The 53,617-nt window shown below is 68.6% G+C and carries 66 protein-coding genes and 1 pseudogene (1 of these 67 cut by a window edge); 42 read left to right on the top strand and 25 right to left on the bottom strand.

The annotated features are described in order from the left end of the window. The 6 genes from ITJ59_RS07395 to ITJ59_RS07370 form a co-directional block, all read left to right on the top strand. Positions 1-200 carry the 3' end of an alpha-galactosidase gene (locus ITJ59_RS07395; protein WP_194650857.1) on the top strand. The gene continues 1,915 nt to the left of window position 1, outside the view, so 200 of the gene's 2,115 nt are visible here — the last part of the coding sequence; its start codon lies off the left edge, out of view; it ends in the stop codon at positions 198-200. Between the two features lie 60 nt (positions 201-260). After that, a complete protein-coding gene (locus tag ITJ59_RS07390; protein WP_194650476.1) occupies positions 261-1,544 on the top strand; it encodes a chloride channel protein in 1,284 nt (427 codons plus the stop codon). 96 nt (positions 1,545-1,640) lie between these two features. After that, complete coding sequence (locus ITJ59_RS07385; protein WP_123292323.1) at positions 1,641-1,853, top strand: antitoxin; 213 nt, start codon at positions 1,641-1,643, stop codon at positions 1,851-1,853. Between the two features lie 143 nt (positions 1,854-1,996). After that, positions 1,997-3,289 carry an aminotransferase class V-fold PLP-dependent enzyme gene (locus ITJ59_RS07380; RefSeq protein ID WP_194650856.1) on the top strand — a complete coding sequence of 431 codons (1,293 nt, stop codon included), beginning with the start codon at positions 1,997-1,999 and terminating at the stop codon, positions 3,287-3,289. Beyond that, entirely contained in the window at positions 3,286-3,735 is a 450-nt protein-coding gene (gene sufU, locus ITJ59_RS07375) for a Fe-S cluster assembly sulfur transfer protein SufU (protein WP_194650475.1), read from the top strand. The genes ITJ59_RS07380 and sufU overlap by 4 nt, the downstream gene beginning before the upstream one ends. Positions 3,736-3,870: 135 nt before the next feature. Beyond that, a complete protein-coding gene (locus ITJ59_RS07370) occupies positions 3,871-4,341 on the top strand; it encodes a GNAT family N-acetyltransferase (protein WP_194650474.1) in 471 nt (156 codons plus the stop codon). Here the strand turns inward: ITJ59_RS07370 and ITJ59_RS07365 are convergent. From ITJ59_RS07365 to ITJ59_RS07355, 3 genes are read right to left on the bottom strand one after another with little or no spacing between them, the layout of a single operon-like run. Next, entirely contained in the window at positions 4,334-5,146 is an 813-nt protein-coding gene (locus ITJ59_RS07365) for a hypothetical protein (RefSeq protein ID WP_194650473.1), read from the bottom strand. The genes ITJ59_RS07370 and ITJ59_RS07365 overlap by 8 nt on opposite strands. A 49-nt stretch (positions 5,147-5,195) precedes the next feature. Continuing rightward, positions 5,196-5,627, bottom strand: a complete 432-nt coding sequence (locus tag ITJ59_RS07360; protein ID WP_194650472.1) for a GNAT family N-acetyltransferase — start codon at positions 5,625-5,627, stop codon at positions 5,196-5,198. After that, positions 5,627-6,079 (bottom strand): MarR family winged helix-turn-helix transcriptional regulator, encoded by a 453-nt coding sequence (locus ITJ59_RS07355; protein ID WP_194650471.1) that lies wholly within the window; start codon positions 6,077-6,079, stop codon positions 5,627-5,629. Before ITJ59_RS07355 ends, ITJ59_RS07360 begins: the two co-directional genes overlap by 1 nt. A 61-nt stretch (positions 6,080-6,140) precedes the next feature. On the opposite strand from ITJ59_RS07355, the gene ITJ59_RS07350 reads away from it, so the two are divergent. From ITJ59_RS07350 to ITJ59_RS07340, 3 genes are all read left to right on the top strand, one after another. Beyond that, entirely contained in the window at positions 6,141-6,509 is a 369-nt protein-coding gene (locus ITJ59_RS07350) for a VOC family protein (RefSeq protein ID WP_194650470.1), read from the top strand. 158 nt (positions 6,510-6,667) lie between these two features. Further along, positions 6,668-8,071, top strand: coding sequence for an LLM class flavin-dependent oxidoreductase (locus ITJ59_RS07345; RefSeq protein WP_323749442.1), 1,404 nt, complete (start codon positions 6,668-6,670; stop codon positions 8,069-8,071). Positions 8,072-8,075: 4 nt separating this feature from the next. Continuing rightward, complete coding sequence (locus ITJ59_RS07340) at positions 8,076-8,579, top strand: GNAT family N-acetyltransferase (protein WP_194650469.1); 504 nt, start codon at positions 8,076-8,078, stop codon at positions 8,577-8,579. An 18-nt stretch (positions 8,580-8,597) separates the two neighbouring features. On the opposite strand, the gene ITJ59_RS07335 is transcribed toward ITJ59_RS07340, so the two are convergent. Together ITJ59_RS07335 and ITJ59_RS07330 are read right to left on the bottom strand one after the other, a co-directional pair. Further along, complete coding sequence (locus ITJ59_RS07335; RefSeq protein WP_194650468.1) at positions 8,598-9,185, bottom strand: VOC family protein; 588 nt, start codon at positions 9,183-9,185, stop codon at positions 8,598-8,600. Between the two features lie 117 nt (positions 9,186-9,302). Next, a complete protein-coding gene (locus ITJ59_RS07330) occupies positions 9,303-10,058 on the bottom strand; it encodes an SGNH/GDSL hydrolase family protein (RefSeq protein ID WP_228511240.1) in 756 nt (251 codons plus the stop codon). Positions 10,059-10,234: 176 nt separating this feature from the next. On the opposite strand from ITJ59_RS07330, the gene ITJ59_RS07325 reads away from it, so the two are divergent. The 6 genes from ITJ59_RS07325 to ITJ59_RS07300 all read left to right on the top strand — a co-directional run bounded on the left by ITJ59_RS07325 (position 10,235) and on the right by ITJ59_RS07300 (position 17,407). Beyond that, positions 10,235-11,794: an NCS1 family nucleobase:cation symporter-1 gene (locus tag ITJ59_RS07325; protein WP_194650467.1), complete on the top strand. Its 1,560-nt coding sequence runs from the start codon at positions 10,235-10,237 to the stop codon at positions 11,792-11,794. A gap of 65 nt (positions 11,795-11,859) precedes the next feature. After that, a complete protein-coding gene (locus ITJ59_RS07320) occupies positions 11,860-12,624 on the top strand; it encodes an aspartate/glutamate racemase family protein (RefSeq protein WP_194650466.1) in 765 nt (254 codons plus the stop codon). Positions 12,625-12,695: 71 nt separating this feature from the next. Next, positions 12,696-14,045: an allantoinase AllB gene (allB, locus tag ITJ59_RS07315; RefSeq protein WP_194650853.1), complete on the top strand. Its 1,350-nt coding sequence runs from the start codon at positions 12,696-12,698 to the stop codon at positions 14,043-14,045. A 43-nt stretch (positions 14,046-14,088) separates the two neighbouring features. After that, entirely contained in the window at positions 14,089-15,321 is a 1,233-nt protein-coding gene (locus ITJ59_RS07310) for a pyridoxal-phosphate-dependent aminotransferase family protein (protein WP_194650465.1), read from the top strand. Next, the gene (locus tag ITJ59_RS07305; RefSeq protein WP_194650464.1) at positions 15,318-16,577 is read left to right on the top strand and encodes an allantoate amidohydrolase; all 1,260 of its coding nucleotides are present in this window, start codon (positions 15,318-15,320) and stop codon (positions 16,575-16,577) included. The genes ITJ59_RS07310 and ITJ59_RS07305 overlap by 4 nt, the downstream gene beginning before the upstream one ends. Next, positions 16,574-17,407 (top strand): MurR/RpiR family transcriptional regulator, encoded by an 834-nt coding sequence (locus ITJ59_RS07300; RefSeq protein ID WP_194650463.1) that lies wholly within the window; start codon positions 16,574-16,576, stop codon positions 17,405-17,407. The genes ITJ59_RS07305 and ITJ59_RS07300 overlap by 4 nt, the downstream gene beginning before the upstream one ends. Here the strand turns inward: ITJ59_RS07300 and ITJ59_RS07295 are convergent. Then, positions 17,374-17,892 carry an SRPBCC family protein gene (locus ITJ59_RS07295; protein WP_194650462.1) on the bottom strand — a complete coding sequence of 173 codons (519 nt, stop codon included), beginning with the start codon at positions 17,890-17,892 and terminating at the stop codon, positions 17,374-17,376. The genes ITJ59_RS07300 and ITJ59_RS07295 overlap by 34 nt on opposite strands. Then, entirely contained in the window at positions 17,889-18,464 is a 576-nt protein-coding gene (locus ITJ59_RS07290; protein WP_194650461.1) for a GNAT family N-acetyltransferase, read from the bottom strand. Before ITJ59_RS07290 ends, ITJ59_RS07295 begins: the two co-directional genes overlap by 4 nt. A 44-nt stretch (positions 18,465-18,508) precedes the next feature. Between ITJ59_RS07290 and ITJ59_RS07285 the strand changes: the two genes are divergently transcribed. The 4 genes from ITJ59_RS07285 to epsC all read left to right on the top strand — a co-directional run bounded on the left by ITJ59_RS07285 (position 18,509) and on the right by epsC (position 22,318). After that, positions 18,509-19,546 carry a dipeptidase gene (locus ITJ59_RS07285; RefSeq protein ID WP_194650460.1) on the top strand — a complete coding sequence of 346 codons (1,038 nt, stop codon included), beginning with the start codon at positions 18,509-18,511 and terminating at the stop codon, positions 19,544-19,546. 168 nt (positions 19,547-19,714) lie between these two features. Beyond that, entirely contained in the window at positions 19,715-20,653 is a 939-nt protein-coding gene (locus ITJ59_RS07280) for a PDDEXK nuclease domain-containing protein (RefSeq protein ID WP_194650852.1), read from the top strand. Between the two features lie 145 nt (positions 20,654-20,798). Beyond that, the gene (cysK, locus tag ITJ59_RS07275; RefSeq protein WP_194650459.1) at positions 20,799-21,737 is read left to right on the top strand and encodes a cysteine synthase A; all 939 of its coding nucleotides are present in this window, start codon (positions 20,799-20,801) and stop codon (positions 21,735-21,737) included. Next, positions 21,734-22,318: a serine O-acetyltransferase EpsC gene (gene epsC, locus ITJ59_RS07270; RefSeq protein WP_323749440.1), complete on the top strand. Its 585-nt coding sequence runs from the start codon at positions 21,734-21,736 to the stop codon at positions 22,316-22,318. Before cysK ends, epsC begins: the two co-directional genes overlap by 4 nt. A gap of 181 nt (positions 22,319-22,499) precedes the next feature. Here the strand turns inward: epsC and ITJ59_RS07265 are convergent, their stop codons facing one another. Further along, positions 22,500-22,799: an excalibur calcium-binding domain-containing protein gene (locus ITJ59_RS07265; RefSeq protein ID WP_323749439.1), complete on the bottom strand. Its 300-nt coding sequence runs from the start codon at positions 22,797-22,799 to the stop codon at positions 22,500-22,502. 154 nt (positions 22,800-22,953) lie between these two features. Between ITJ59_RS07265 and ITJ59_RS07260 the strand changes: the two genes are divergently transcribed. After that, complete coding sequence (locus tag ITJ59_RS07260) at positions 22,954-23,328, top strand: MmcQ/YjbR family DNA-binding protein (RefSeq protein WP_194650457.1); 375 nt, start codon at positions 22,954-22,956, stop codon at positions 23,326-23,328. A gap of 50 nt (positions 23,329-23,378) precedes the next feature. Here ITJ59_RS07260 and ITJ59_RS07255 read toward each other — a convergent pair whose 3' ends face one another. Continuing rightward, positions 23,379-24,008 carry an MOSC domain-containing protein gene (locus ITJ59_RS07255; protein ID WP_194650456.1) on the bottom strand — a complete coding sequence of 210 codons (630 nt, stop codon included), beginning with the start codon at positions 24,006-24,008 and terminating at the stop codon, positions 23,379-23,381. Positions 24,009-24,114: 106 nt separating this feature from the next. On the opposite strand from ITJ59_RS07255, the gene ITJ59_RS07250 reads away from it, so the two are divergent. From ITJ59_RS07250 to ITJ59_RS07240, 3 genes are read left to right on the top strand one after another with little or no spacing between them, the layout of a single operon-like run. Then, positions 24,115-24,669 (top strand): RNA polymerase sigma factor, encoded by a 555-nt coding sequence (locus ITJ59_RS07250; protein ID WP_194650455.1) that lies wholly within the window; start codon positions 24,115-24,117, stop codon positions 24,667-24,669. Beyond that, positions 24,666-25,277 carry a hypothetical protein gene (locus ITJ59_RS07245; RefSeq protein ID WP_194650454.1) on the top strand — a complete coding sequence of 204 codons (612 nt, stop codon included), beginning with the start codon at positions 24,666-24,668 and terminating at the stop codon, positions 25,275-25,277. The genes ITJ59_RS07250 and ITJ59_RS07245 overlap by 4 nt, the downstream gene beginning before the upstream one ends. Beyond that, a complete protein-coding gene (locus ITJ59_RS07240) occupies positions 25,274-25,579 on the top strand; it encodes a hypothetical protein (protein WP_194650453.1) in 306 nt (101 codons plus the stop codon). Before ITJ59_RS07245 ends, ITJ59_RS07240 begins: the two co-directional genes overlap by 4 nt. 54 nt (positions 25,580-25,633) lie before the next feature. On the opposite strand, the pseudogene ITJ59_RS07235 reads toward ITJ59_RS07240, so the two are convergent. After that, positions 25,634-25,963 (bottom strand): annotated as a pseudogene (locus tag ITJ59_RS07235) (low temperature requirement protein A); the annotation flags it as partial. A 163-nt stretch (positions 25,964-26,126) separates the two neighbouring features. Between ITJ59_RS07235 and ITJ59_RS07230 the strand changes: the two are divergent. Beyond that, positions 26,127-26,783, top strand: coding sequence for an RHS repeat-associated core domain-containing protein (locus ITJ59_RS07230; protein WP_194650451.1), 657 nt, complete (start codon positions 26,127-26,129; stop codon positions 26,781-26,783). Positions 26,784-27,160: 377 nt separating this feature from the next. Here the strand turns inward: ITJ59_RS07230 and ITJ59_RS07225 are convergent, their stop codons facing one another. From ITJ59_RS07225 to ITJ59_RS07215, 3 genes are all read right to left on the bottom strand, one after another. Then, positions 27,161-28,165 carry an SPFH domain-containing protein gene (locus ITJ59_RS07225; protein ID WP_194650450.1) on the bottom strand — a complete coding sequence of 335 codons (1,005 nt, stop codon included), beginning with the start codon at positions 28,163-28,165 and terminating at the stop codon, positions 27,161-27,163. Positions 28,166-28,556: 391 nt separating this feature from the next. Then, a complete protein-coding gene (locus tag ITJ59_RS07220; RefSeq protein ID WP_194650449.1) occupies positions 28,557-28,712 on the bottom strand; it encodes a hypothetical protein in 156 nt (51 codons plus the stop codon). Positions 28,713-28,826: 114 nt separating this feature from the next. Next, complete coding sequence (locus ITJ59_RS07215) at positions 28,827-29,138, bottom strand: DUF4190 domain-containing protein (protein ID WP_194650448.1); 312 nt, start codon at positions 29,136-29,138, stop codon at positions 28,827-28,829. 156 nt (positions 29,139-29,294) lie between these two features. Here ITJ59_RS07215 and ITJ59_RS07210 point away from each other — a divergent pair, with 156 nt between their 5' ends. After that, positions 29,295-29,630 (top strand): histone-like nucleoid-structuring protein Lsr2, encoded by a 336-nt coding sequence (locus tag ITJ59_RS07210; protein WP_194650447.1) that lies wholly within the window; start codon positions 29,295-29,297, stop codon positions 29,628-29,630. Between the two features lie 482 nt (positions 29,631-30,112). Further along, on the top strand, positions 30,113-31,174 hold the full coding sequence (locus ITJ59_RS07205; protein WP_194650446.1) for a sodium:calcium antiporter: 1,062 nt from the start codon (positions 30,113-30,115) through the stop codon (positions 31,172-31,174). Between the two features lie 500 nt (positions 31,175-31,674). Here ITJ59_RS07205 and ITJ59_RS07200 read toward each other — a convergent pair whose 3' ends face one another. Together ITJ59_RS07200 and ITJ59_RS07195 are read right to left on the bottom strand one after the other, a co-directional pair. Further along, positions 31,675-32,133 (bottom strand): DUF4383 domain-containing protein, encoded by a 459-nt coding sequence (locus ITJ59_RS07200; RefSeq protein ID WP_194650445.1) that lies wholly within the window; start codon positions 32,131-32,133, stop codon positions 31,675-31,677. A 46-nt stretch (positions 32,134-32,179) separates the two neighbouring features. After that, positions 32,180-32,710, bottom strand: coding sequence for a sigma-70 family RNA polymerase sigma factor (locus tag ITJ59_RS07195; protein ID WP_194650444.1), 531 nt, complete (start codon positions 32,708-32,710; stop codon positions 32,180-32,182). A gap of 374 nt (positions 32,711-33,084) precedes the next feature. Between ITJ59_RS07195 and ITJ59_RS07190 the strand changes: the two genes are divergently transcribed. The 3 genes from ITJ59_RS07190 (at position 33,085) to ITJ59_RS19585 (ending at position 35,279) form a co-directional block, all read left to right on the top strand. After that, positions 33,085-33,762 carry a hypothetical protein gene (locus ITJ59_RS07190; protein ID WP_194650443.1) on the top strand — a complete coding sequence of 226 codons (678 nt, stop codon included), beginning with the start codon at positions 33,085-33,087 and terminating at the stop codon, positions 33,760-33,762. 226 nt (positions 33,763-33,988) lie between these two features. After that, complete coding sequence (locus ITJ59_RS07185; RefSeq protein WP_194650442.1) at positions 33,989-34,270, top strand: hypothetical protein; 282 nt, start codon at positions 33,989-33,991, stop codon at positions 34,268-34,270. 79 nt (positions 34,271-34,349) lie between these two features. Beyond that, positions 34,350-35,279: an AraC family transcriptional regulator gene (locus ITJ59_RS19585; protein WP_194650441.1), complete on the top strand. Its 930-nt coding sequence runs from the start codon at positions 34,350-34,352 to the stop codon at positions 35,277-35,279. A gap of 94 nt (positions 35,280-35,373) precedes the next feature. Here the strand turns inward: ITJ59_RS19585 and ITJ59_RS07175 are convergent, their stop codons facing one another. From ITJ59_RS07175 to ITJ59_RS07165, 3 genes are all read right to left on the bottom strand, one after another. Then, positions 35,374-35,646, bottom strand: a complete 273-nt coding sequence (locus tag ITJ59_RS07175; RefSeq protein WP_194650440.1) for a hypothetical protein — start codon at positions 35,644-35,646, stop codon at positions 35,374-35,376. After that, on the bottom strand, positions 35,643-35,921 hold the full coding sequence (locus ITJ59_RS07170; protein ID WP_194650439.1) for a hypothetical protein: 279 nt from the start codon (positions 35,919-35,921) through the stop codon (positions 35,643-35,645). The genes ITJ59_RS07175 and ITJ59_RS07170 overlap by 4 nt, the downstream gene beginning before the upstream one ends. Positions 35,922-36,308: 387 nt before the next feature. Next, positions 36,309-36,818, bottom strand: coding sequence for a MarR family winged helix-turn-helix transcriptional regulator (locus ITJ59_RS07165; RefSeq protein WP_323749438.1), 510 nt, complete (start codon positions 36,816-36,818; stop codon positions 36,309-36,311). Between the two features lie 508 nt (positions 36,819-37,326). Between ITJ59_RS07165 and ITJ59_RS07160 the strand changes: the two genes are divergently transcribed. Further along, a complete protein-coding gene (locus ITJ59_RS07160) occupies positions 37,327-37,779 on the top strand; it encodes a MarR family transcriptional regulator (protein ID WP_323749437.1) in 453 nt (150 codons plus the stop codon). Between the two features lie 118 nt (positions 37,780-37,897). Here ITJ59_RS07160 and ITJ59_RS07155 read toward each other — a convergent pair whose 3' ends face one another. After that, a complete protein-coding gene (locus tag ITJ59_RS07155) occupies positions 37,898-38,989 on the bottom strand; it encodes a BLUF domain-containing protein (protein ID WP_194650436.1) in 1,092 nt (363 codons plus the stop codon). A gap of 398 nt (positions 38,990-39,387) precedes the next feature. On the opposite strand from ITJ59_RS07155, the gene ITJ59_RS07150 reads away from it, so the two are divergent. The 3 genes from ITJ59_RS07150 to ITJ59_RS07140 all read left to right on the top strand — a co-directional run bounded on the left by ITJ59_RS07150 (position 39,388) and on the right by ITJ59_RS07140 (position 41,554). Continuing rightward, positions 39,388-40,137, top strand: coding sequence for a PP2C family protein-serine/threonine phosphatase (locus ITJ59_RS07150; protein ID WP_194650435.1), 750 nt, complete (start codon positions 39,388-39,390; stop codon positions 40,135-40,137). Positions 40,138-40,185: 48 nt separating this feature from the next. Next, positions 40,186-41,061: a helicase associated domain-containing protein gene (locus ITJ59_RS07145; RefSeq protein WP_323749436.1), complete on the top strand. Its 876-nt coding sequence runs from the start codon at positions 40,186-40,188 to the stop codon at positions 41,059-41,061. A 115-nt stretch (positions 41,062-41,176) separates the two neighbouring features. After that, positions 41,177-41,554, top strand: a complete 378-nt coding sequence (locus ITJ59_RS07140; RefSeq protein ID WP_194650433.1) for a helix-turn-helix domain-containing protein — start codon at positions 41,177-41,179, stop codon at positions 41,552-41,554. Positions 41,555-41,668: 114 nt separating this feature from the next. Here the strand turns inward: ITJ59_RS07140 and ITJ59_RS07135 are convergent, their stop codons facing one another. Then, positions 41,669-42,145 carry a MarR family winged helix-turn-helix transcriptional regulator gene (locus ITJ59_RS07135; RefSeq protein ID WP_194650432.1) on the bottom strand — a complete coding sequence of 159 codons (477 nt, stop codon included), beginning with the start codon at positions 42,143-42,145 and terminating at the stop codon, positions 41,669-41,671. Between the two features lie 230 nt (positions 42,146-42,375). On the opposite strand from ITJ59_RS07135, the gene ITJ59_RS07130 reads away from it, so the two are divergent. The 5 genes from ITJ59_RS07130 to ITJ59_RS07110 all read left to right on the top strand — a co-directional run bounded on the left by ITJ59_RS07130 (position 42,376) and on the right by ITJ59_RS07110 (position 46,158). After that, positions 42,376-43,029 carry a hypothetical protein gene (locus ITJ59_RS07130; RefSeq protein ID WP_194650431.1) on the top strand — a complete coding sequence of 218 codons (654 nt, stop codon included), beginning with the start codon at positions 42,376-42,378 and terminating at the stop codon, positions 43,027-43,029. 183 nt (positions 43,030-43,212) lie between these two features. After that, entirely contained in the window at positions 43,213-44,094 is an 882-nt protein-coding gene (locus ITJ59_RS07125; RefSeq protein WP_194650430.1) for a S26 family signal peptidase, read from the top strand. After that, positions 44,091-44,945: a LamG domain-containing protein gene (locus tag ITJ59_RS07120; RefSeq protein ID WP_194650429.1), complete on the top strand. Its 855-nt coding sequence runs from the start codon at positions 44,091-44,093 to the stop codon at positions 44,943-44,945. Before ITJ59_RS07125 ends, ITJ59_RS07120 begins: the two co-directional genes overlap by 4 nt. A 505-nt stretch (positions 44,946-45,450) precedes the next feature. Further along, positions 45,451-45,660 carry a hypothetical protein gene (locus ITJ59_RS07115; RefSeq protein WP_194650428.1) on the top strand — a complete coding sequence of 70 codons (210 nt, stop codon included), beginning with the start codon at positions 45,451-45,453 and terminating at the stop codon, positions 45,658-45,660. A gap of 108 nt (positions 45,661-45,768) precedes the next feature. Beyond that, positions 45,769-46,158: a helix-turn-helix domain-containing protein gene (locus ITJ59_RS07110; RefSeq protein WP_194650427.1), complete on the top strand. Its 390-nt coding sequence runs from the start codon at positions 45,769-45,771 to the stop codon at positions 46,156-46,158. 616 nt (positions 46,159-46,774) lie between these two features. Here ITJ59_RS07110 and ITJ59_RS07105 read toward each other — a convergent pair. Beyond that, positions 46,775-46,924 carry a hypothetical protein gene (locus ITJ59_RS07105; RefSeq protein ID WP_194650426.1) on the bottom strand — a complete coding sequence of 50 codons (150 nt, stop codon included), beginning with the start codon at positions 46,922-46,924 and terminating at the stop codon, positions 46,775-46,777. A 189-nt stretch (positions 46,925-47,113) separates the two neighbouring features. Here ITJ59_RS07105 and ITJ59_RS07100 point away from each other — a divergent pair, with 189 nt between their 5' ends. Then, positions 47,114-47,392: a GntR family transcriptional regulator gene (locus ITJ59_RS07100; protein WP_228511239.1), complete on the top strand. Its 279-nt coding sequence runs from the start codon at positions 47,114-47,116 to the stop codon at positions 47,390-47,392. Between the two features lie 254 nt (positions 47,393-47,646). On the opposite strand, the gene ITJ59_RS07095 is transcribed toward ITJ59_RS07100, so the two are convergent. Both ITJ59_RS07095 and ITJ59_RS07090 read right to left on the bottom strand, forming a co-directional pair. Then, positions 47,647-48,219 carry a GntR family transcriptional regulator gene (locus tag ITJ59_RS07095; protein ID WP_194650424.1) on the bottom strand — a complete coding sequence of 191 codons (573 nt, stop codon included), beginning with the start codon at positions 48,217-48,219 and terminating at the stop codon, positions 47,647-47,649. A gap of 235 nt (positions 48,220-48,454) precedes the next feature. Beyond that, positions 48,455-48,643 (bottom strand): YrhK family protein, encoded by a 189-nt coding sequence (locus tag ITJ59_RS07090; protein WP_194650423.1) that lies wholly within the window; start codon positions 48,641-48,643, stop codon positions 48,455-48,457. 219 nt (positions 48,644-48,862) lie between these two features. Here ITJ59_RS07090 and ITJ59_RS07085 point away from each other — a divergent pair, with 219 nt between their 5' ends. Both ITJ59_RS07085 and ITJ59_RS07080 read left to right on the top strand, forming a co-directional pair. After that, positions 48,863-50,059 carry a cation:proton antiporter gene (locus ITJ59_RS07085; protein WP_194650422.1) on the top strand — a complete coding sequence of 399 codons (1,197 nt, stop codon included), beginning with the start codon at positions 48,863-48,865 and terminating at the stop codon, positions 50,057-50,059. Positions 50,060-50,115: 56 nt separating this feature from the next. After that, positions 50,116-50,688 carry a DUF421 domain-containing protein gene (locus ITJ59_RS07080; protein ID WP_323749435.1) on the top strand — a complete coding sequence of 191 codons (573 nt, stop codon included), beginning with the start codon at positions 50,116-50,118 and terminating at the stop codon, positions 50,686-50,688. A 58-nt stretch (positions 50,689-50,746) separates the two neighbouring features. Here ITJ59_RS07080 and ITJ59_RS07075 read toward each other — a convergent pair whose 3' ends face one another. Beyond that, positions 50,747-51,703, bottom strand: coding sequence for an ROK family protein (locus ITJ59_RS07075; protein WP_194650420.1), 957 nt, complete (start codon positions 51,701-51,703; stop codon positions 50,747-50,749). A 109-nt stretch (positions 51,704-51,812) separates the two neighbouring features. Next, positions 51,813-52,949, bottom strand: a complete 1,137-nt coding sequence (locus ITJ59_RS07070; protein ID WP_194650419.1) for an AI-2E family transporter — start codon at positions 52,947-52,949, stop codon at positions 51,813-51,815. A 275-nt stretch (positions 52,950-53,224) separates the two neighbouring features. Between ITJ59_RS07070 and ITJ59_RS07065 the strand changes: the two genes are divergently transcribed. Beyond that, positions 53,225-53,617: cbb3-type cytochrome c oxidase subunit I (locus tag ITJ59_RS07065; protein ID WP_228511238.1), on the top strand; the 393-nt coding region annotated here is incomplete at its 3' end.

Here is a 53,617-nt window from a genome sequence, read left to right as displayed (position 1 = left end):
GGGTCACCTTCCGCGACCTCGACCCGGACGTGTCGTACCGCGTCGACCCGATCGTGGTCGGGGACGGCGAGGGCATCGTCCGGCCGGCCTGGTGGTCCGGTGCGCGGGTCTTCAGCGGCCGTGTGCTCGGCACGGTCGGCCTGCACCCGCCGCTCATGCCCGCCGACTGCGTGGTGCCGTTCCGTCTGACGGCCGTCTGACGGCGGGCGGGTCGACCGGGAGGCCCGGGTCGGGTCGTCGGAGCCGCTAGGGTTCTCGACATGCCGCGCTCCGGACACGCGACCCCCGTCTGGGCGCTCAAGCTCGCAGTCGTCACCGCCCTGGTGGGCGTCTCCGGCGGCATCGCCGGCATCGCCGTGTGGCTCGCCCTGCAGCTCATCCAGTTCGTCGCCTTCGGGTACGGCTTCGGGGGGCACCTCGAGGCGGCGGACGCTCCGTCGGCCCTGAACCGGTTCCTCGCGCTCGTGGCCGCCGGTGTCCTGACGGGCTTCGCCTGGTGGGCGCTCCGCCGCTGGGGGCGTCCGATCGTGTCGGTCACCGCCGGGGTCGACGGCAAGCGGATGCCCGTGCTCGCGACCATCGCGAACGCCGGCGTGCAGATCGTCGCCGTCGGCCTCGGCGCCTCGATCGGCAAAGAGGTGGCTCCGCGCGAGGTCGGCGCCCTGCTCTCCCAGCTCGTCACCCGTCGTGCCGGCCTGACCCCACGCGAGACCAAGATCCTGGTCGCCTGCGGTGCTGCCGCCGGCCTCGCCGCGGTGTACGACGTGCCGCTCGGCGGGGCGCTGTTCGCGGTCGAGGTCCTGCTCGGCGAGATCAGCTTCACCACGGCCCTGCCCGCGTTCGCCACGAGTGCGGTCGCAGCCTTCGTCGCCCGGCTCGTGATCCCGGACGAGGTGCTCTACCACGTGCCCGCGATGCACATGTCGCCGTCCCTGCTCGTCTGGGCGATCATCGTCGGGCCGGTGCTCGGGCTGGCCGGCGTCGGGTTCGTGAAGCTCACCAACCGGCTGCAGGGCATCGCGCCGAAGGGCTGGCACCTGCTCGTCGTCCTGCCGGTCGTGTTCGCGATGGTCGGGCTCATCGCCGTGCCGTTCCCGGAGATCCTCGGCAACGGCCGCGCGCTCGGGCTCGTCGCGATGAACGCCTCGCTCGACGACGGCACCGTCGCCGGGCTCGCTCCGATCGTGCTGCTCCTGCTGCTCGGCATCGTCCGCACCATCACCACCTCGGCCACGATCGGCGCGGGCGCGGTCGGTGGCACGCTCACCCCGTCGATCGCGATCGGGTCGGCGATCGGCGGTGGGCTCGGCGGTGCGTGGCTGCTGCTCTGGCCAGCCGACGGCCCGGGCCTGGCGGCGTTCGCGTTCGTCGGCGCCGCGGCGTTCCTCGCGACCACCATGCGTGCACCGTTCACGGCGCTCGTGCTCGTCGTCGAGTTCACGCAGGAGGGCACCGACATCCTCATCCCGTCGCTGCTCGCGGTGTCCGGTGCGGTCGCCGTCGGCTACGTCCTCGCTCGTCGTCGGAGCGCCCAGATGGTGTGAACGTTCCGTCACGTTCCGGGACAGATCGCCGTGGCGCGGCCTACGATCTGCGGCAGGACGGGGCGACGGGCTCCGCACCGAGACGAGGAGCATCCGATGGCGGGGTTCGACGACATCACGAAGAAAGCCCAGGACTTCCTGAAGGACAACAAGGTCCAGGACGCCCTGAAGAGCGAGAAGGCCGAGGACATCAGCGACAAGGTCCTCGGTGGCGTCGCCGACGCGGTCAAGAAGGCCACGGGCGGCAAGTACGACGACAAGATCGACGGTGCCCGCGACGCAGCGGACAAGAAGATCGGCAACGAGTAACCCGCACCGAGCAACGGCCCAGGACCCGGCGCGGTCCTGGGCCGTCGCCGTCCGGAGCGGCCGACTGGACGCCGTCGGGAACAACGGCCACCATGGACGGGTTGCTCCGGACAGCAACTCCAGGAGGACGAGACGTGACAGTCGTGGCGCCGAACCAGCCGCTCACCGAGGCCGAGGTCGAGACGATCAAACGGGACTTCCCGATCCTCGCGCAGGACGTGAACGGGCAATCGCTGGCGTACCTGGACTCCGGGGCGACCGCCGAACGACCGACCCAGGTCCTCGATGCGGAACGACGGTTCCTCGAGCACGACAACGCCGCCGTCCACCGCGGCGCGCACACCCTCGCCGCCCTGAGCACCGATGCATACGAGGACGCCCGTGCCACCGTCGCCGGGTTCATCGGTGCGGCCAGCCCGAGCGAGGTCGTGTGGACCGCGAACGCCACCGACGCCCTGAACCTCGTCGCGTACGGCATCGCGAACGCCAGCCGTGGCCGCGGTGGGGTCGACGCCGAGCGCTTCCGCATCGAACCGGGCGACGAGATCCTGGTCACCGAGGCCGAGCACCACGCGAACCTGGTGCCGTGGCAGGAACTCGCCGCGTCGACCGGCGCGACCCTCCGCTGGGTCCCGGTCGCCGACGACGGCACCTGGACCGCCGACGACGCCGCGGCCCTGATCACGGACCGCACGAAGGTCGTCGCGTTCGCCCACGTCTCGAACGTCACCGGCATGGTCGCACCCGTCGAGCACATCGTCGGGCTCGCCCACGCCCGGGGCGCCCTGGTCGTCCTCGACGCCTGCCAGTCCGCGCCGCACCGGCCGCTCGACGTCCAGCAGCTCGGGGTCGACTTCGCCGCGTTCTCCGGGCACAAGATGCTCGGCCCGAACGGCATCGGTGTGCTCTGGGGTCGCGGTGCCCTGCTCGACGCCCTGCCCCCGTTCCGGACCGGCGGTTCGATGATCACCACCGTCACGATGGAGGGCTCGGAGTTCATGCCGGCGCCCGAGCGGTTCGAGGCCGGCACGCAGCCCGTCTCGCAGGCCGTCGCCCTCGCCGAGGCCGTCCGCTACCTGCAGGGCATCGGCATGGAGCGCGTCCGTGCGCACGAGGAGCACCTCGCCCGGCGCATGCTCGACGGCCTGGCCGCCGTTCCCGGCATCCGCGTCGTCGGACCACCCGTCGGGGTCCCGCGTTCCGGCCTGGTGTCGTTCGACGTCGACGGCGTGCACGCCCACGACGTCTCGCAGTACCTCGACGCGCAGGGCATCGCCGTCCGCTCCGGCCACCACTGCGCCCAGCCCCTGCACCGCCGGCTCGGTCTCACCGCCACCAGCCGTGCGAGCACCTACGTCTACACGACCGAGCAGGACGTCGACCGCTTCATCGCCGCCGTCGGCGAAGTCCGCGGCTACTTCGGAGCGACCGCATGAACGCCCTCGACAGCCTGTACCAGCAGGTCATCCTCGACCACGCGAAGGCCCGGCACGGGGACGGCGACCTGCCCGACGCCGACGCCGCGCACTTCGAGCGCAACCCCACGTGCGGCGACGAGATCACCGTCCGCGTCCGCCTCGAGCCGGGCACCGACCGCATCGCCGGGCTCGCCTGGCAGGGGGACGGCTGCTCGATCTCGATGGCCTCGGCCTCGGTCCTGACGGACATGGCCGTCGGCCGCACCGTCCCGGAGCTCCTCGCGCTGACCGAGGAGTTCCGCACGATGATGCGCTCCCGCGGCGTCGGCGAGCCCGACGAGGACGTCCTCGAGGACCTCGTCGCCTTCCACGGCGTCTCGAAGTTCGTCATGCGCGTCAAGTGCGTCATGCTCGCCTGGGTCGCGGCGGAAGCCGCCGCGCGCGAGGCGACCGCGTCCCGCTGAGTCGGGTGCGGCTCGCGATCGTGACCATCTGACGGCCGGGAGGCACGGTGCGGGCCCGCCCCGCGCCTCCCGTCCGCAGCTGGTCGCCGACAGGGCCCAGAAAGGCTTGAATGGTATGCCTATTCGAGGGGCGCGATGATCTTCCAGACGCAGCGACCTGGTGCGGAGGCGTCGGACGCGATCGTGCGGACGTACCTGAGCGAGGTCGCGTCGCGGTGGTACGGGCGAGCAGCGACGACTGCCGAGGTCGATCGGGCGCTGGCCGACGAACCGTACGACGACCTGCAGGGCGACTCCGGGGTGTTCGTCGTCGCCGTCGACGGAGGAGCCGCGGTGGCCTGTGCCGGCGTCCGGTTCGTGGGTGCCGTCGGCGAGCTGACCAAGGTGTTCACGCTGCCGGAGTACCGTGGCCGAGGCGTCGGTTCGGCGCTCCTGCACCACGTCAAGGACCTCAGCCGCGGGCGCGGGATCACGTCGCTGCGGCTGGACACGCGGGCCGAGCTCGCCGAGGCCTGTGCGCTCTACGAACGGCTGGGCTTCGTCCGGGTCCCGCCGTTCAACGACGACCCGTACTCCGACCGCTGGTACGCGAAGCGGCTCAGCTGACCGCGCCGATCTCGCGGAGCGCGTCGCCGACGGTGATGCGCTCGTCGTGTTCCTGCGCCCTCGCCCAGCGGGCCTTCGCGAGCGCGACGGCCTGGTCGTCGAGACCGAGGAGCTCGTAGAGACCGTCCAGTTCTCGGGGAACGAGGTCGGCGAGCGGCAGGGGGAACTTCCGCTCGGGGCTGGCGTAGCCCTGCTGGGCGAGCTGGTCGAGGATGCCCGGGTCGGTCTCTCGCTGTTCCATGAGCAGGACGACCGTTCGTGATCTCGTCATCATGAGGAAGGCGGACCGCATGTTCTCGTCCGGGTCGGTCGCCAAAGCGATCTCGACGGCGAGGGGGAGGTCCTCTTCACACGCGAGTTCCCAGCGCTGCGAGGTGTCCCCTCGAACCGCCGTGAGCATGTCCGGGTGGACGCCGAGGGCGCGCTCGCCGAGTTCCGGTCGCAGCGCGGTCGGGTGGGAGCCGTCCCCGACGCGGGCCGTGGGGAAGCCGACGCCCGTGTACACGGCGTGGGCGATCGGCAGGAACTGGAGCGCCTCGTGCAGTGCGGTCGCGGCGTCCTGCACTGCCGGAGCGGTCACGTCACCGTCGGCGGCATCGAGTGCCGCGGTGTACGCCGTCAGCGCCGTGTGCTGCTGGTCCATCGCCCGGGTGAACATCTCCTTGCCCTGGGCCGCGTCGCCGATGCGCCGCGGATCGAGGTGCAGGGTGACGGAGCTCGGGTCCTGCAGGTGGCCCCGTGGAGTGCCGCCACCCGACATCGTGAAGGTGAAGGTCTCGTCGTCGGGTGCATCATCATCGGTCACGTCGCTGACGCTACAGCCGTGACGACGTGGGCGAAGACCGGGCCATCGGTCAGGGGCAGCGTGTCATGAAGACGTCGACGGCATCCTCGGTGTCGACGACGAAGCCGTGCCGTTCGTAGAGTCGTCGCGCGGCGCTGCCCTGCAGGACGTTGAGGCGCGTCGATCCAACGTGGGGTTCGGCCAGGACAGTCCGGAGCACGGTCCCGCCGACACCGCGCCCCTGCGCCTCGGGCGCGAGGTAGAAGTGCTCGATCCACCGGGTGTCGGCGTCCGGCCGCACGGTGATCGAGCCGCGGTCGTGCCCGTCGACCACGATCACCCGGGTGTGTTCGGGTGCATAGGCATCCCGCATGCGTTGGCGGACCCGGACCGCGTCGAACCGGCCGAGTCGCTCGAGGTCCGCTCGGAGCACCTCGGCGCGGAGCTCGACGAGCCATTCGACGTCCTCGCCGGTGCTGTCCCGCAGTGTGGTGTCCGGCATCAGGCGGCTCCGCCGTCGGTGCGGAGTGAGCGCACCATGCTGCGCAACAGCGTTCGTGCCGCCACCTGCTGCTCGTCGGACAAGCCGTCGAGCATGCGGACCTCGACCCCGCGCACGGCTGCGCTCGCCTGCTCGAGTTGCTTCCGCCCGGCCGCCGTCAACTGCGTCGGGAGCGCCTTGCCGACCGGGGCCTCGGTGGCACGGGTCACGAAGCCGTCCCGTTCGAGTGCCTGCAGCAGCACGTTCATCGACTGGCGGGTGACGAAGGCGCCTCGGGCGAGCTCGGAGTTCGACAGGCCGGGCCGCTGCGCCAGGAGTTCGAGGCACGAGTAGTGCGTCATCGTCATGTCGAGGGGGCGCAGCACGGCCTCCATCGCGGCGCGGAGAGCACTCGCGGCCTCTTTCAGCAGGTACCCGAGGGAGGTCTCGAGGTGGATGCCGTCTTGACTCATGTCAGTAGTCTGACATAGATTGTGACGTGTCAGAAGACTGACACAACCGAAGGAGTGCACCATGCCCGTCACCGGCCCCGACTTCATCTCCCTGCAGACCCGCGACCTCGATGCATCGCAGGCGTTCTACGAGCAGTACCTCGGCCTCGTCCGCTCGCAGGCCGGCCCGCCGCACGCGGTCGTCTTCGAGACCACGCCGATCGCGTTCGCACTGCGGGACATCGTCCCCGGCACCGACCTCGACGCCGTGACGCAGCCGGGCATCGGTGCGGCGATCTGGCTCCACGCCACCGATGTGCAGGCCATCCACGACGCCCTGTCGGCGGACGGCCACACGATCGTCTCCGCACCGATCGACGGTCCGTTCGGTCGGACGTTCACGTTCGCCGACCCGGACGGCTACCAGGTCACGCTGCACGACCGCGCGTGAGTCGTCGGCAGCGCACCGCCGCGCAACCAAAGTGCGTCGGCGCCGCGCGAACGTCCGGTTCCGAATGACTTTGGTTGTGCAGCGCGCGTCGGCACCCCCGACCGTCATCGTTCGTCACGATCCGTGACCGGCGCAGGTGTCCGACGTAGCGTCACGGCGTGACCAGCAGCAGCGAGCCCCGGCAGATCCGCTTCAACGCGTTCGACATGAACTGCGTCGCGCACCAGTCCTCCGGGCTGTGGCGCCACCCGCGCGACCGTTCGCGCGACTACCGCGACCTGTCCTACTGGACCGACCTGGCGAAGACGCTCGAGGGTGGCGCGTTCGACGGCATCTTCATCGCCGACGTCCTGGGCACCTACGACGTGTACGGCGACTCGAACGAGGCCGCACTCCGCACCGGCTCGCAGGTGCCGGTGAACGACCCGATCCTGCTCGTGTCGGCGATGGCGTCGGTCACCGAGCACCTCGGGTTCGGGATCACGGCGGGGACGGCCTACGAGCACCCGTACCCGTTCGCGCGGCGGATCTCCACGCTCGACCACCTGACCAAGGGGCGGGTCGGCTGGAACGTCGTCACCGGCTACCTGCCGAGCGCGGCCCGGAACATGGGGCAGGCCGACCAGCTGTCGCACGACGACCGGTACGACGTGGCCGACGAGTACCTCGAGGTCCTCTACAAACTGTGGGAGGGCTCGTGGGAGGACGACGCGGTCGTCGCGGACCGCGAGGCCGGCGTCTTCACGGACCCGGCGAAGGTGCACCCGATCGAGCACCACGGCAAGCACTTCGACGTGCCGGGCATTCACCTGTCCGAGCCGTCGGTCCAGCGCTCGCCCGTCATCTACCAGGCGGGCGCGTCGCCGCGCGGCATCCGCTTCGCCGCAGAGAACGCCGAAGCCGTCTTCGTGGGCGCACCGACCGTCGAGCAGCTCGCGTCGACCGTCGCGAAGGTCCGTGACGCCCTGGAGGCAGCTGGTCGCGACCGCTACGCCGCTCGCGTCTACACGCTGCTCACCGTGATCACGGACGCCACCGACGAGCTGGCCCAGGCGAAGTACGAGGACTACCTGTCGTACGCGTCGGAGCTCGGTGCGCTGGTGCTCAACTCGGGCTGGATGGGCGTCGACCTGTCGCAGTGGGACCCGGACGAACCCCTCGGTGACGTCGAGTCGAACGCGATCCAGTCCACGGCGGCGAACATCGCGGCGGCCACGGGCGAGGACGGATCGAAGTGGACCATCCGCGACCTCGCACGGCACACCGCGATCGGCGGGCTCGGGCCGGTGGCGGTCGGCGGGGGAGCGACCATCGCCGACCGGCTGCAGGAGATCCAGGAACTGACCGACGTCGACGGCTTCAACCTGGCGTACGCGGTGACCCCGGGTACCTGGGAGGACGTCATCGAGTTCGTCGTCCCCGAGCTCCGGGCCCGCGGGGCGTACCCGAGCGGCTACGAGCCCGGTTCGCTCCGGCACAAGCTGCACGGCCGCGGTGACCGGCTGCCCGACGAGCACCGTGGGGCGTCGTTCAGGATCGGCAGCCGGGCGGTCGTAGGCTGATCGGGTGATCGAGTCGTCCGTCGTCGTCCATCCTGCGACCCCGGACGAGGTGTCCGAGTGCGTCAGCCTGTGGGTCGGTGCGGTCGCGGCACGCGACGGTGTCCCCGAGTCCGACGCGGTCCGTGAGCGCGCCGGGGCGAAGTTCGCGGTCGCGCGGGTCGCCCTGCTGGTGGCGGCCGGAGTGGACGGCACCGTCGACGGATTCGCCCTCGTCACGGCGCCGGGGACCGGGGAACCGACGGATCCCGAGGACGCCGCGTACCTGTCCTTGCTCGCCGTCCGGCCGGACGTGCAGGCGCGCGGCCTCGGGCGTGCGCTCCTCACGGCGTCGATCGGTGCCGCGTCCGACGCCGGACACGCGGCCGTCGTGCTGCACGCGCTCGCCGCGAACGAGCGCGCGCTCCGGCTCTACGAGTCCGGCGGCTTCCGACCGAACGGGGTCGAGTTCCCGCACGCCCTCACGGGCCGGACGACGCTGACGTACATCGCGGCACACGCACCGCGCTGATCGTTCGTGCGCCGGGCGTCAGACCCGCCACTTCCGTCGCGGGGCGTGGTCCTCGTACGACTGCCGGGTCGGGTAGGTGATCAACTCGATCGTGGACCCCCACGGCGTGCCGACGTACACGAACCGGTTGCCGAACCCGCCCTCGTTGCCGCCGAGGTCTCGCGGGTCGGCGTACCGCTGGCCGCCCGCCGTCTCGATGTGCGACAGCGCATGGTCGATGTCGTCCACGTAGAACGCCACGTGTTGCCAGCCGAGGTCGCTGGCCCGGGCTGCTCTCCGCTGGTCGGGGCCGTGGTACTCGAACAGTTCGAGCCCCGGACCGTTCGGCAGCGCGAGCATCCGCAGCGCCCCCTGGGACATGGTCTCCGGGATGCCGAGGCGGCGCTGGACGTCGGGTTCGCCACGGAGCGGTTCGCTCCGGAGGAACCGGTCGTACAGGAGGACGGCGTCGAGTCCCAGGACGAAGAAGTCGGTGGCCTGGTCGATGTCGGGCACGGTGAGGCCGATGTGGTCGATGCCGTGTGCGGTGCTGGGGGTGCCCGTCGGGGTGGTGACGGTCGCAGGACGTGTCGCGGTGGTGCCGGATGGGCGTGGCGCAGTGGGCATGGTGCCGTCTCCCCTGAGTTCGGCTCGGACGTGGATCACCCGAGTAGAACGGCTGCGCGCAGGGGAGGACAAGCGGAGCGCGAGACGCGTGCGGAGAACCGCCGCGATCGTGCGCGATCAGTCCACGGGGGTCCACGCCGGGAACGTCGCCGAGCGGCCATCGCCTGAGGACCTTCGGGTCACACGACGCTGCACCCAAGGCAGGACGTGCTCGCGGTAGTAGCGGAGTTCCTCGGCGAGTCGGGTGCGACCGGACGGTTCGGACACCGGCTCGATCGGTGCTGGTCCGTCCTCGATCGCGTGCAGGGCGAGGTCGGCGACGCGTTGGTGGCCGGTCGCGTTCATGTGCAGTCGGTCCTCGGACCAGAACTCGGCTCGGCGCAGGTGTGGATCACGGGACACGTCGACGAAGGGCAGGTCGTACCGGTCGGCGAGGTCGGCGAGGGCGTCCGCCCAGGCATCGCCGCGCGCGTTGATGAGGCGTCCGAGGGGGAGCCGGGCGCTCGGGTCGGCTGGGCTCAGCAGCGCCAGTCGGACCCCGCGGCCCAGGACCGTGACGACCGCCGCTTCGAGCGGGGCGATGAGCGTGTGGGCGTCGAACCGTGGCCGGAGCAGGTCGTTCCCGCCCGCGCAGAACGTGATCAGGGTCGGCGCGGGGTCGAGTGCGAGGGCCGCGTCGAGCTGCTCCCCGAGGACCCCGGCGAGCAGGCGACCGCGGACGGCGAGGTTGGCGTAGCGGACGTCCGCTCCGGCGGTCCGGGCCATGCCGCTCGCGAGTCGGCCGGTCCAGCCAGGAAAGGGAACGGCACCGGCGTCGCCGATGCCCTCCGAGAAGCTGTCGCCGATCGCGACGTAACGGATGGTGTCGGGCATGGACGCATCTTCCTGCACACACCTGTGCACGATCGGCGAGTCGGAACGAGCGTTTCAGGACCGGGCCCGCGACACACGACCGTTACACGAGGGAAACGGCGGGCGCGAAGAGGCTCCCTAGCTTCTGTGGTGGAGGCGATCACCGCCTGCCGCACCCCACTCCCTCGGAGGACGCCATGGCTACCGAACTCGTGACACCCGTCGCAGCGCCCCACGCCCCCACCACGACCGCCGCACCCGCAGGTGCCGGCGTCGTCAAGCCCGGGTACGACCCGGCGCTCACGAACGAGGACCTCGCCCCGCTGCGCAAGCAGAGCTGGACGAGCTACAACTTCTTCGCCTTCTGGATGTCCGACGTGCACTCGGTCGGCGGCTACGTGACCGCCGGGTCGCTCTTCGCGCTCGGCATCGCGAGCTGGCAGGTGCTCATCGCCCTGGTGGTCGGCATCCTGATCGTGCAGGTCTTCGCCAACCTCGTCGCCAAGCCCTCGCAGCGCACGGGCGTGCCGTACCCGGTGATCAACCGCGCGGTGTTCGGGGTCCTCGGGGCGAACGTGCCCGCGATCATCCGCGGCCTCATCGCGATGGCCTGGTACGGCGTGCAGACGTTCCTGGCCGCGCAGTCGCTCAACATCATCTTCCTGAAGTTCATCCCCGCGTCGGCCGGGCTCCTCGACCATTCGTTCCTGGGGCTGTCGGCGCTCGGGTGGATCTCGTACGCGATCCTGTGGGTCGCGCAGGGGGCCCTGTTCTGGATGGGCATGGAGGCCATCAAGAAGTTCATCGACTGGGCGGGCCCCGCGGTGTACGTGGTGATGATCGCGCTGGCGATCTACCTGGTCAGCCAGGCCGGCATCGGCAACATCTCGTTCACCCTGTCGGTGGGGGAGCCGCTGTCCTTCGGGGCGTCGATCCCGGTGATGCTGTCGGCGGTCGCGCTGGTGGTCAGCTACTTCTCCGGCCCGATGCTCAACTTCGGTGACTTCTCGCGCTACGGCAAGTCGTTCGCGTCGGTCAAGCGGGGCAACTTCTGGGGGCTGCCGATCAACTTCCTGTTCTTCTCGGTGCTCACCGTGCTGTGCGCCAGCGCGACCGTCCCGGTGTTCGGCAAGCTCATCACCGACCCGATCGAGACGGTGCAGGCGATCGGCGCACCGTTCGCGATCCTGCTCGGCGGCCTGACATTCGTCACGGCGACGGTCGGCATCAACATCGTCGCGAACTTCATCAGCCCCGCCTTCGACTTCTCGAACGTCGCGCCGCGGAAGATCTCGTGGCGAGCCGGTGGCATGATCGCCGCGGTCGGCTCCGTGCTGCTGACCCCGTGGAACTGGTACGGCAACGACCAGGCCATCCTGTACACGCTCGGCGTGCTCGGTGCCCTCATCGGCCCGCTGTTCGGCATCCTGATCGCCGGCTACTACATCGTCGGGAAGCAGCGCATCGCCGTCGACGACATGTACACGAAGGACACCTCGGCCCGGTACTGGTACCGCGGCGGCTTCAACCCGAACGCGATCGGCACGCTCGTCGTCACCGGGGCGATCTCGGTCGCCAGCGCGGTCCTGCCGCCCGCGCTCGGGATCCTGCCCGGACTGAACAACTACAGCTGGTTCATCGGCTGCGGCCTCGGACTCGTGGTCTTCTGGGGGCTCGAGCGGTTCCGTCCGAGCATGCCGGAGCTCGCCTCGGACGACCCGACGGTCGACGACGGCGCCGCCGTCGGACGAGCCTGAGCCACATCCGCGACGCCCGCACCACCAGCGACACCCGCACCGCCCGCACCACCGGAAGGACCCCGATGCGCATCCGCGTCGTCAACCCCAACACCACCGCCTCGATGACCCGCTCGATCGGTGTCGCCGCCTCGGCGGTCGCCGGCCCCGGCACGGTCGTCGAGGCGGTGAACCCCACGATGGGTCCGGCGTCGATCGAGAGCCACTACGAAGAGGCGCTCGCGGTGCCGGGGCTCCTCGAGCAGATCGCGCTCGGGGAGCAGGACGGCGTGGATGCCTACGTCGTCGCCTGCTTCGGTGACCCGGGCCTCGACGCGGCGCGGGAGCTCGCCGCCGGGCCGGTCATCGGGATCGCCGAGGCGGGCTTCCACGCCGCGGCGATGCTCGGACGCCGGTTCGGCGTCGTGACGACCCTGGCGCGGACGACCGGACGGGCCCACGAGCTCGCCGAGCGCTACGGGTTCGCCTCGCTCGTCACCGAGATCCGGGCGTGCGAGGTGGCGGTGCTCGAGCTCGACGACCCGGCCTCGGGTGCACGCGCCCTGGTGATCGAGGAGTGCCGCGCGGTCATCGCCGGGGGAGCCGACGCGGTCGTGCTCGGCTGCGCAGGGATGGCGGACTTCTGCGCCGAGGTCTCGCGGGCGATCGGTGCGCCGGTCGTCGACGGGGTGGCCGCGGCGACCGTGCTCGCCGAGTCGTTGTTCCGGCTGGGGCTGTCCACGGGCAAGCACGGGGAGTACGCCGTTCCGCCGACGAAGGCGATGTCGGGTCTGTTGGCGGGCTTCGAACGCCAGCCGGCGGCGGGCGCGACGGTCGGGGCGGGCGCGTGACGGGCCTCCCGGTCGACGGCAGCACCGGGTCCCGCTCAGACGTCGACACCGACACCGTCGCGGACCTCGTCCTGCGCGCGGACCGCACGTGGATCGACGGAGCCTTCCGCCCTGCTGCGGTCGTCGTGCGCGACGGCCGCGTCGACGACGTCCTGCCGGTCGACGCCGTGGTCCGGACACTCGACGACCGCAGCGTGCCGGACGGTCACGTCCTGCTGCCCGGCCTGGTCGACACCCACGTGCACGTCAACGAGCCCGGCCGCACCGAGTGGGAGGGGTTCGCGTCCGCGACCCGGGCCGCCGCACTCGGCGGCGTCACGACCATCATCGACATGCCGCTCAACTCGATCCCCGCCACGACCACGGTCGAGGCGCTCGCCGTGAAACGCGCCAGTGCCGAGGGGCGTGTCGCCGTCGACGTCGGGTTCTGGGGCGGGGCGGTCCCCGACAACGCCGGGTCGCTCGGAGCGCTGCACGACGCCGGCGTCTTCGGGTTCAAGTGCTTCACCGCGCCGTCCGGCGTCGACGAGTTCCCGCACCTCGAGCCTGCGCAGCTGCGGGCAGCGATCGAAGAGGTCGCCCGCATCGACGCCCTGCTCATCGTGCACGCCGAGGACCCCGAGTTCCTGGTCGACCACGCCGCGCTCGGCGGCCACTACGAGGACTTCCTCGCAACCCGGCCGGTCGACGCGGAGCGGTCCGCGATCGCGCGGGTCATCGACGGCGCACGCGCCACCGGCGCGCGGGTCCACATCCTGCACCTGTCCGACGCCGGCGCGATCCCGATGATCCGTGCCGCGAAGGACGACGGCGTCCGCATCACCGTCGAGACCTGCCCGCACTACCTGGCGTTCGAGGCCGGGTCCATCCCCGACGGCGCGACGGAGTACAAGTGCTGCCCGCCGATCCGTGACGACGCGAACCGCGACGCCCTGTGGGCCGGGGTGCTCGACGGCACGATCGACATGATCGTGTCGGACCACTCGCCGTCGACGGCGGACCTCAAGGTCGACGACTGGGGACTCGCCTGGGGCGGGATCGCCGGCCTGCAGGTCGGCTTCCGAGCCGTCTGGACCGAGGCCCTCCGCCGCGGCGTCCCGCTCGAGGCACTGCTGCCGCTGTTCACGACCGGTCCGGCAGCACTCGTCGGCTTCCCCGACCGCGGGGTCATCGCCCCCGGCGCGCTGGCCCACTTCGCCGTGTTCGACCCGTCCGCCACGGCGGTCATCGACGTGGCGGGCCTCGCACACCGCAACCCGGTCTCCGCGTTCGCCGGCCTGGAGGCCCGTGGCCGCGTCACCGAGACCTGGCTGCGCGGGCGCGTGGTGGCGTCCACCGCGTCCGGCGTCACCGCCGTCGAGGGGCAGCTCGTCGCGGCGCCCGTGACCGCGGATGCCCGGGTCACCGAAACACGTTTGTAACGATCGTTCCGGTACGCTCGTGATCGGAACGGAAGGACCAACCATGCACCCCGTGAACCCGCCAGCCCGCCTCCTGATGGGCCCCGGCCCGATCACCGCCGACCCGCGTGTGCTCCGCGCCCTGTCGACCCCGCTCGTCGGGCAGTACGACCCGTGGATGACCTCCGCCATGAACGACACCCAGGAGCTCTACCGCGGTGTGTTCGGTACCACGAACGACGCCACCGTGCTCGTCGACGGCACCTCGCGCGCCGGGATCGAGGCGGTGCTCGTGTCGCTGCTCGCGCCGGGTGACCGCGTGCTCGTGCCCGTGTTCGGCCGGTTCGGGCACCTGCTCGCCGAGATCGCGGGCCGTGCCGGGGCCGAGGTCCACACCATCGAGACCGCGTGGGGGCAGGTCTTCACACCGTCCGCGATCGAGGACGCGATCGTCCGCGTGCGGCCGAAGGTGCTGGCGATCGTGCAGGGCGACACCTCGACGACCATGAACCAGCCGCTCGACGAGCTCGGGGCGATCTGCGAACGGCACGGCGTGCTGTTCTACACCGACGCCACGGCGACCGTCGGGGGCAACCCGCTCGAGGTCGACGCCTGGGGCATCGACGCCGTCAGCGCCGGACTGCAGAAGTGCCTCGGCGGTCCCTCCGGCAGTGCACCCGTCACCGTCTCGCCGCGCGCGACCGCGGTCCTCGACGAACGCCGCAGCGTCGAGGCCGGCATCCGTGAACCCGGAGACGACGTCGCCGACGAGCCGATCCGCTCGAACTACCTCGACCTCGCGATGATCCTGGACTACTGGGGTCCGCGGCGGCTGAACCACCACACCGAGGCCGCGTCGATGCTCTACGCCGCCAACGAGTGCGCCCGCATCCTGCTCGACGAAGGGCGCGAGCAGGCGATCGCGCGCCACGAACTCGCGGGCCGCGCGATGCTGCAGGGCGTCCAGGCGCTCGGGCTCGGAGTGTTCGGTGACGTCGCACACAAGATGCACAACGTCGTCGCGGTGGAGATCCCGTCCGACGTCGTCGGCGACCAGGTCCGTGGTTCGATGCTCGACGACCACGGCATCGAGATCGGCACCTCGTTCGGACCGCTGCACGGCAAGGTCTGGCGCATCGGCACCATGGGCTACAACGCCCGCAAGGACACCGTCGTGACGACCCTCGCCGCCCTGGAGCACGCGCTCCGCCGGGCGGGGCACGCCGTCCCGCACGGCGGCGGGGTCGACGCCGCGCTCGATGTCTACTCCGGTGCACCGGTCGGGGTCCTGGCGTGAGTGCGGCCCCCGTCGTGACCGCCACCGCGCTGGCCACCGCAGACGCCGAACTCGTCGCGCGGTGGTGCGACGAACTGGCCCTGGTCACCGAGGAGACCGGCCGGATCACCCGCGTGTACCTGTCGCCCGAGCACGCCCGCGTCAACGGGATCGTCGCCGGGTGGATGCAGGACGCCGGACTCACCACCTGGCAGGACGCCGCCGGCAACCTGCACGGACGGGTCGACGGCGCGACGCCGGACACCCCCGTGCTGCTGCTCGGCTCGCACCTCGACACCGTGGTGGACGCCGGCCGTTACGACGGGATCGTCGGGGTCCTGATGGCCATCCGCACCGCTGCGCGACTGACGACCGCGGGGCCGCTGCCCGTCGCGCTCGAGGTCATCGCGTTCTCCGACGAAGAAGGGACCCGGTTCGGCAAGGCCCTGCTCGGGTCGTCCGCCGTCGCCGGGGTGTGGGACGAGTCCTGGTGGGACCTGACCGACGGCGACGGCGTCACCCTGCGCGAGGCCTTCACCCGGTTCGGGCTCGACCCGGCCCGGGTGGGTGACGCGGCGGCTGACCCGACCAGACTCGCGGGGTACCTCGAGGCCCACATCGAACAGGGCCCGTACCTCGAGCAGGCCGGCCAGGCGCTCGGCGTCGTCACGAGCATCGCGAGCGCCCGACGCTTCTCGGTCGAGGCCGTCGGCGAGGCCCGGCACGCCGGTGGCACCCCCTACGAACGGCGCCACGACGCCCTGCTCGCCGCGGCCGAGGCAGCCCTCGCCGTCGAACGCATCTGCCGGGCGTCGCACCACGTCGGCACCGTCGGCACCATGACCGTCGAACCGGGTGCGGTGAACGTGGTGCCGGGGCTCGCACGGTTCTCGGTCGACCTGCGCGGCGAGTTCGACGACGGCCGCGACGCGGTGTGGGACGAACTGACGAAGGCGTTCACGATGATCGGGGAACGGCGCGGGGTCAGCGTCACGCCGACCGAGGTGCACCGTGCGCCCGCGGTGTTCTGTGCACCGCGGCTGATGGACGCCGTCCGCGCCGGCATCGAGTCCACGGGCGAGACCGCGCCGATTGAGTTGTTCTCGCGAGCTGGACACGACGCCATGTCGCTCGGGCTCGTCACCGACGTCGCGATGCTGTTCCTGCGCAACCCGGACGGCATCAGCCACCACCCGGACGAGTTCGTCTCGACGCCCGACATCGCGCTCGGGCTCGACGCGCTCGCCGTCGCGGTGGAACGGGCGGCCCGGGCATGAGCACCGCAGGACCGGACGTCCGCGCCCGCATCGACTCCGTCTGGGAGCAGCTCTCGCCCGCCGAACGACGCGTCGCCGCGATGGTCCGGCACGACCCGGAACTCCTGCTCGTCGGCACCTCGGCCGAGCTCGCCGCCGAGTCCGGCACGTCGAAGGCCACGGTGTCCCGGCTCGTCCGGTCGCTCGGGTTCCAGGACGCGGCCGAGGTCCGGCAGAACCTGATGTCCGCGCGTGGCTCCGGCCTGCCGTGGGTGGCGGAGGACGCCGCCCACGTCGACCAGCGCGCGGTCGAGGCCCGCAATCTCGACGCCGCGTTCGCGTCCCTGGCCCGTGCTGATCGGCCGCGCTTCGCACGACGCATCGTCCGTGCCCGTCGTGTGCTCGTGTTCGGTGAGCGCGGCGCCTACCCCGTCGCACTGCAGCTCCGCGCGCAGCTCGCCCAGGTCCGCTCGGACGTCCGCGTCGGTCCGGCACCGGGGCAGCGGCTCGGTGAAGAGGTCGCCGACCTCGACCGCCGCGACCTCGTGATCCTGGTGACCGTCCGTCGGCACACCGCCGGGGTCGACCGAATCGTGCGGCACTGCGTGTCGACCGGCGCCGACGTCGTCGTGCTGGGCGACCCGACCGCCGCCGTCATCGCGGCACCGGCGAACACCGCGATCCTGTGCCCGGTCGACTCACCGGCGGCGTTCGACTCGATGGCCGCACTGTTCGCGGTCGTCGCTGCCATCGCGAACGACGTGTACGAGGCCTCGGGCCCCGCCGGTCGGGCACGGGTCGACGCGGTGGCGAGTGCCTACGACGCGCTGGGAGAGCTCGCGGCGCCCTGACCGCCGTGGCCGCCCTGCTCCCCGTGCGCTCGCTCGGCGCGGAGCTCGGCGGCGAGGGTGGCGTTGCGGTCCGCGATGAGTCGCGGCAGGTAGCGCGCGAGCGCGACGACCTCGGCCAGGCGCCCCAGCGGGCCGAACGGCGCGCGGAACGTGATGGTGTCGACCATGCGCGTGCCGCCGGCCGACGGCTCGAAGCGGTGCTCGTGGTGGAACCGGGCGAACGGCCCGCGCACCTGTTCGTCGACGAACCGGTGCGGAGCCTCCAGAGCGGTGATCCGACTCGTCATCCGCCACACGATCCCGAAGTGGCGCGCGCGCCAGGTGACGGACTCGCCCAGGCCGATCGTGCCGGACGTCGTGCCGGCCACGGCGCGTTCGCCGCTGGCGGCCATCGACCGCTCGTGGGCGCCGATGTCGAGCGACAGGGCGAACGCGCGCTCCGGCGGGGCGTCGAGCTCGGTCACGACGCGGAACGACACCGTCACGTCGCGGGCCAGTCCGTCGTGGCAGACCGGTCGTCGTCGGCGAGGACCGCGGCCAGCAGTTCGTCGTGCCGCACGCCGTGGTGCAGGACCGCCGAACGCCGTCGTCCCTCGAACCGCATGCCGAGTCGTCGGGCCACCGCGATCGACCCGGCGTTCTCGGCCTTCGCCCGCCACTGCACCCGGACGAGTCCGAGTCCCTCCGGCGCCGGCGCGAACGCCCACCGCAGCACCCGGTCGGCCGCCTCGGTCACCAGGCCCCGACCACGGGCGTCGGGGTGCGTCGCGTACCCGATCTCGGCGCCGCCACCGGCGATGCCGAACAGCCCGACCGTGCCGAGCAGGCGCGGGTCGTCGGCGCGACGGATGCCGAACTCGTAGCGGGTGTCCGCCGCCCAGCCGGCCTGCACGACCGTGGTGAGCCACTGGTGCGCCTCGGCGTGCCCGTACGGCTCAGGCATCGCGATGAACGCGACGACGTCCGAGTCGGTCGCGTAGGCGATGACGTCCTCGGTGTCGGCGGGCACCGGTACGGAGAGCACCAGGCGATCGGTCCGGAGGGTGACGGGGTCCACGGGTCGAGCCTAGCCACGGAGACGTGCGCGGTAGCGTCGGGACCATGACGTTCGACGCGATCCCGTTCCCGGTCATCGACGGCCACAACGACCTGCCGTGGGAGCGGCGCGAGACCCACGACTCCGGGGTCGAGGGCATCGACGCCGAGACGGACTCGCTGCACACCGACCTGCCGAAGCTCCGCGCCGGTGGGGTCGTCGGCCAGTTCTGGTCGGTCTTCGTCCCCGTCGACGAACCGGACCCCGTCCGGACGACGCTGCAGCAGATCGACCTGGCGCACCGGATCGTCGAGCGCTACCCGGAGTCGCTCACGCTCGCCCGGACCGCGGCCGAGGTCGTGGCGGCGGTCGAGTCCGGACGGATCGCGTCGCTCCTCGGCGCCGAGGGCGGGCACTCCATCGGCGACGACCTGGCAGTGCTCCGCGACTTCGCCCGACTCGGCGTCCGGTACATGACGCTCACGCACAACGACGACACCCCCTGGGCCGACTCGGCGACGGGCTCGCAGCCGCACGGCGGGCTGACCGACCGCGGCCGCCAGGTGGTGGCCGAGATGGAGCGGATCGGCATGCTCGTCGACCTGTCGCACACCGCACCGGCGACCATGCGGGACACCCTCGACATCGCCACACAGCCCGTCGTCTTCAGCCACTCGTCGACCGTCGCCGTGAACGACCACCCGCGGAACGTGCCGGACGACGTGCTCGCGTGGCTGTCGGACAACGGCGGCGTCGTGATGATCACGTTCGTGCCGAAGTTCGTCTCGCGGGACTGGGCGGACTGGGAGGACGCCGGCTCGGTGGGGGAGCCGCCGCTCGTGACGGTGTCGGACGTGGCGGACCACGTCGAACACGCCCGTGACGTCGCCGGCGCAGGGCACATCGGCCTCGGTGGCGACTACGACGGCACCCCGGTGCTGCCGCCGGACCTGCGCGACGTGTCGCGGTACCCGGTGCTCGCCGCCGAGCTGCAGCGGCGCGGGTGGGGAGCTGATGACCTGCGGGCGCTCGCCGGGGGCAACGTGCTGCGGGTGCTCGAGGCGACCGACGAGCGGTTCGCGCGGACGGCGTTCGTGCGCTGAGCCTGGCCGTGTGCCCTCGCGCGTGCCGTCCATACCGATTCGTGGACGGCGCGTGCCACCAGCCCGCACGATCAGCGGATGACTGATGGACCGACGCTCCCGGCCGAGTACGAACACACCTTCCGAGTGATCCGCGAACAGGTGACCGCGACGCGGCATCGCGTGTAGCTGGCAGCGAATGCGCAACTGGTGCACCTGTACTGGTCGATCGGCACGGTACTGCTCGAGCGGTCGAAGAGCGGGCAGTGGGGGAGCGGTGTCCTGAACCGGCTCGCCGACGATCTGCGAAGCGAGTTCCCGTCGATGAAGGGGCTGTCGGCGACGAACCTCAAGTACATGCGGCAGTTCGCGGCGGCCTGGCCTGAGGAAACATCAATTGGTCAACAGGCTGTTGACCAATTGCCCTGGGGCCACATCACCCAGCTCCTGGGGGTACCGGACGAGGAATCCCGCGCCTGGTATGCCCGGTCAGCCGTGCAGGGATCGTGGTCGCGGAACGTCCTTCGGCACAACATCAAGCGCCGAGTAGCGGAGCGCCACGCAGCGGCCCCCACGAACTTCAGCCGCTTACTCGACTCGAACGGTGACGACCTCGCGCAGCAGGTCACACGCGACCCGTACATCCTCGACTTCCTGGCGGTCGACGGCGATCGTGACGAACGTGCCCTCGAGTCAGCCATGGTGGACCGGATTGCCGACACGCTCCGTGAGCTCGGCACGGGCTTCGCGTTCGTCGGGCGGCAGGTGCACTTCGACGTCGACGGCAACGACTTCTTCGTCGATCTCCTCTTCTTCCACGTCGAGCAGCTCCGGTACGTGGTCGTTGAGCTCAAGGCGGGAGAGTTCCGACCCGACAACGTCGGACAGCTCTCGTTCTACGTCGCGCTCGTCGACGCCGAGCTCCGCCGGCCAGCGCACGCAGAGACCGTCGGGCTGTTGCTCGTCGCGGGCAAGAACGACGCCGTGGTCCGGTACGCACTCGGCGCGTCCAACGCGCCGGTCGGAGTGGCTTCGTTCGATCTCCTGCCTGCGGACCTGCAGCGAGCCCTGCCGTCGGAGGCGCAACTCCGGCGAGCGCTCCGGCCGACGGAGGACGACTCGCCGTGAGCGGGGTCCTGCGGCCATCGGCCCGGTGTACCGGGCCGGTGCACGGCAGTGGACAGCAGCACGCGGGGTCCGGTCGCTAGGATCGGGCGCACACCGCGCCTCCAGGAAGAGCGATGCGCGACCTGACCCGATGAGGACGGACCGGATGAGCGGCACGATCTACGACAACATCTCCCAGGCGTTCGGCAACACCCCACTCGTCAAGCTGAACCGGCTGCCGAAGGCGGGCGGCGCCGAGGTGCTGGCGAAGCTCGAGTTCTACAACCCCGGTGCCAGCGTGAAGGACCGCCTCGGCGTCGCGATCATCGACGCGGCCGAGCAATCCGGCGACCTGCAGCCGGGCGGCACGATCGTCGAGGGGTCGTCGGGCAACACCGGCATCGCCCTGGCGCTCGTCGGTGCGGCTCGCGGCTACAAGGTGATCATCACGATGCCCGAGACGATGAGTGTCGAGCGCCGTGCGGTGATGCGTGCCTACGGTGCCGAGATCGTGCTCACCCCCGGTCCCGAGGGCATGAAGGGCGCGGTCGAACGCGCCGCCGCGATCGTCGACGAGACGCCCGGCGCGATCCTCGCCCACCAGTTCGAGACCGCTGCCAACGCGGCGATCCACCGGAAGACCACGGCAGAGGAGATCCTCCGCGACACCGAGGAACACGTCGACGTGTTCATCGCCGGTGTCGGGACCGGTGGCACGATCACCGGGGTCGGCCAGGTGCTCAAGGAGCGCGTGCCCGGCGTGCAGATCGTCGCGGTCGAGCCGAAGGACTCCCCGCTCCTGACCGAGGGCAAGGCCGGGCCGCACAAGATCGCGGGCATCGGTGCGAACTTCATCCCCGAGGTCCTCGACCAGTCCGTCATCGACGAGGTGTTCGACGTCGAGCTCGACGACGCCCTGCGTGTGGCGCGGGCGCTCGCGACCGACGAGGGGATCCTCGCCGGCATCTCGTCCGGCGCGATCATCCACGCCGCACTCGAGATCGCCGCCCGACCCGAGAACGCGGGCAAGCGCATCGTCGCGATCGTCTGCGACACCGGAGAGCGCTACCTGTCGACGGTGCTCTTCGAGGGGCTCACTGCGTGAGTCGTCCCCTCCGACGAGGCGTGCTGCGGACGATCCGGGAGGACCTGGCCGCAGCACGCCGCGGTGACCCCGCGGCTCGGGGCGACCTCGAGAACGCGATCGTCTACTCCGGGCTGCACGCCATCTGGACGTACCGGGTCACGCACCGGCTGTGGCTCGCGCAGGGACTGCCCGGATCGAGGTTCGTCGCGCGGGTCATCGGTCAGGCTGCACGGTCGGTGACGGGCATCGAGATCCACCCCGGCGCCCGCATCGGACAACGGTTCTTCATCGATCACGGCATGGGCGTGGTGATCGGGGAGACCGCGGTGATCGGGGACGACGTCGTGGTGTTCCACGGGGTCACCCTCGGCGGGCGCGGCGGCGACCACGGCCCGGGAGCCCGACGGCACCCCGTGGTGGGCGACCGCGTGGTGCTCGGCGCGGGATCGTCCCTGATCGGGGCGATCAGCATCGGGCAGGACTCCGTCGTGGGTGCGAACACCGTGGTGACGAAGGACGTGCCGTCCGGGTCGGTCGTCACCGGGGTCGCCGGCACCGCACGCCCGCGGTCCGGGCACGAGGGCGTCCCGACGCTCTGACCGGGGCGCCCGCTGGTTCGGGGCGCCCGCTGGTCCGGCGAGACGCTGGTCCGGCGAGACGCTGGTGTGGCGAAACGCTGGTGTGGCGAGACGCCGTCGTGTCACTGAGACGCCGTCGAGCCGCTCAGACGCCGCCGAATTCGGAGGCGTCTCGCGAACACGACGGCGTCTCGCGAGCCGGTCAGCTCTTCTCGCAGGCGATGCCGTCCTTGTCGCGGTCGAGCTTCGTGTTCGCCTTGTACAGGGCGTCGTCCTTCTTCACCGTGCCCTTGAGCGCGCGGTAGGTGGTCTTGCCACCGGAGACGACCTTGTTCTTCGTGACGGACTTCTTCGCGATGCCACCGGAGTACACCTTGTGCACCGCGGTGCAGTTGGCGTAGCTCTTCGGTGCGGCCTGCGCGGTGGCGGCCCCTCCGACGACGACGGTGGTCGCGAGGACGGCGGTGGCGGCGGCGATGCCGAGGGTACGGATGATGCGCACGGGTTCCCCCTGGAACAGGTGTGTGGCCGCCGGGGCGACCGCCGCGTCGGGTGCGCGGCGAGCTGATCCTACGATGTGAACGACGCTCATCACATGCCCCCGAACGGGTTCGGTCCGCACACCGGGGGTCGGTGGTCTGCGGCAAGCTGGTGTCATGGACGGCCAGCACCTGCACGACGTCGCGAGCCGCACCGCCATGGGCCTGCCCGCGGTGTTCGAGACGCAACCCTTCGGCGAGGGCGCGTTCGTCTACAAGGTCGTCGACAAGATGTTCGTGATGACGAGCGAACTCCGGGGCGTGCCGATCGTCAACCTCAAGTGCGCGCCGCCGCACGGGGCCGCCCTCGTCCGCGACCACGCGGAGATCACGCCGGGCTGGCACATGAACAAGCGGCACTGGATCACGTTGGCTCCGGGCGACGGCATCGACGACACCCTGGTCGAGGACCTCGTTGCGAACGCCTACGACCTGGTCGTCGCCGGTCTGCCCCGTGCGAGACGGCCGATCGACCCGACGCGCGGCGGCTGATCGAGCGGGGTGAGCGTGTGGCTGATCGAGCGGGCTGAGTCACCGCCCGATCAGGAGCGGGCGAGCACCTTCGACACGTCCCGGACGACCTTGGGTGCGAGTCGCTCCCCGGACTCCAGCACCGCACGGGCCCGCTCGGGCGTGAGGCCCGCGAAGACCTCGCCGATCGTCACCCCGTGCTCGGGACGGTACGTCACGACGACCGGGTCGCCGGCCGTCACCGGGCCGGACTTGACCACCCGCAGGTACGCGCCGGGGCGTCCTTCCTCGGTGAACCGCCTGACCCACTTGTCGACGCCCATCCGCCGCGCGAACGTGCCGCACGGGATCCGCGGGATCGTGACCTCGAGCTCCAGGGTCTCGCCGATGCGCCAGCGTTCGCCCGTGACGGCGCCGGTGACGTCGACGCCGCTGGTCCGCAGGTTCTCGCCGAACAGCCCGGGCGGGATGTCGCGATCGAGTTCCGCGGCGAAGTACGCGGCGTCCTCGTCGGCGTAGGCGTACACGGCCTGGTCCTCGCCGCCGTGGTGCTTGCGGTCGGCCTGCACGTCGGCGTACAGCCCGAGGGGACGGACCCGCACCTTGCCGTCGACGGGACGCTTGTCGATGGCCGTGACCCCGATCGTGCCGGAGTCCGGCAGCAGGCGGTCGACGCGGCAGACGGCGGTGACGAGCGACATGTCTCCACTCTGGCGCAAGTGCGACGAGAAGTGTGACGATCCGCCGTCCGCGCGCGTCCCATCAGCGACCGACCTCGTTCCCAGCCCCGACCAGTAGAAGGAAAGCGTGCACCACCAGTCCCTCGCCGAGCTCGACGACGCGGTCCTCGCCGGCCGGTCGTCCGATGGCGACGTCCGGGCCTTCGAGGTCCTGATCCGCCGCTACACACCCCTCTTGCGCGCGTACGCCCGCCGGACCCTCGGGTCGACCGACGAACTCGACGACGTCGTGCAGGAGACCTTCATCACCGCCTGGGACCGGCTCGACCGGCTCGAGGACCAGGCCAAGGTGAAGTCCTGGCTGATGCGCATCCTGAGCCGCAAGTGCCTGGACCGCATCCGCGCCCGTCGGCCGCACGACGACGTCACCGAACTCGAGGTCGCCGCCCCCGCCGACGACGCACCGGACCGGGTGGCGGAGGCACGCTCCCGCGAAGAAGCGGTCGAGGCGGCCCTCGCCGAACTCCCAGACGCCCAACGACGCTGCTGGCTGATGAAGGAGGTGCTCGAGTACAGCTACGACGACATCGCTGCCGAACTCGACCTGCCTCCGTCGACGGTCCGCGGACTCCTGTCCCGAGCGAGGAAGAACATGATCCGACTCATGGAGGGATGGCGATGACCGCCCTCGACGCACTCGAACCCGACGACCTCGACGGCCACTCCATCGACGAGCTCGCCGACTACCTGGACGCCGGCATGCAGCCGCCCGACCCGACCATCGACGGTTCCCCGGCGTGCCAGAACGCCCTCGCGGCGATCCTGCGCGTCCGGCACGCCTCACTGGGGTCGCTCGAGGCCGCCGCTCGTGACGAGGCTCCGGCCGACGAGTCGTGGATCGGCGGGGTGCTGGCCAACATCTCGCTCGAGTCCCGCTCCGGGCGGGACGTGCCGCTCCGCCCGCAGTCCGAGTCGGAGCGTCCGGTGATGACCGAGGGCGCCATCCGCTCGCTCATCCGGCGGACCGGGGACAGCGTGCCCGGCGTGCTCGTCGCGCGGTGTCAGCTCGACGGGGACGTCACGGAGCTGGGCTCCCCGATCCGCGTGGTCGTCGAGGTCGCGGTCGTCTCCGGACCGTCGGTCGTCGCGACGGCGGACCTGGTCCGGACCGGCGTCGCCCAGGCGTTGGCCGAGCAGACCGACCTGCTCGTCGACGCGATCGACGTCGTGGTCCGTGACCTGCTCGAACCACAGCCGGAGACCGACAGCACCCCGGAGGAGGAACGATGAGCACCGACGACATCCTCGCCGCGATCGAGCAGGCGGCGATCGCGGTCCCCGGGGTCACCGACCTCTACCGTGCCCGACCGACGGTCGCGAGCGCCGTCAGCGCCGTGCGCGACCTCGCGTCGAACGATGCTCCCTTGCGCATCGTGGTCGACGAGGACGTCCTGCGCGTCGTCATCGGCACCGACGGCTACCGCCCCGCACCCGAGGTCGCCCGCGCCGTGCACGACGTCGCGCTGACGACGGCGGCCGAGCACGGCCTGTCGCTCACGCGGGTCGACGTGCGCGTCGCGCGGGTGGGCTGACCGCGGCCACACGGCGGACGGGAGGCCCGTGGGGACGCCGCCACGGGCCTCCCGTCAGCGCGTGTGCCGCGCGCCCGGCCGCCGCTCGGCGACCTCGAGGACCACCACGATCACCGCGACGAGCAGCGCGGTCGCGACCAGCGAGACGTCCGGCACCGCGACCGACGCGAGGATCGCGGCGACGAGCACCACGACGGCCGCGTTCCACCCGGGCGACAGTGACGGCCGGAGCGCGAGCGCCCAGATCGCGAGCACGAACAGCGCGACCGGCACCGCGATCGTCGCGGCGACGGTGGCGTGGGACAGGTCGGCCTGGCCGGCGTCCGCACTGACCGCGACCTCGATCCCGGCGGGCAGCGCCCCGGCCGCGGCGAACACGAAGTAGTGGCCGACCTGGTTATGCCTCCAGGAGAGGTTGCTCTCGTCGGAGAGGGCAACGCGCTCGCGGCTCGGTAGAGAGGTCGACTACGGTCTCGACGCGCCCGCAACAGCTCCCGCTTGCCCGTGTATCGACACGCATCGGCGAGTCCAGGATCTCCACGAAGACGTGCATCGCGCCATCGAGGCATACATGGAGCCCAACGAGTTCAGGCGCTTCCTGAACTCAGCTAACGGCAGCCCGGCCGCCGCGATCGCCGGCACCGGTAAGACCGCCTACACCGTCTCCTACGACCCCTACGGCGTCGAAACCGTCAAGGTCGGTGGCGACAGTGCGCAGTGGCAGCAGAACCCTTACGGGTTCAAAAGCGGGCTCCGCTCGTCCAGCACCGACCACGGGCTGACGAAATTCGGGTACCGGTGGCAGTCCAGCACCACCGGCAAATGGCTCGAACGCGACACCCTCGACGCACCCCTCAGCCCGAGCAACGCCAAAAGATACGCATACGCCGGTTCAGATCCGATCTACAAGTCGGATCCTCGCGGACAGTTTGCGGCGGGTGACCAGGTCGGAATTCTTGAGGGAGCCGTCACCGGGATCGCTGTGACAAGTACGGTGTGCGCCTTCTCCGCTGGAGTGGGTTGTGGTGCTGGTGCCTCGCTCGGAATCTTCCTAGGGGCAGCTGTCGGAGGCGCGGCAGGTGAAGCTGCAGGAACGGCCTACGGTGACGGCAGTGCCAGCGAGATCGGAAACGCGGCATTGGATGGACTTGGGAAGGGAGCCGAAGCAGGTTTCTTACCTGCACTCCTCCCCCTTGCTGGATAGGAATGGCGATCGTGCGTTCGTGCAACCGGAGCTTTCTTCTCCAAATAACCGTCTACTTCTCGGTAGCGGCGGCTCTGTTGTGGTTGATATTGCCACTCGTTTCGCCCTCCTGGAAGCTAGCATATTGGGTTAGTTTGATCATTGCTGCATTATTTTTGAGTATTGCATTTATCGCTGCTCGTAGTCTCCGTGCACTGAGATAGTTTAATCGATTACGTTTTTTGAGCAGTCGCGGGACCCCAGCCACCTGTTGGGGTCCCGCGCGTTTTGCATCTCGCCTAATCTCAGCAAGCCCGCTTCCGTAGCCCACATCTGTAGGACGTGTGGTGTCACCGCACTACGGTGGCACCTTGTCGTTGCGTGCTGTGGTGTGCGCTCTACTTGGTTGTGGATCCGGTCCCGGGGAGGCTGAGGATGTTGTCGGTGCCCTGCGGCACGACGATGAGCGATCCGTTGTCGCCGGCACTCTTGAGGGCCTCGATCTCACGCTGCTTCAGGGCCGCCGCCGACAGCGGGTGCTCGTTGAGGACCTCGTTCGCGTCCGCCTGCCCCTGCGCCTCGGCGACCTGCTGCTGCGCTTGCACCTTTTTCGCGTCGAGTAGCGCACGCTCCTTGGTGACTTGGATCTGCGCCTGCTGGGCGGTGGCGTAGGCCTCGGTGACGGACTTGGGCGGGGTGATCTCCTGCAGGGCGAAGTTGTCGACGTGCACGCCCGACCCCTTCCAGCGCGTCTCGAGCGCCTGGATCATCGACTTCTCGACGGTGCCGCGCTTGGTGATGAGCTCGATGGTGGTGAAGTCGTTCGGCACCTGTCGGACGACGCTGCGCACCGAGTTGCCGATGAACTGCGTCTTGAAATTCTCCTCGGTCTTGTACGAGCGGTAGATGTCGGTGACCGACTTCGCGTCGATGCTGTACTGCAGGTTCAGGCTGACGTTCGACGAGACGCCGTCCTGGTCCTGCACCGTGACGTACGGGCCGGATCGGACGTTGCCGTTGTTGTCCGAGTCGGAGCCGTTCACCGCGTTGATGTAGGTGACGGTCTGGTTGCGGATGTTGAACGTGTGCAGCGTCGCCCAGGGTGCCTTGAAGTGGAAGCCCGAGTCGGTCGTCTGTCCGACGATGTTGCCGGAGATGTCGACCTGCACCTTCGACTCACCGGTGTCCTGGGCGTACAGGGTGCTGCCGAGCGTGAGTCCGACGAACAGGACGCCGGCGGCGGCTGCGGTCCACGCGGCGATGAGGTTCGGGCGGCGGGTCGGGACCGCCGGCCGTGCTTCGCGGCCGGGCGTGGCCGGGCGCTCCGGGGTGGTGTAGGTCCGTCTTCGGAAGAACAGCGCGATGAGCGCGATGACGAGGAAGACGATGGCGGCGACGAACATGACGAACACTCCTATGGGCTTGTTGTTGCAGTCTGCCGCAACGAGGGACTCCTGGCCGCACCGGTCTTTGGGCAACGCGCAGCTGCGTCGCTTCCGCCCCCGCCATCACGTTCCGAGAAGCACCATTATCGGAACTGACCCCATTGCCCCACCTGGTTGACGACGGCGCAGTGGACGGTTCGTTGCTCGGGTACGTCAGCGTGTCTGCGGGGGTTTGATGGGGGAGGGCGTGGACTGTGCGCATGCCGCCTCGTATCCCGCAGCTCCCGTCCACGGTGTCGGTGCACGGCCATCGCTTGCAGCTTGAGCTGGTGCCGTCGCAGACGGCGCGGAAGACGTGGCATGTCAGAGAGCGGCTCGGTGAGCACCTGGTGGGTCAAGCGCCCCTGCTCTACGAGCGTGGCGAGTTCAGCACGGAGACGTCGACGGGCACGATCACGGATGCTGACTGGGGTGTCGTGTTGATGCGTGCGTTCGGACGCAGCTGGTCACCGCCGAGGTGATCTGAACGGCTGCGTTTGTGCGGCTGCGTGAGCGTGATCGGCACGTCTGCTCGTCGCGAGCGCGCCAGGTGGCTGGACCGCGCGGAACAGCCCACTGTTGCGCCGGGGGAGCCGGCGCAACAGTGGGCTGTTTTCGGGGTTCGCGGGGTTCTATCGGCTCAGTAGCCGCTGTAGGAGGGTGCGTTCGCGGCCGCGGCGAAGATGACGATCGCGAAGACGATGGACAGCACGATCGATGCTGCGCTGATGATGATGCCGGCGAGGGCGAGTCCGCGGCCGCGTTCACCGGTGCGCTTGATCTGCGTGAGCGCGATGATCGACACGATCAGGCCGCCGATGCTGACCACGAACGCGAGGATGAAGCCGACGATCGCGAGGACGCTGTACCGGTCCGACTGTCCCGGCGACTGCTGGTACGGCTGCGCATTGCCGTTGTAGGGGTTGGGGTGGGAGGGCGTGGCGTCGCTCATTGCGGCGCGTCCTTTCATTCAGGATGGCTGCGAGTCCAGCCGTCCGGGGAAAGCATGGATCTCGAAGGCGCAGGAGGTGTGCGCGATTCATAGCATGGCGGTATTGCTGCCGGCGTGCACATCGGTTTTTTGCACCGTGGTGCTACACAAGAGGACATGGCACAGAAAGTCACGACCCACCTCATCGACGACCTCACCGGCGACACCATCGAGCACGGCGGCAAGAACGTCACGTTCTCGTTCGATGGCACCCACTACGAGATCGACCTCTCCGACGACAACGCCGCACAGTTCCGCGAGGCGTTCTCGGACTACATCGCCGCCGCCCGCAAAGTCCCGAGCCGCGGCGGACGCGGATCCGCAAGCACGCAGCGGAGCAACCCGGACGAGTTGGCGAAGATCCGCGAGTGGGCGGCAGCGAATGGCCACGACGTCGCACCGCGGGGCCGGATCAGCCAGGCCGTGAAGGACGCCTACAACGCCGCGCACTAGTCGCGCACCGTCTTGGTGGCTACGCTCACCTCGAGCTCAGTCACCGGGCTCCGGCCGGGCTGTCACGACACTGACACCCCGGCCGTTCCCATGTCCTGGTCCGGGGCGCTGGAGGTGGCCGTCGACGGGCCCGGGGTGTGGCCCGGCCCGCACTCACCCGAAGAGCAGTGGGACGGGCCACCCTGAACCGGCCCTACGCGATGTATTCGAAGCAAAGACTGCGGGCGATGGGACACCGAGCAGTGGCTGAGGACCGTACGGCGAGGGATCGTCTTACGGACAGCCCCCGCCTGCGGTCGGCGCCTTGTACTACTTCAAGGCCGTACTGCCGATCGGCTTGCGGAACGGCCCCAATAGATGCTGTCGGCGTGGTCGAGGGGATTGAAGTCGGGAGTTGCGACGTTGTCTCGGCCCCGTGGCGACCTGGTCCCCGCGTGCAGGCCGTACGGGCTGTCGGTAAGAGCAGAGTTGGCTCGCCGAGCATGGACTCTTTGCCGCTGTGGCTACTCGTGCTCATCTTTGTCGGAGGTGCTGCCGTCATCTGGATCGCGGGCATCCAGCTGTCGAAGACTACGGACGTTCTCGATGACCGGCTGCATCTCGGCAGTGCACTCGGCGGCCTCATCGTGCTGGCCGTTGCGACGAATCTGCCCGAGATCGCAATCACCGTCAGCGCGGCCGTGTCCGGGTCGATCGAGGTCGCTGCGGGAAACATCCTCGGTGGCGTCGCTTTACAGACCGTCGTCATCGTGATCCTCGACGCGTTCGGACGACGAGGCAAGAACGTCAACCCCATCACATACCGGGCTGCGTCCCTCGGGCTCGTCCTCGAAGCGGTGGTCGTGGTGGCGGTGCTTGCGGTCGTGATCGCCGGCAGCCAACTCCCGCCCGGGCTCATCGCGTTCCGCCTCACGCCGGACGTCGTCCTCATCGCAGGGATCTGGGCAGTTGGCCTCTTCCTCGTGCAACGTGCGGGGAAGGGGCTGCCGTGGCACCAGTCGGGTGCCGCACCCGACACCACCGTGCCGCAGCGTAGCGGGCACCGCACGCGAAAGCCCGTGGCGAGGATGGGCACTGGGAAGGCAGTAGCGATCTTCTCGGTGTCCGCGCTCGCGACCCTGGTCGCTGGCGTCGTGCTCGAGCGCGCGGGGGACGCGGCCGTATCACAGATCGGATTGTCGGGCGTGCTGTTTGGGGCGACGGTCCTCGCGCTCGCGACGAGCTTGCCGGAGATCTCGACCGGCTTGCAGGCAGTGAAGCAGGGCGATGACAACCTTGCCATCAGCGACATCTTCGGTGGGAACGCGTTCCTTCCGGTACTGTTTCTGGTCGCCACCCTGATCTCAGGGAAAGCAGTCCTCCCGCAAGCGAACGCGAGCGACATCTATCTGACGGCACTCGCCGCGCTCCTCACCGTTGTGTACGCAGTGGGTCTCGTGTTCCGCCCGAAGACCCGCATCGCGGGCATCGGGATCGACTCCGTCATTGTGGTGTTGCTCTACTTCGCGGGCATCGGCGGCCTGGTAGCCATCACCATCAGCTGACATCATCCGCCGTCGTGCACGATCACACCGGACCGGATGCAACAGGTCGAACGGGTACTTCATCGCCGGCACGGTCCGCTACCGCGACTTCTTCGCCCTACCAGGCGAGCCGTCCCCTGCGTCAGCGTCGGCCGGGGAGGCAGGGCGTAGGTAGCCCCAGTGCAGATGTTGTCGGCTAGAACTTGCTCTTGAACGGCACAAACTCCCCGCAGTGCAAGGATGCCCGGCGGTGGATCGGCTTTCGGGCAGGGTCGTCACCGCGAGGCGTATCCACTTAGTTCTGCGAGCAAGCGGCGGTGCAGTCATTGCTCGTGCAGACCGCACTTACGGAACAGCTCATCGACAACCGTCACGAGAAGCTGGGTCGCGCTAGGAGTTATGTCGGCAGGAATTGCTGAAATGAGTCGTCTCCGCGGTGACGACGGTTGCGCGCGCCGTTTCACTCCACGACATGAAGGGCACCGATCGTGTGATCGATGCCCTTCATGTCGGAGCCAGGGTCAGGCGCGGCCTCGGGCGCCGACGCGAGGCAGGATGACGCCGAGGACGATCATCGCGACGGCGAGGAACGCGTGCAGGACGTTGTCGGCACTGTTCAGTGGGACGAAGTTCGCGGCGCCGGTCATGCTGGCAGTGAAGAGGCCGTAGATGAACAGGACCGCGTAAATGATGCCACCGACGAGGAGGTAGAGGCGAGCGCTCCGTGCGGTGCGTGCGGCGAGGACGCCGACGATGCCGAAGAGCAGGTGGACGATGTTGTGCAGCACGGACACCTGGAACAGACCGAGCAGGAGCGCCATGGATCCGTGGCCGGCGATGGACATGGAGCCCATGTCCATGGTCAGGCCGGGGATGAATCCGGCGATACCGACGATGAGGAACACGACACCGAAGAGCAGTGCGCCTTTCTGGGTGAGGGTGGCGGCGAAGCCGGGACGTGAGGCTGCGTTGCTGGTCATGGGATGTGCCTTTCGGAGGAGTGGATGGTGCCGGAGTGTGTGAGGATCAGGCGGCTGCCGGGTCGGCCTGCAGGCGTTGATGGAGTGCGATGAGCCCGTCGCGGACGCGGGTTTTTGCCGTGCCGAGTGTGATGTTGAGGTCACTGGCAACCTCCGCGGTGCTGCGTTCACCGAGGTAGCGCAAGAGAACAGCGTTGCGTTGCTTGTCGGTCAGCTCCGACAACGCTGCCCGGAGTCGGGCGCGGGAGAAGTGGGCGTCGAACTGCTCGAGGCCGTGGTCGGTGCCGTGGTGGTCGCGGATGCCAATGCGTCGGTCCCGGTTGCGTGACGCTTCCAGGCTGCGGATCCGGTCGATGGCGCGTCGATGTGCGATCGTTCGCAGCCACGACTCGAGGTTCGCGCGGGCTGGGTCGTGCCGGTCGGGGTGCTGCCACCATTCGAGGAACGCTTCGTGAACGACGTCTTCAGCGAGGTGATGGTCGATGATGATCGTTCGCGCGAAGCCGCGTAACCCGGACGCGTGCTGCCGGTAGGCAGCCGTGAAGGTAGCGGTTGCCGATGCTTGAGTACCGGGCATGCAGGGAGTACCGATCTTTCTACTGGTGACGGGTTCACCGTAGGCGGTCGGGCGAGAACAGGTTTCCCCCAGTCCGGGGAGAGCGTCGTCGCCGTGAAACGCCCTCCTCTGGCAAAGCTGAGCTGAGCACAACGAATTGTGGCACCCCCCCCGAAGAGGGTGCATGTTGCACGCGAGATATCACGATGCGGTAACGGGGTACGGGATTCCAATCCGTTCACACGAGGCCGCCGAATAGCTTGCACAGGCCGGGAATCACCCGGAGCGCTCACCAGCCGCACATCGCTGGTTCTCCACCCTCCATCAGGGTGTGTTCGGCGCGCACACACAGCAGCCGCGCCGAGCGCGACACCTGAAGCAAAGGATTGTTCACCATGCGCAAGAGCCTGAAGACCTCCATCACCCTCGCCACGACCGGCGCCCTCGTCCTCGGCGGTGCCGCGTTCGGCATCTCCTCCGCCCAGGCAAGCACCCCGGCGATCCACACGGTGTCGTCGTCGTCGAAGATCCCCGCACCCGTCGCCTCGGTCCCCGAGGTCCTCGGCGGTTCCACCGCCGTGAAGCTCGACTCCGGCTTCACCGACGCCCTCACCGCCCTGAAGCTCACCCCCGGCGTCTCCGGGGACGCGACCCTGGCTGACGGGTCGGTGTCGTTCCCGATCACCGCCGGATCGGTGACGTACTGGTCGCCGGACGGCAACTACAAGCCGTACGTGCAGGGCCTGCTCAACCACGACGACTCCGGCCTCACCCTGAAGGCCGGCGACACCACCGTCACGCTGGAGAACTTCGTCGTCAACCCGGGCTCCTCGAAGCTCTACGGTGACGTCCTGGTCAACGGCAAGGTCGCCGCGTCCAACGCGTTCCTGTTCGAGCTCTGGGGCGGTTCCCTCAAGCCCCTCCAGCTCGAGGGCGACAACGCCATCCTGACCGGCACCACCGTCCACGTCTCCGAAGACGCAGCCGGCCTGCTGAACAAGACCTTCGGCACCGACGCCGTCAAGCGCGGCCTCCTCGTCGGCACCGCCACCATCACCGCACAGATCAAGTAACCCCACGTACTCCGGCTGTGCATGGCAGACCGGAACGGCCAACGCCCCGTCGCACGCGACGGGGCGTTGCTCGTGTGCGAGCGGCTCTATCCATCTGCATGTACAACTTCGAGCGCCCGCTGATAGTGGTCATTGCGCCGCACGCACTCGACCACCGCGGCTTCTTCGCAGACGCGGACACCGGTACCGATGCCGCTCGGATCGCAGACCGCAACACGACGTCGACGTGATCCGCACCGACGTCAAGCCTCGGGTCGGGCACAGCGACATCCCCGCTCCGCAATGCGGGTGGGACGCGGACGGCGCCCCGATGCCGCGCGGAGCGATCGTTGACGCTGACGCTCGGGCCCTGTCTGCGGACCTCACCGCGACGGGACGGGTCGAGGGACTGGTCGATCGGGCGCTGATGCAGCTGCGGCACCCCGGAGCGCTCGACGGTGCTATCGGTGCCGTGCTCGGGAGTATTGACCAGGTCGCCGGCTACACGTCGTCGGGTGACGCTCCATGAATTGTCTTCTATGAGCGCGGAGTCCGGGCGATGTCGGAGCAGTGGGTTCGGCAGAATCGTTGATGTGAATGATTCAACGGTGGAGCGGACCCGGCTGACTGTGCGAACGCATGAGGTGGCGGTGGCGCGTGATGCGGTGGCGCGAACGCATCTGACCCACGGTTTGCAGGTGAGCGCTCTGGACGGGGCAGCGTTCGCGTTCGAGGAGACGTTGACGGGGACGCAGCTGCTCTCCGTGGAATCAACGCGATGCTCTGGAATCGTTCGCGGGGAGGTCGAGTCCGGTGGCGATGTGATCGTGGTGTGGTTGAAGTCCGGCTGTGGCGCCGTGGATGGGAAGCCGCTGCTGCGGGGTCGGCCCGTGCTGTATCGGGAGGGCCGGCAGTCGTTCCGGTGGGCGGGGTTTCAGAAGGACGTGATGCGCATCGACCGGGCGACGGTCGAGCAGGTCGCAGCGGAGCGGGGCGGGTGGAACCCGGCACCGTTGGAGTTCAAACCGCATCACGTGCCCGAAGGGGCGCCGCTCGCGGCATGGTGGCTGGTCGTGCGTGCCATCGCTCCCGAGATCCTGGGCAGCACCGGACCAGTGTCGCTGGAGCGGGAACAGGAACTTGTCCGGTTCGCGGCCGCGGGCTTGTTGACCGCGGTTCCGCATTGGCCGGTCGGGCAGGGCCGGGAGGCACCGGCGCGCACCCGGCTTGCGAAGGCGGAAGCGTTCCTGTTGGACCACATTGCGGAGCGGATCAGCGTCGACGACGTCACGCAGGCGGCGGGCATGAGCGTGCGGGGTCTGCAGGGCGCGTTCCAACGCATCCACGGAGTGTCGCCGCTGTTCTATCTGAAGGGCATCCGACTGCTGCTGGCGCGGGAGCAGCTCGAGTCCGGTGAGGCGGAGTCGGTTGCGGCGGTGGCTCGATCGGTTGGGCTGACGCACCTCGGCCGGTTCGCAGCGTCCTACAAGGCCGAGTTCGGCCAGCTTCCGGGCGACGTGTTGCGTGGCATCGCGTAACCGAGAACACCGGATCGGTGTTGGAGTGCGGCATCGAGGACGACGAGTCGGTAGAACACGGTTCGGTGCGCGTCCGTGAGGCCGCTGGGGGTGGTCAGCATGGCGGCTCGACAGGGTCGGGCTGGACGTGGCGGTCGAGTGCGGTCTGCGCGTCTGGCAGGGTGCGGTAGTCGCCAAGGTACTCGCCGAAGCCGTTGCGGACGAAGAAGTGCTGGCCGTGCTGGTCGATGGTGCCGGCGAACGCGCCGCCATGGTCGGCAACCCAGAACCCTGCGTCGGAGGCAGCCCACCGCAGCACGGTCGGGAAATCTGTGACGGGGACGGTGAGGGCGGGGGAGGTCTTGGGGTGGTGCAGCAGGATGCTCACGGGTGGGGCTTTCTGAGGAAGTCGCCGTACGTCGGCTCGGTCGGAGAGATCAGCTCGTCGCTGGTTGCTGGGGTGGTGGTGACGATGGTGGGGAGGTCGTTGACGCGGGCGGTGACGATCGCGCGGACCTCAGCCGGCGTCAACAATCCCCGGCGATGCCACTGCTGCGGATCCCCCCGCGGGCCGGCTTCGAAGAGCGGTGTATCCGTGGTGTCGTGGAGCAGCGGCCCCATGTCGATCGGCTCAGTCGGCGTCGTCGCCGCGTCGCCGCTCACCAGGCACTCGCGAGGACGATAGCCACCGTCGCGACGGTCACCGAAACGAGCCCGGTCGTGATTGCGACGACGGCGAGGCGGCGGGTTCGGCGTGCGTGCTGCACCTCGGTCAACGGGGACCGCTGTGCACCGTAGTGCGCTGTGAAGATGAGGTCCGCGCGCGGAGCGGGCACAGGTGCAGCAGCGGGAGAAACAAGGGTGGACGTCATGCCGAGCGGCCTTCCCCGTGGCATAACCGGCCACGGCGACTGGTCAGGCACCACCCCGATCGTGCTGCCGGGCAAGATGCCGGCGTCGTCGCGACCAGGGCGCGGGAGTCCTAACACCAGTCAGGCTACGAACCCAGCTCCCCGGCGTCTAACTTCCTTAACTAGAAGCGTTATCTGGTCACTCGGTCGGGTTGGTGGTGTCCGTCGCGGTGCGGTCCACAACCTCCTGCACAGCGGTCGCGAGCGCGGCGATGCGTTCCGCTTCCTCCGCGGGGACTGCGTCAAGGAGCTCCTGCACGGCCGCGGGGAGGTCTTCGTATGCTCCAGTGAGGCTGTGCTGCCCGGCTGTGGTGAGGCGCACGATGCGGGAGCGGCGATCGTCCGGGTCGGGTTCTCGGACCGCGAAGCCACGTGCGAAGAGCCGGTCGATGGTCATGGTCGCCGCGGCGCTGCTGACACCGAGCGTTTCGGCGAGATCCGCTGCACGCGCGGGAACGCCGGCGGCTTCCCGGGCTGCGAGGAACTGCACCGTTTGGAAGTCGTTCGCTTTCAACCCCATCCGGGCACGTGCCCGGTTCTGCAGCATTGTTTCCGCGACCCGGAGACGGTTCACCGATTCCAGCAGCAGCACCCCACTTGGAACCTGCTCTTCGTCCTCAGCCATCAGTACCTCCAGCACCACACTCACCGACCGCGCATGCGCGCACTGTATTCATGGTCGAGTCTGGCAGCCGAGTCATCAGCAGGCGTTCGGGTCGTGCTGGATCCCGGCGGCTGCGGTCGGTGTTCGGTGGGCGGCCGGCACCGACGATGTCGGGACGTTTGGAGCGGTAATCCCCGCGGCGCGTCCGATCATGTCTCACCTTCATCCGCTGCACGCACATCGCAACTTGTTCACCGAACCCCGTCGAAAGGAGCGTATGAAGAAGGGCGGGAGAGCGCCTGCCCCGAGTTCGGATCAGGGGGGCAGACGCCCTCGCGCTAGGACTGTCGTCGGGCTGCTGTCTTCCTTGACGCGCTTGAGGAGACCAAGTCAGGAATGGGGTCCCGGTCGGCCCGCGGCTAGGGTCCCGCGGCGCAGCCTCATCGACGTTACTGGTAGGGCTGCAGCCGCTGGCAGGTATCAGGGGAGTGGATCGAATGCGTGTGTTTCGGCAGCCGGGATGGTCTCCGGAGGACGTTTGCATGGTGGCCGCGTGCCGGAGACGCTGAACGCGGCTGCAGCTGCGCTGGTCGATGCGGTCGACCGGTATCGGTACGCCGCCGCACGGGCCGACCGTGCTCGACCGGCCGCATCGCGGATGAGCATCACGGAGCGGGAAGCGCTCCGATACCTTTGTGCAGCCGCGGCATGGGAGCGGCCGTGCATACCGAAGCAGCTCGGGGAGTACCTGGGCATCAGTACGTCATCGACGACGGGCCTGCTCGATCGGCTTGAGGTATCCGGATTCCTCACCCGGACACCAAACCCGACCGATCGGCGATCCAGCTACGTGCAACTCGTCCCGGGGGCACCGGACCGAAATGACACCGACCCGCTCGCGCCGCGCATCAAAGCGCTCTGCGCCGAAGTCCCGCAAGCAGACGCAGCAGCCATCGCTCGGTTTCTCGTCGACCTTGCCGCACTCACCTCGGACCCCGCACCCTGACCACCAGCATTGCTGCCGCAGGTACAGACTGTGGGCAGCAGTGGGGTGGTTCCTGCTGCGAGCGGGGCGGCCGTCACCTATCCGGCGGCCGCCCCGCGCTTCCAGCGGTAGCGCGAACTTACTGGGAGCCGAATGAGTCGGGGTGTGTCGTGTGTTCGCGGGTGCGGTCGAGGGGGATGTCGAAGAGGTCGGTGTGGTGGTAGTCCTCGGACCAGCCGCGGCGCATGCGTGATGCTGCCCGGTCAAAAGCTTCGATGATGTCGAATTCGGGCACGAGGAGTGCTTGCACGCGGAGGCCGTCGTAGAGGGCGAGGAGCTGTTCGGTGGCACGGGCGGGCTCCATCGTGTCCGGTTCCCGGCCGGCGTGGATGTCACGCTCGAGCGCATCACGGATGGTTTGCCGGAACCGGAGGTACAGGGTGCGGTAGTAGTCCGCTCCCTCGTTTGCTGGGTCGGAGCTTGCTGCAAGGGTTGACGCGAGCAGCCGCATCAGTGCGGGTTCTTCCGAGTACGCGACGATGAGCGCGTGGAGGTATGCGACCGCGCCGTATTGCTCGGCAATGGGTAGCAGGGGGCGGGACAGGGTGCTGGACCACCGGTCGACGGTTGCGGTGAGCAGGCTCTGCCGGGTGGGGAAGTGCTGTCGGAGCGCGTCGACACTGATCCCAGCGGTGTCGGCGATCTGGTCCACGTCGGCGCGTTCCACGCCGACGTCGTGCAGCACCATGATCGCGGCGCTGATGATCTGCAGACGCGGCTCGATCGCGTCGCCGACGCCTTGATCGGTCAAGGGGGCGAGGGGGTGCTTCCGGAACCAGTCCAGGAGTGCTTTCGCCCGCGATGTGTTGCTGCCACCTGGAACGGGGGCCGGGTGGTCGGAGAACAGGTCGAGAAACCCGGGGATGTTCTTGATGAGTGGGTCGGCGGGTTGGAACGCCATCGACCACTCCGGGAATGCCCGCTCACTGATCTGGTCGACGGCGACTTCGCGGACGTTGATGTGGCGTGGGTCCTGCCGAATTCCCGCGAATCGCTCCCGGACGACATCGTCGTCGCCTTCGATGATCCCGAGGCAGTTGCTGCCCTGATGGGCCAAGATCCCAGTGATACCCAGTCGCAGGTTCTTCTCGCGCGCGATCACGAGGACCTCCGCGAGTTCCTCGTCGGTGACCGGGCGGGCCATCGTGCTCACGTACACCAGCGACAACATCCGGGACCCCTGTTTCCCTCGAGCGCGTCTTACTGCACCTCAGACTGACCCACCAGCCATCAGAACAGCAACCCACGCCGTCCTCCTGCGCCAGACGGATCATGACTCCTGCGCCAGACGGATCATGAACTGTGGCGGCAGACGGGCGGGCGGTGGTCGGTGGAAATGCCGACATCGCGGCATCTCCAATCGGGGGTATGGTCGCCGACAGCCCGGTTAGAGCAAGCTCCTGGGTCAACAGGGCGCCGCTACTAGTGCTTGCGGCGGCGTCCAACCGGGATGGTGTCGCAGGGGCACCATCCCGGACCCCTCCCGTTCCGTGCTGCTTTCAGGATCTCGGGAGTTGCATGCCATCGAGCAGGGGGGAAGCAGATGAGACGACGCATCGCGTGGGTGAGATGACGACCGACATGCGCACCCCACACGCCGCCGGCAACGACAACGAGCACGACAGTGCCGGTTCCTATTGGATCGACGCGGTCCAGCGAGCGATGCGTCCGGCTCCCGCCGTGCTCGCGGGATACACGATCGCCACGACTGCACGATCGGCGCGGGGAATCTCCGGAGACCTCTCCGATGTCACTGTGGACAGTCAGCGCGGCTACGCCACGGTGACGGTCGGCGACGTCATGGGTAAGGGTCTCGCCTCCGGGGTGCTCGCTGCGAACCTGCTCGGCGGCCTCGAGGTGTTCCACCACGAGCCCCCCGGCGAGGCCGTTGATGCCGCGGAGACGGCAACCCGGGACCACTTCGAACGTGCCTCCGCGTTTGCAACACTTTTCCACGCTCGGCTCCGGTTCCGTGACGGACGAGTCGAGTTCGTCGACGCCGGCCACGGCCTCACCGCCCACGCCCACAAATCCGGCGTTACGGAACGGATCCCCTCGAGAGATTTCCCGATCGGACTGCAGCCTGCGGGCATGCCGCGCCTGCCACGGATCCTGTATCTCGCACCCGGTGAGCTGCTCCTGATCGTCAGCGACGGTCTCTTTGAACTCCCCGGCGCCTCCATACACACCCTCACCCAGCTCGCCGGCGAACTGCGGACAGTCGTCGACCTGCAATTCGCGCTCACCGAATTCCTCGACGCGGCCGGGCCGGACCTCGACGACGACACCACCCTCACCGCGATCCACCGCAACGCCTGACCCAGGTCAGGCCGTAGTGCTCGCCAGGAGAGGAGGATGGGAGGTGTCGTGCAGGTAGAACAGCGATGGGATGCGTCCTATGCGGCGCTCGAGCGCTTCCGGAGCCGAAGTGGCCACGCCGATGTTCCCCGGTCGTTCCGCACGGACGAGGGGGAGCGTCTTGGGGTGTGGCTGCATCGGCAGCGTTCACTTTTCGCCGCTGGCACGCTGCCTGCCGAGCGGATGCAGCTGCTGGAGCGTGTCGGGGTGCGCTGGTCGATAGCAGACAGGTCTGCCGGTATTGCAGCGTTCGCTGCGTTCCAAGCTGCTGCCGGCCATGGGCTGGTGCCGCACACGTTTCAGACCGAGGACGGGTTCCCGCTCGGGACGTGGGTGCAGTCGCGTCGGCGGCAATGGTCCCGCAGTGCCGCGGACGCGGAACGGCTGTGGCCGGAACTCGTCGCGCTGGATTTCGTATGGATGGTGCGTGACGATGCCGCCGCGTGGGCGGCGGGTGTCACCGCGCTGGATCAGTATCGGCGGGACCATGGTGACGTGCTCGTGCCGCACTGGTTCGTCACCGCGGACGGGCTGCAGCTGGGCCGCTGGGTGGATTCCAGACGCGTCGAGTACCGCAGCGGCGCTATGCCCGCGGCTCGGGTACGTGCCCTTGAGGTGTTGGGGATGGTGTGGCGGCTCCGTCAAGCTCCGGATGACCGGGCGCGACGGCGCCGCGAGGACGCCCACTTCGAGCAAATGCTGCAGCACGTGCACCGGTGGGTATCCGCTCACGAAGGTCGCCTGCCCGCTGCCCGGACCGTCACCGATGACGGTGTCGCGATCGGACGGTGGCTGCTTCGCCAGCGCCGGCTGCACCGTGATCGGCAGCTGTCCCAGGAACGCGTTGCACGGTTCGACAGCCTCCGCCCCGGCTGGGACAGCTAACGCGATCCCACAACAGCACCCGGAGCGGGCTTACCCGAACAATCGCGCGTTCATGAATTCGGTCTCCACTGCATCCGGGCACACGGTGACGGCGTTACGGTGGCGTATGTCAGCGGTGACGGAGCTCGAGCAGATCGGTATCGATGTGCGTGCGCAGCGGCCGAGGGTAGCGCGGGCGCTGCTACACATCGCGGACCGATACCGGGGCCCGGTCACAGCGGCAGAAATCGCTGCGGCGGCTGGCTACGGTGAGCGGGGCTTGCAGGAAGCGTTTCAGCGGGATCTCGGGTTGGCGCCGTCGCGGGTGGTGTTGTTGTTGCGGCTGTGGCGGGCCCGGCTGATGCTGCTGAGTAATCCGGATCAACCGATCGGGTCAGTGGCTGCCGCGGTTGGGTTTGCACACTTCGGCCGCTTCTCCGGCTACTACCGTGCTCAGTACGGCGAGACACCGTCCGACACAGTGCACGCTGCCCGACATCGCCTCTACAGCTGATCGGCCGTCCGATGGCCGCCGGTGATCGGCGATGCGGGGGTGATCGGCGGTGCGGGGTGAGGTGGAAACGAGAGCGGTCAGATCGTCCCTGACGGCTGCCCGGTCGGTTCGCGATCAGGCTGCGGCCGGGGTGTTTGCCGTGTGCGTCATGGTCGCCCGCAGTGCAGTGCCGAGACTTGCGAACGCGGTCGTGAGCTCGTCGTACGACGAGCCCGCGGCGGTGGCTGCGGTGAACGCGTCCTGGTACACGGCGGTGATCTCGGCGAGGACGTCACGGCCGCCAGGAAGAGCTTCGAGGTAGCTGCTGCGGCGGTCATGCGGGTTCGGGACGCGGTGCGCCCACCCGGCGGCCTCGAGGCGGTCGACCAGGGTCGTGATCGCGCCCGTGCTGAGCCCGAGCTCTTTCCCGATGACGCCGGGGGTGGTGTCGCCGCCGCCGGCGATGAACACCAGGGCTCGCATGTCGGACACGCTGCACCGGTGGCGTTGGGCGAGCTGCGCCGTCAGGAGGGCGTTGGCGCGGTGCATCATCACGAACGCGTTCAACGCGCTCTGCAGATCGGAGGCTTGGGGTGGGGTGGTGGTGGCCATGGATGTTCCTCATCAGCTCGGGCGCCGTCCGTGGCGCGCATGGGCAAGTAGCACGATACGCGGGACGCACGATGATCGAACGACCCCAGTCCGGGAGGACAGATCGGAGCCCCCTGGAGTGGGGTCTTGGTTTGGCTGTTCATCAGTTCGACACCAGGCTATCTTGATGTCCGTGCAATCGTAGCAACGTGATTGCTGTCAATCTCTCCAGATAAGCATTGAGGTATCTCGTGGCTCGTTCGCACCGCATCTCCGTTCTGAAGCGGATCCGTTTCGCCCCCGTGGCGCTCCTCGCCGGCATCTTCGCCGCCGTGCTCCTGTCCCTCTCGCTCACCGGCACCCTGTCCGGGTTCGCGGCGAGCATCACCAACAGCAGCAACACCGCCGCGAGCGGCACGCTGATCATGCAGGAGCAGAACGCCGGCGCGACCGTCACGTGCCTCAGCACCGACGGCGGTTCGGTGTCGACGAACTCCGCGACGTGCTCGACGATCAACAAGTTCGGTGGCAGCACGACGATGACGCCGGGCAACACGGTCAACACGGCGATCTCGATCAAGAACACCGGCACCGCGGCCGCCAGCACCTTCACCCTGACGCCGGGCAGCACGTGCACCCAGTCGAACAACGGCTCCTCGAACGGCACCGCGACCGACCTCTGCGCCAAGATGAACCTCGTCATCACCTCGGGCTCGACCACGGTCTTCAGCGGCACACTCGCCAGCTTCAAGGGCGCCGCAGCGTCGGCCTTCACGATGCCCGCAGCTCCGGCCGCCGGCGCGTCGACGCCGTTCAACTTCGCCGTCACCCTCGACTCCTCCGCCGGCAACACCTACCAGGGCCTCGCAGCCTCGGTCCCCATGACCTGGACGTTCACCGCCTAGCTCATCCCCGCCCGGCTACGCTCACCCGCACAGGCTGGCGACGCTCGCCCATTCCCATCGGGCGAGCGTCGCTTGCTGAGTATGCAACTTCCGGCCGGATCTGGATGACCCAGCGTTGCCCATACCCTCTTTTTTCAACTGCTACTGCCGTTCCCGGGTGCCGGGGCGTTACCGGAGTCGATCATGAGCCAGACCGTAGCGATCCCGCTCAGTGGCACGCTCGAGCGGCCCCTGCTCGGTGGGCACACCGCGTCGCGGTTCGAGACCGTCTTGGCCTGGTCGGTCGCGGTGACCGCGGGGCTCCTGCTCGCCGCGGCCGGACTGTTTCTCACGAGCGGAGGACGTTGGTTCGTTGTCGAGACCCCGTCCATGGGAGAAGCCGCTCCGGTGGGAACCCTCGTGCTGGATCTTCCCGTTGCGGCGGCGGCGCTGCAGGTGGGAGACATCGTTTCGTTTCAGGTTCCCGCGAATCCGGACGTCACGTACACGCACCGCATCATCAGCATCGATGCCGATGGCGGCATCCACACCCGCGGCGACGTCAACGGTGCGACCGACCCGTGGACCCTCGCCCAGGACAACATCATCGGCACGCCGGCGCTGCTCATCCCACACCTGGGATGGCTGTTCCGCGCCGCACCAATCCTCCTGATCGGCACACTGCTGATCTGGGTGCTCACCAGCCCCTTCACGGACCGCGTCACCCGCACCTCGCTGCGCATCGCCGGCACCGCGCTGACGGTGTCGTACGCCGCGTTCTTGCTGAAGCCGTTCGTGAACGTCACGACCATCGAGAACACTTCCACCCCGCATTCGGTCACCGCGACCGTGATCTCCTCGGGAAGTTTCCCCGTCCGCGTCAGCGGCCACGGCAGCAGCAGCGTGCACCTCGCCGACGGGGAAGTGGGCCGCGTCACCATCCGGGAGCTCACCGCGAACGGGCACTACCAGCTGAGTTCAGCGATCGATCTGCAGCCTGCCGGCTGGGTCCTCCTCATCGCAATCTGCTGCATTCCCCTCGCGCTTTGCCTCATCGTGGGGCGTGTCCGAACGGTGCAGGCATGAACCTGCACCGCTTCCGAGATGGCAAAACCATCGCCGTGCTCCTCGTGACCGCGCTGGCGGTCCTGATCATCGTCATGCAGTTCGCTCCCACCCGCTCCGGATTCACCGCGAAGGTCACCAACAGCAGCAACAGTGCTGGGACGGCTGCGAACTTCACCTGCACCGGCGCCGTCGGCGTCGACACCAGCAACGCCCTGTTCGCCTACAAACTCACCGAAGCCTCCGGCGCGGCGACCGCCACAGACTGGTCCGGGAAAAACGCCAACGGCACCTACCAGGGCACCATGACGGCCGCGACCCCTGCTCCCAACGCCTGCCCCCGCGACGCCGGCTCGTCGTATGTCCTCAACGGCTCATCCAGCTTCGTCTCCACCCCGACATCCGTGAAAAACCCGACCACCTTCAGCGAAGAGGTCTGGTTCAAGACCACGGTCGCCGGCGGCCTGCTCATCGGTTTCGGCAGCAACCAGGTGAGCACGTCCGGGCAGCACGATCGGCAGATCTACCTCAACACTTCCGGCCAGCTCGTCTTCGGCACCTACAACTCCACCGTGCAGGTCGTTACATCTCCAAAGGCCTACAACGACGGCACCTGGCACCACGTGGTCTCGACGATGTCACCCAGCACCGGTATGAGCCTTTACGTCGACGGCACCCTCGTCGCCTCCAACGCCAACTACGTCACCCCAGAGAACGCCACCGGGTACTTCCGGATCGGCTACGACACCATCAGCGGGTGGCCGGGTGCCGCGACCAACTACTACTTCACCGGCTCCATGCGCTACGCAGCCGTCTACAGCACCGCACTCACCCAAACTCAGATCACGAACCACTACGCCGCCGGACACTGACTCTCTCTCTCTCGGTCACGGAACGGTGAGACGACCGACCTGCTGCTGCCGGCGGTAGTTCGCTGCGGTGGAATGCCCGGGTCAGCGATGCAGTCCAGTCGGCATCCGCGATCCGTGTGAATGCGTCGACCATGGTGAACACGTCGCCGTCAACGGCGTGTCCGATGCTGTCATGGGAGCGAGAAGCCGGCAGCGAACGGCTCCGACGTTTGCGCCGCGGGGACAGGTCGATCAGAGCGTGAAGGACGCGTACGGCGTCGCTCACTAGCTGCGCACCATCGCGACGGGTCTGCTCACCGCGACTGCAGTCATCGGGCTCCGGCCGGGCCGTCACTACAGTGAACTTCTCGTTCGTTCCCGAGTGCGGGCGGGGTAGGTACTGCAGCAGCCTTGCTCAACGGTGCATGCGTGTCTGCGCGGTATTGGGGCGAGGTGAGGGTGGACTGTGCGGATGCCGCCTCTTATTCCGCAGCTTCCGTCGACGGTGTCGGTGCACGGTCACCGGTTGCAGCTCGAGCTGGTGCCCTCACAGACCGCACGGAAGACCTGGCACGTTACCGAGCAGCTCGGCGAGCACCTGGTCGGGCAACCACCCCTGTTGTTCGAGGGCGGTGCGTTCAGCACGGAGACGTCGACGGGAACGATCACCGACGCGGACTGGGGTGTTGTTCTGATGCGCGCGTTCGGGCGCAGTTGGTCGCCGCCGAAGTCGTGAGCGGTTGAGTGGCGATTGCGGCGACGTCATGGATCGCCGAGTGGTCGGCCGTGTTGCCGGGCCATCTGCGGAGCGACCGAGATTCGGGGCTGGGTCTACGGTCGGTGCATGTCGACGTCGATGAACGAGCTTGCAGCGGTGGGAATCGATGTTGGCGTGCAGAAGCCGGCGGTGGCCAGGGCGTTGGCGTGTATCGAGGCGCGGTATCGGGGGCGGTTGACGGCGCCGGAGATCGCGGCGGCGAGCGGCTACAGCAAGCGTGGCCTGCAGGAAGCGTTCCAGCGGGACCTGGGCATGCCACCCTCCCTCGTGGTCCGGCTGCTGCGACTGCACCGGGCACGACAGATGATCCTCGCGAACCCGTATCAGCCGGTCGGGACGGCTGCGGCGGCGAGTGGGGTCCCGCACTTCGGCCGGTTCTCCGGCTATTACCGGGCCCAGTACGGGGAGACGCCGTCCGAGACCGCTCACGCTGCCCGCGCTCAGCTGCCGGCCTGACGGCTTCAGCGAGTGCCCTGGAGTTGCGCCTTCCGGGGACAGCTACGCAGTCGGCATCACGTCGAGTCCAGCACGAGAGAACGATCGTTCCCCCTGTTTTGGGGATGGATCCGCATGGTGAGGGCTGTTTGACTCTGTTCATGAGCAGGTTCGGGTATCTGCTCCGCAGCTGAAGCCGCGTCTGTGTGGTGTCGCTCCGGGATGCCTGGCCGCCTACGGGTGGCGGCCAGACATGCCCCGTTCAGCCCGTTGGCCATGCTGAGTCCTCTGTAGTGCCGACTTGTCAGCACATGGGCGGTCGCACACGCTAGGTGGTGCGCCCCCTGTTCGGGTCAGGATGTGGCGCGTGCGGGATGTCGGCGGCGTTTAGTGCGTGGCCGACATCCCGAACCTCTCCCGGGGAACCGGACAGAGGGTTCCGCCGGTGGACAGTCGGTTCTATCCTGTGTGGAGCGCTCCGCGGCAGTGATGCTTGCGTGACACTCGTTTCCCGTTCGAGAGACTTGCCTTTCCTGCCTTGAGGCTGGTGGGGGAGTGCGCTATCCCGGGGGTGGCGGGATGACCCGAACGTTCCACCGTCCCCGGGAACCCATCAACTCGGCAGACGGCGCCGGGCTCATTTGAGTGTGAGCGCGGCCGCCACCAGTGTTGCCGTGACCGCGGCGAGAGCTGCGAGCAGCGCCCACTGCCACCACCGCATGCGCAGGCTCTCGCGCGGCCGGCGGACGGTGGCGTTCTTTCGCCGGCGCAAGGTTGAGCGACTCATCGGTCGCACGGTACGAGGTGCCGGTTCGGGCAGACTGTGTGGCAGCAGCTGGGTGGTTCCCGCTGTCAGCGGGGTGGGCTGCTACCTGATCCGGCATCTCACCCCGCGCATCAACCAACCGGGGCAGGGGGCTGGCGTATGGGTGGTAGTCACGTGTGGCGGGCCGGTCCTGGGGTGTTTCGGTTGGTCTTGCCGGGCCCGCGGCGGGGAGGGTTCCTGCAGCAGCGGGTTGAGCAGCTCGTCCGCGATAGCATCGCTGCCGGCGTGCTGGTCGAGGGTGATCGGTTGCCGCCGTACCGGGTCGCGGCGGTGACGTCCGGGGTGAGTATCCACACGATCATGAACGCGTACCGGGCGCTGATCGTCGACGGCGTGGTGCGGTCGGTGCCCGGTGATGGTTGCTTCATCGCCGGCCCGGTCCGATACCGCGACTTCTTCACCCCACCTGACGACGGACCGTCGGTGTAGTCCGTGGTGCTTGGGGAGTCGAGGGCGTAGGCCGTAGGGTCTGGATGCCGTTCGGTTGGGCATGCTTGCTGACGGCGCACGGGCGTTCTCCTGGCAGCGCGGGACGTCCGGCCGGGGTGGTGTTTCAGGGACAGCGCCCTGGCACCGATAGCGTCCGGATACCGCCCGGCGGGTGCCGCTATTGGGCGAACCGTTGAGACCGCACCGTGTCGACCCGCGACGAAACGGAGCGAGACGATGCGGTGATCTCGCAGCTATTCGGCTGCAAGCCGTCGGGCGAGTTCGCTTGCGCGATCCCAGTCGATCGCGGCGCCCTCTGCCGCAGCGTGGAATCTGACCCGGCTCCGGATCGTCAACTCTGTGGCCGCCAACAGTTCGTTTCCGAGCCCGGCGATCAGCGTGCCGGCAGCATCGTGCAGATCCCGATACCCCTCGAGATGGCGATCGTTAATCCCGGGGTGCGCAGATTGGGCAAGCCGCGCTGCGTCTCGTCGAGTGTGGGGTGACGCAGTCGCCGTATGGTCGATCGCCCATGCGTGGAGCGCGGAGAGGACAGCTGCAGCCTCATCGTGTGCTGCTGCGGACTGCTCGGCGACACGCGTGTAGCGGTTCGCGGCCATGTCGACGAGACCATCCGCTGCCAGACGCGCGATCGCCTCCCGGACTGGGGTGCGAGAGACCCCAAGCCATGTCGTGAGCTCGTCATCGTTGAGCCGTTCGCCGGGCTCGAGCGTGCCGCTCTCAATCGCAGCCCGCATCTGCTCGTATGCGACGTCGCGCAGAAGAGTTCGAGGGCCCGGGGACACTGATGGCTTCGGTATCGGCATATCTGCATCGTATCCGAAATATTTTTGTAGGTGAAGTGCAGGCGATGCGATTGCGAATGTCAGTCACCTGAGATAGGTCTTTCGATGACGGATTATCAGCACTGTTCTACGGCGCCTCAAGTCGACATGGGCGGTGCCGGCCATGCGGGACGTGCGCCATCTTGGCGACCGCTCAAAGGGAGTACCGCAGCCGGCGTCGTGGCGATGTCGGAAGCGTGCACGGAGGTGCTCCTGGTCAGAAGTCGCGGGCGGAGGAACGAGGACCCTCGGGCGAGATGCGTCCGAGATGCACCCGACGACCGAGCCGGATGACCGGGCGGATCAGCAGTTGGACGCTGCCGACCAAGAACAGCCATGTCCCTGCTGTGCTGGTCGACTCTGAGAAGAACAGGACGCTTCCGACGATAAACCACACTGCTACCATGACGTCGTTGACGATGCTGATGGTCTCGTACAGCCCGCGGATCCGGAGCTCGTCCGGACCGAATCCGCACGGTCAAGTCGTGCTGCTTCCCGCTCATCCGTGCATCCAACCAGACCCGGTGCCGGCCGAGTGTCACCGCCGGGGTGCGACGTTCTCGGGTGCGCGTGGTGCCGCGGACGCGCGCCGGACACCCGGCGCCGAGAAGGCCACTGTTGGCTCGTGGGCCTCCTCGTCTCGTTTGCAGCGGTGCTGATCATCGCCATCGCCATCTCGTCTGTCGCGAAGCGGACCATCGTCTCGACGACGGTCTTGTTCCTCGTCGCTGGGTTCGTACTCGGGTCGGGCGTCACGGGAGCCGTCAACTTGGCACCGGATGATCCGTTGGTGAACACGATCTCCGAGATCGCGCTCTTCACGGTGCTGTTCACTGACGGTCAGCAGATCGGTGCACGGGATCTGCGGCATGCGTGGCGGCTTCCGGGGCGTGCGCTGTTGTTCGGGCTGCCCCTGACGTTGGCAATCAGTGCGGTCCTCGGTGTGTGGCTGCTGGGCCTCGACTGGCCGCAGGCCCTTCTGATCGCTGCGGTCCTCGCTCCGACTGACCCCGTGTTCGCTTCCGCGATTGTTGGTCGGAAGGAGATCCCGGAGAGGACTCGCAGTCTGCTCAACGTTGAGTCTGGTCTCAACGACGGCCTCGCCTTGCCGCTCGTGCTGGTCTTCTTGGCAGTAGCGTCGGGGGCGCAGACGGACCTCTGCACGCTCGCCGGGGAACTGCTGCTGGGCGTCGGTCTGGGAGTGGTGATCCCCGTGCTTGTCCGGTTGCTGTTCGCGCTCCCGTTCATCACGGCCACACCGCTCTACGCCACGCTGACGCCTGTCGCGGTCGGCCTGCTCACGTTCGGGCTGGCGCACGTGTTGAACGGAAACCTGTACCTGGCGGCGTTCTCGTCCGGCATCACCATCGCGAGCATCGCGCCGCAGACCCGGGATGCGTTCCATGAGTTCGGTGAGCTCGTCAGTGAACTCGTGAAGTTGCTCGCGATCCTCGTTTTCGGGGCGCTGATCAGCCCGGACATCCTCGCCGACGTCGGCGTCCTCGGATACGTGTTCGCTGTCCTGCTCCTTGTTTTCGCACGCCCAGCGGCCGTTGAGATCGCGCTTTTCCGAAGCGGTTTGGACCGGTGGGAGCGGCTCACCGTCGCCTGGTTCGGCCCGAAGGGGTTCGCGAGTGTGCTCTACGGGTTGCTCGTCCTCGACAGTGCGGTTCCTGATGCGGCCATGCTGTTCCACGTGATCGTCGTCGCTGTTGTCCTGTCGATCGTGGCGCACTCGTCGACGGATGTGCCGATCGCAGACGCGTTCGGACGCCGCAGCGCACGCGAGGAACGCAGCCGGCAGCTGCTTGCTGAGAACTGATGCGGTCGAAGCGACAAGGATGACAAGAAAGCGGTCGCGGGCCCTTGTTGCGAACCGTGTCGATCGACACCGAGCCGGATGCTCACCTCGCGCACCATGTTCATGGAATCGGGACGGAGACGCTGATGTGGTTCGACTCGTGGGCTGACCTTGGACGCATCCTCATCGTCGGCGTCGCCGCGTACGTCCTGATCGTCTGCGTGCTGCGGGTGTCGGGCAAGCGCACCCTCAGCCAGCTGAACGCGTTCGACTTCATTGTCACCGTCGCGCTCGGGTCGACGCTCGCGACGATCCTGCTCAGCAGTGACGTTTCCTGGTCTGAAGGCGCCCTTGCGCTGGCTCTGCTCGCCGGCCTCCAGCTTGGTGTCGCACTGATCTCATCGCGGGTCGGTGGGTTCCGACGGCTCGTCACTGCCCGCCCAGCGGTCGTGTTGACGCACGGACAGATGCACGGCGACGCGCTCCGAAAGAACCGTCTCGCGGAGTCCGATGTGTTGCAGGCGACCCGTAGCAGCGGCATCGGCGGGGTCGAGCTCACGGCGGCCGTGGTGCTGGAAGCGAACGGCACCCTGAGCGTGATCAGCGAGCAGCAGTTCGGAACCGGCTCCGCGCTGCAGCACCTGCAGTAGCGCCTGCGGATGACCGGAGCGTCCCCGCTGCCCGAGCCAGCAGCGGCTAGCGCTACCGCTACGGTGCGATGATCGCTGATCGCGCGAGGGTTGCAGCGCCGACCACGCCGGCGTCGTCGCCGAGCTCGGCGACGACGAAGTGCAGCTTCGGGCTGGGTTGCAGCATCCAGGGCTCTGCTGCGGTGTGGAGGCGGTCCGCGAGGTCCTGGCCGAGCTTCTCGGCGAGACCGCCACCGACGACGACCCTGTCCAGGTCGAGGAGGTTGTTCGTTGATCCGAGCGCGACGCCGAGCATGTCGATCGCGGTGCCGAACAGTTCCGTCGCGAGGGCGTCCTCATCCTCCAGCGCCGCCGCCCAGACCTTCGACGTCAGCTTCGTTTTCTCCTCGGCGTCACGGATGTCGAACAGTGACGTCTCCCGTCCCGCGGCGACCATTGCGGTGGCCGTGCCGCGCATCGACTTCCTGCCGGCATACGCTTCCGCGCATCCTCGCCGGCCGCAGCTGCAGAGGGCGCCACCGGCGAGCACGACGACGTGGCCGATCTCGCCCGCCGCCCCGCGGGCTCCGGTGTAGGGACGGCCGTCGAGGATCAGCCCGCCTCCGACACCGGTGCCCATCCACAACCCGAGGACGTTCCGCCCACCTCGAGCAGCTCCCGCGGCCCACTCACCGAGGAGACCGACGTTCGCGTCATTGCCGAGCGACACCGGGACGTTGAACGCGTCCGAGAGCGGTGCGATGAGGCCGACCGGATGGGTCCATCCGACGAGGTTCGGCACGGTCAGTGCCTGCCCTTCGTGGACGACGCCGGGGATACCGAGACCGACTGCAATCGGATCGCCATCGAGCGAGTGGACCAGGTCGATGATCGTTTGCAGCACGTCGTCCGGACCGGTCTCCGGTGTAACCGCTTTTGCCCGGTCGAGGACGGTGTGTTCAGCGGTGACGAGCCCGACTTCGATGTTCGTTCCGCCGACATCGATGCCGACGACGGTTGTGTCCGTGGTGCTCATGGAGGGTCCTTCACTGGTTCTGTGACGCGACAAGGAAGCCAGGCCGCTTGGGGGCTACGCATTGAGCGCGTGCGCTGCTGCCGGCGCGCACCGGTGAACGGCAGCGTGCCTAGTCGGTCATGCGTTCTGGGCGTTTCTGGCGGGCGAATTCTGCTGGGTCGTCGTCGCCGCGCCACACCGTGACGATGCCCCAGGCGACGGCTGCGAGCGGGACGGCGAGGATGGCGCCGATGACGCCGGCGGTGATGGTGCCGATGGTGAGGGCGATGAGGATCACCAGCGGGTGCAGTTTCAGGGTGCGGCCCATCACCACGGGCTGGAGGAAGTTGCCCTCGATCTGGTTGACGGCGAACACGATGATGATGACCCAGACAGCTGCCGCGGGCCCGTTGGAGACCAGCGCGATGACCGCGGCGAGGAGTCCGGCGAGGGTGGCGCCGACGAGGGGGATGAACGCGAACACGAACACGATGACAGCCAGCGGAAGTGCAAGCGGGACGCCGATGATCGCCAAGCCGATGCCGATCCCGACGGCGTCGACGACCGCGACGGTTGCGGTGCCGCGGATGTAGCCGCCGAGCGTGGTGACGGTCTGCTGTCCGATCCGTTGTGCGCGGGCGAGCTCAGCTCCGTGGAATGGGCGGCAGAGGAAGTCCCAGATCCGGGGACCGTCCTTGAGGAAGAAGAACAGGACGACGACGAAGACCGCGAACGCGGTGGCGAAGCTGCCCGCGGCAGACACTCCGGCGAGGGCGCCGACGCCGAACTGTCGACTGGTGACGAAGTCGACGGCGTCACCGCGCAGCGATGCCAGCTGGTCTGCGTCGATCGTGACGGGGAGGGTACGGGCGAGCTGCTCGAGTTCCCCGAAGCCGTCGATGGCGGAGTCGACGAGGTCGTTGGCTTGCCGTTCCACGGCGAGGACGACCAGCCACACCACCGTGCCGAGCACCCCGACGACGAGGACGAGCGTGATCCAGGTCGCGAGGATCGAGGGGACGTGGATGCGTCGGAGGAAGTCGACGACGGGCAGCATCGCGCTGGCGACGATCAGCGCCAGCAGGACCGGGATCACGACGACGCTGATCTGGCTCAACCCGAACGTGATGCCGCCGACCACGATGACGACCAGCAGGATCTGCGCGCATCGCGTCGCGAGACGGCCGAGACTGCCCGCCCATAGCGTGCGCTGTTCCGGCCATGGCTGTGCCGACGGCATCGGGGGATGAGAGGTGAACAGCGGCATGGAGCGCGCCTTCCGTACTGATGTTGCGTGGATGCAACGCCGAAGTCCGGGGCGCTTCGGCACACGGTACGTGGGGAGCGGTTCGCGTTGTCACGGACTCCGTTCGCCAGCAGCCGATCGCAGCCGTGCGCTTCCGCGGCGGGCGGCGGCGTGGACAGTCGGTGTCGGCGTTGTGTGGTGGTGACCTGTGCCGTACCGTTGCGGCCAGCTGCCCGAGCCCCCGGCCGTTAGGACACACTCCGACTCGTCCGTCGATCAACACGGGAGAACAGCACATGGCGAGCACAGCCCTGTCGACCGATGAACACGGGGTCGCTCAGTTCGACCGGCCGACGACCGGTCGGAAAGGCAACGTCATCGTCCGGTGGATCACCTCCACCGACCACAAGACCATCGGCTACCTCTACCTGATGGCCTCGTTCACGATGTTCTTGCTCGCCGGCGTCATGGCGCTGGTCATTCGCGCGCAGCTGTTCGAGCCTGGCCTGCACGTGGTCGCGACGAAGGAGCAGTACAACCAGCTGTTCACGATGCACGGCACGATCATGCTGCTGCTCTTCGCAACACCGCTGTTCTCCGGCTTCGCGAACACGATCATGCCGCTCCAGATCGGTGCCCCGGACGTCGCCTTCCCGCGCCTCAACGGCTTCGCGTTCTGGCTGTACCTG

Source organism: Curtobacterium sp. VKM Ac-1393 (assembly GCF_015350995.1).
Classification (GTDB): domain Bacteria; phylum Actinomycetota; class Actinomycetes; order Actinomycetales; family Microbacteriaceae; genus Curtobacterium.
This window is presented reverse-complemented; position numbering and strand designations above follow the sequence as displayed.

Coding starts and splice junctions, on each gene's coding strand:
- ITJ59_RS07390 (WP_194650476.1), top strand. CDS start 261: ATGCCGCGCTCCGGACACGCGACCCCCGTCTGGGCGCTCAAGCTCGCA.
- ITJ59_RS07385 (WP_123292323.1), top strand. CDS start 1,641: ATGGCGGGGTTCGACGACATCACGAAGAAAGCCCAGGACTTCCTGAAG.
- sufU (WP_194650475.1), top strand. CDS start 3,286: ATGAACGCCCTCGACAGCCTGTACCAGCAGGTCATCCTCGACCACGCG.
- ITJ59_RS07370 (WP_194650474.1), top strand. CDS start 3,871: ATGATCTTCCAGACGCAGCGACCTGGTGCGGAGGCGTCGGACGCGATC.
- ITJ59_RS07360 (WP_194650472.1), bottom strand. CDS start 5,627: ATGCCGGACACCACACTGCGGGACAGCACCGGCGAGGACGTCGAATGG.
- ITJ59_RS07355 (WP_194650471.1), bottom strand. CDS start 6,079: ATGAGTCAAGACGGCATCCACCTCGAGACCTCCCTCGGGTACCTGCTG.
- ITJ59_RS07350 (WP_194650470.1), top strand. CDS start 6,141: ATGCCCGTCACCGGCCCCGACTTCATCTCCCTGCAGACCCGCGACCTC.
- ITJ59_RS07335 (WP_194650468.1), bottom strand. CDS start 9,185: ATGCCCACTGCGCCACGCCCATCCGGCACCACCGCGACACGTCCTGCG.
- ITJ59_RS07330 (WP_228511240.1), bottom strand. CDS start 10,058: ATGCCCGACACCATCCGTTACGTCGCGATCGGCGACAGCTTCTCGGAG.
- ITJ59_RS07325 (WP_194650467.1), top strand. CDS start 10,235: ATGGCTACCGAACTCGTGACACCCGTCGCAGCGCCCCACGCCCCCACC.
- ITJ59_RS07320 (WP_194650466.1), top strand. CDS start 11,860: ATGCGCATCCGCGTCGTCAACCCCAACACCACCGCCTCGATGACCCGC.
- ITJ59_RS07310 (WP_194650465.1), top strand. CDS start 14,089: ATGCACCCCGTGAACCCGCCAGCCCGCCTCCTGATGGGCCCCGGCCCG.
- ITJ59_RS07300 (WP_194650463.1), top strand. CDS start 16,574: ATGAGCACCGCAGGACCGGACGTCCGCGCCCGCATCGACTCCGTCTGG.
- ITJ59_RS07285 (WP_194650460.1), top strand. CDS start 18,509: ATGACGTTCGACGCGATCCCGTTCCCGGTCATCGACGGCCACAACGAC.
- cysK (WP_194650459.1), top strand. CDS start 20,799: ATGAGCGGCACGATCTACGACAACATCTCCCAGGCGTTCGGCAACACC.
- ITJ59_RS07260 (WP_194650457.1), top strand. CDS start 22,954: ATGGACGGCCAGCACCTGCACGACGTCGCGAGCCGCACCGCCATGGGC.
- ITJ59_RS07255 (WP_194650456.1), bottom strand. CDS start 24,008: ATGTCGCTCGTCACCGCCGTCTGCCGCGTCGACCGCCTGCTGCCGGAC.
- ITJ59_RS07245 (WP_194650454.1), top strand. CDS start 24,666: ATGACCGCCCTCGACGCACTCGAACCCGACGACCTCGACGGCCACTCC.
- ITJ59_RS07240 (WP_194650453.1), top strand. CDS start 25,274: ATGAGCACCGACGACATCCTCGCCGCGATCGAGCAGGCGGCGATCGCG.
- ITJ59_RS07225 (WP_194650450.1), bottom strand. CDS start 28,165: ATGTTCGTCGCCGCCATCGTCTTCCTCGTCATCGCGCTCATCGCGCTG.
- ITJ59_RS07215 (WP_194650448.1), bottom strand. CDS start 29,138: ATGAGCGACGCCACGCCCTCCCACCCCAACCCCTACAACGGCAATGCG.
- ITJ59_RS07210 (WP_194650447.1), top strand. CDS start 29,295: ATGGCACAGAAAGTCACGACCCACCTCATCGACGACCTCACCGGCGAC.
- ITJ59_RS07205 (WP_194650446.1), top strand. CDS start 30,113: ATGGACTCTTTGCCGCTGTGGCTACTCGTGCTCATCTTTGTCGGAGGT.
- ITJ59_RS07200 (WP_194650445.1), bottom strand. CDS start 32,133: ATGACCAGCAACGCAGCCTCACGTCCCGGCTTCGCCGCCACCCTCACC.
- ITJ59_RS07195 (WP_194650444.1), bottom strand. CDS start 32,710: ATGCCCGGTACTCAAGCATCGGCAACCGCTACCTTCACGGCTGCCTAC.
- ITJ59_RS07190 (WP_194650443.1), top strand. CDS start 33,085: ATGCGCAAGAGCCTGAAGACCTCCATCACCCTCGCCACGACCGGCGCC.
- ITJ59_RS07155 (WP_194650436.1), bottom strand. CDS start 38,989: ATGTTGTCGCTGGTGTACGTGAGCACGATGGCCCGCCCGGTCACCGAC.
- ITJ59_RS07150 (WP_194650435.1), top strand. CDS start 39,388: ATGACGACCGACATGCGCACCCCACACGCCGCCGGCAACGACAACGAG.
- ITJ59_RS07135 (WP_194650432.1), bottom strand. CDS start 42,145: ATGGCCACCACCACCCCACCCCAAGCCTCCGATCTGCAGAGCGCGTTG.
- ITJ59_RS07125 (WP_194650430.1), top strand. CDS start 43,213: ATGAGCCAGACCGTAGCGATCCCGCTCAGTGGCACGCTCGAGCGGCCC.
- ITJ59_RS07120 (WP_194650429.1), top strand. CDS start 44,091: ATGAACCTGCACCGCTTCCGAGATGGCAAAACCATCGCCGTGCTCCTC.
- ITJ59_RS07110 (WP_194650427.1), top strand. CDS start 45,769: ATGTCGACGTCGATGAACGAGCTTGCAGCGGTGGGAATCGATGTTGGC.
- ITJ59_RS07105 (WP_194650426.1), bottom strand. CDS start 46,924: ATGAGTCGCTCAACCTTGCGCCGGCGAAAGAACGCCACCGTCCGCCGG.
- ITJ59_RS07095 (WP_194650424.1), bottom strand. CDS start 48,219: ATGCCGATACCGAAGCCATCAGTGTCCCCGGGCCCTCGAACTCTTCTG.
- ITJ59_RS07090 (WP_194650423.1), bottom strand. CDS start 48,643: ATGGTAGCAGTGTGGTTTATCGTCGGAAGCGTCCTGTTCTTCTCAGAG.
- ITJ59_RS07075 (WP_194650420.1), bottom strand. CDS start 51,703: ATGAGCACCACGGACACAACCGTCGTCGGCATCGATGTCGGCGGAACG.
- ITJ59_RS07070 (WP_194650419.1), bottom strand. CDS start 52,949: ATGCCGCTGTTCACCTCTCATCCCCCGATGCCGTCGGCACAGCCATGG.